This is a genomic window from Streptomyces tailanensis, from assembly GCF_008386495.1.
Classification (GTDB): domain Bacteria; phylum Actinomycetota; class Actinomycetes; order Streptomycetales; family Streptomycetaceae; genus Streptomyces; species Streptomyces tailanensis.
Map to the genome: position 1 here is coordinate 57,672 of NZ_VTHJ01000017.1, position 56,453 is coordinate 114,124.

58 protein-coding genes, 1 tRNA gene and 3 pseudogenes (1 of these 62 only partly in view) are annotated in these 56,453 nt (G+C 67.5%); 7 read left to right on the top strand and 55 right to left on the bottom strand.

Translation table 11 applies throughout. The features are described 5' to 3' along the window. The 3 genes from glmM to rplM all read right to left on the bottom strand — a co-directional run. A protein-coding gene (gene glmM / locus F3T56_RS16265) for a phosphoglucosamine mutase (protein ID WP_149825905.1) crosses the window boundary here: on the bottom strand, positions 1-197 show its 5' portion. Its footprint begins 1,162 nt before the window's first position; only the first 197 of its 1,359 coding nucleotides appear in the window; its start codon is at positions 195-197; the stop codon falls past the left edge of the window. 244 nt (positions 198-441) lie between these two features. Further along, positions 442-954: a 30S ribosomal protein S9 gene (gene rpsI / locus F3T56_RS16270; protein WP_149825906.1), complete on the bottom strand. Its 513-nt coding sequence runs from the start codon at positions 952-954 to the stop codon at positions 442-444. 42 nt (positions 955-996) lie between these two features. Further along, entirely contained in the window at positions 997-1,440 is a 444-nt protein-coding gene (gene rplM, locus F3T56_RS16275) for a 50S ribosomal protein L13 (RefSeq protein WP_149825907.1), read from the bottom strand. Between the two features lie 571 nt (positions 1,441-2,011). Here rplM and F3T56_RS16285 point away from each other — a divergent pair. Next, on the top strand, positions 2,012-2,902 hold the full coding sequence (locus tag F3T56_RS16285) for a hypothetical protein (RefSeq protein ID WP_172638980.1): 891 nt from the start codon (positions 2,012-2,014) through the stop codon (positions 2,900-2,902). A gap of 22 nt (positions 2,903-2,924) precedes the next feature. On the opposite strand, the gene truA is transcribed toward F3T56_RS16285, so the two are convergent. The 31 genes from truA to rpsJ all read right to left on the bottom strand — a co-directional run bounded on the left by truA (position 2,925) and on the right by rpsJ (position 20,279). Further along, positions 2,925-3,788: a tRNA pseudouridine(38-40) synthase TruA gene (truA, locus tag F3T56_RS16290; protein ID WP_149825909.1), complete on the bottom strand. Its 864-nt coding sequence runs from the start codon at positions 3,786-3,788 to the stop codon at positions 2,925-2,927. Positions 3,789-3,862: 74 nt separating this feature from the next. After that, positions 3,863-4,363 carry a 50S ribosomal protein L17 gene (rplQ, locus tag F3T56_RS16295; RefSeq protein WP_149825910.1) on the bottom strand — a complete coding sequence of 167 codons (501 nt, stop codon included), beginning with the start codon at positions 4,361-4,363 and terminating at the stop codon, positions 3,863-3,865. Between the two features lie 179 nt (positions 4,364-4,542). After that, a complete protein-coding gene (locus F3T56_RS16300) occupies positions 4,543-5,565 on the bottom strand; it encodes a DNA-directed RNA polymerase subunit alpha (protein WP_003966937.1) in 1,023 nt (340 codons plus the stop codon). A gap of 125 nt (positions 5,566-5,690) precedes the next feature. Continuing rightward, entirely contained in the window at positions 5,691-6,095 is a 405-nt protein-coding gene (gene rpsK, locus F3T56_RS16305) for a 30S ribosomal protein S11 (protein ID WP_003956432.1), read from the bottom strand. A 70-nt stretch (positions 6,096-6,165) separates the two neighbouring features. Next, entirely contained in the window at positions 6,166-6,546 is a 381-nt protein-coding gene (rpsM, locus tag F3T56_RS16310; protein ID WP_128433137.1) for a 30S ribosomal protein S13, read from the bottom strand. A gap of 190 nt (positions 6,547-6,736) precedes the next feature. After that, a complete protein-coding gene (rpmJ, locus tag F3T56_RS16315; protein WP_003998809.1) occupies positions 6,737-6,850 on the bottom strand; it encodes a 50S ribosomal protein L36 in 114 nt (37 codons plus the stop codon). A gap of 73 nt (positions 6,851-6,923) precedes the next feature. Continuing rightward, on the bottom strand, positions 6,924-7,145 hold the full coding sequence (infA, locus tag F3T56_RS16320) for a translation initiation factor IF-1 (protein WP_003948620.1): 222 nt from the start codon (positions 7,143-7,145) through the stop codon (positions 6,924-6,926). Between the two features lie 142 nt (positions 7,146-7,287). Then, complete coding sequence (gene map, locus F3T56_RS16325) at positions 7,288-8,127, bottom strand: type I methionyl aminopeptidase (protein ID WP_149825911.1); 840 nt, start codon at positions 8,125-8,127, stop codon at positions 7,288-7,290. 125 nt (positions 8,128-8,252) lie between these two features. Further along, positions 8,253-8,909 carry an adenylate kinase gene (locus F3T56_RS16330; protein WP_149825912.1) on the bottom strand — a complete coding sequence of 219 codons (657 nt, stop codon included), beginning with the start codon at positions 8,907-8,909 and terminating at the stop codon, positions 8,253-8,255. Beyond that, the gene (gene secY / locus F3T56_RS16335) at positions 8,909-10,222 is read right to left on the bottom strand and encodes a preprotein translocase subunit SecY (protein ID WP_149825913.1); all 1,314 of its coding nucleotides are present in this window, start codon (positions 10,220-10,222) and stop codon (positions 8,909-8,911) included. Before secY ends, F3T56_RS16330 begins: the two co-directional genes overlap by 1 nt. Positions 10,223-10,509: 287 nt before the next feature. Next, positions 10,510-10,965, bottom strand: coding sequence for a 50S ribosomal protein L15 (gene rplO, locus F3T56_RS16340; RefSeq protein ID WP_149825914.1), 456 nt, complete (start codon positions 10,963-10,965; stop codon positions 10,510-10,512). Positions 10,966-10,967: 2 nt separating this feature from the next. Next, complete coding sequence (gene rpmD, locus F3T56_RS16345; protein WP_003974250.1) at positions 10,968-11,150, bottom strand: 50S ribosomal protein L30; 183 nt, start codon at positions 11,148-11,150, stop codon at positions 10,968-10,970. A 3-nt stretch (positions 11,151-11,153) separates the two neighbouring features. Beyond that, on the bottom strand, positions 11,154-11,759 hold the full coding sequence (gene rpsE, locus F3T56_RS16350; protein ID WP_009190144.1) for a 30S ribosomal protein S5: 606 nt from the start codon (positions 11,757-11,759) through the stop codon (positions 11,154-11,156). Between the two features lie 39 nt (positions 11,760-11,798). Continuing rightward, positions 11,799-12,182 (bottom strand): 50S ribosomal protein L18, encoded by a 384-nt coding sequence (gene rplR / locus F3T56_RS16355; protein WP_149825915.1) that lies wholly within the window; start codon positions 12,180-12,182, stop codon positions 11,799-11,801. A 3-nt stretch (positions 12,183-12,185) separates the two neighbouring features. Further along, positions 12,186-12,725: a 50S ribosomal protein L6 gene (gene rplF / locus F3T56_RS16360; protein ID WP_149825916.1), complete on the bottom strand. Its 540-nt coding sequence runs from the start codon at positions 12,723-12,725 to the stop codon at positions 12,186-12,188. A 24-nt stretch (positions 12,726-12,749) separates the two neighbouring features. Further along, a complete protein-coding gene (gene rpsH / locus F3T56_RS16365; RefSeq protein ID WP_013001411.1) occupies positions 12,750-13,148 on the bottom strand; it encodes a 30S ribosomal protein S8 in 399 nt (132 codons plus the stop codon). 214 nt (positions 13,149-13,362) lie between these two features. After that, on the bottom strand, positions 13,363-13,548 hold the full coding sequence (locus F3T56_RS16375; RefSeq protein WP_004571834.1) for a type Z 30S ribosomal protein S14: 186 nt from the start codon (positions 13,546-13,548) through the stop codon (positions 13,363-13,365). A 5-nt stretch (positions 13,549-13,553) separates the two neighbouring features. Beyond that, entirely contained in the window at positions 13,554-14,111 is a 558-nt protein-coding gene (gene rplE / locus F3T56_RS16380) for a 50S ribosomal protein L5 (protein ID WP_020135807.1), read from the bottom strand. Next, a complete protein-coding gene (rplX, locus tag F3T56_RS16385) occupies positions 14,111-14,434 on the bottom strand; it encodes a 50S ribosomal protein L24 (RefSeq protein ID WP_149825917.1) in 324 nt (107 codons plus the stop codon). The genes rplE and rplX overlap by 1 nt, the downstream gene beginning before the upstream one ends. A 2-nt stretch (positions 14,435-14,436) precedes the next feature. Continuing rightward, positions 14,437-14,805: a 50S ribosomal protein L14 gene (gene rplN / locus F3T56_RS16390; RefSeq protein WP_003998823.1), complete on the bottom strand. Its 369-nt coding sequence runs from the start codon at positions 14,803-14,805 to the stop codon at positions 14,437-14,439. A gap of 101 nt (positions 14,806-14,906) precedes the next feature. Further along, the gene (gene rpsQ / locus F3T56_RS16395) at positions 14,907-15,194 is read right to left on the bottom strand and encodes a 30S ribosomal protein S17 (RefSeq protein ID WP_013001413.1); all 288 of its coding nucleotides are present in this window, start codon (positions 15,192-15,194) and stop codon (positions 14,907-14,909) included. Next, positions 15,194-15,418 (bottom strand): 50S ribosomal protein L29, encoded by a 225-nt coding sequence (gene rpmC, locus F3T56_RS16400; RefSeq protein ID WP_149825918.1) that lies wholly within the window; start codon positions 15,416-15,418, stop codon positions 15,194-15,196. The genes rpsQ and rpmC overlap by 1 nt, the downstream gene beginning before the upstream one ends. Next, positions 15,418-15,837, bottom strand: a complete 420-nt coding sequence (rplP, locus tag F3T56_RS16405; protein WP_004927269.1) for a 50S ribosomal protein L16 — start codon at positions 15,835-15,837, stop codon at positions 15,418-15,420. Before rplP ends, rpmC begins: the two co-directional genes overlap by 1 nt. 5 nt (positions 15,838-15,842) lie before the next feature. Then, the gene (gene rpsC / locus F3T56_RS16410; protein ID WP_003998826.1) at positions 15,843-16,664 is read right to left on the bottom strand and encodes a 30S ribosomal protein S3; all 822 of its coding nucleotides are present in this window, start codon (positions 16,662-16,664) and stop codon (positions 15,843-15,845) included. Further along, positions 16,664-17,011 (bottom strand): 50S ribosomal protein L22, encoded by a 348-nt coding sequence (rplV, locus tag F3T56_RS16415; protein ID WP_053759515.1) that lies wholly within the window; start codon positions 17,009-17,011, stop codon positions 16,664-16,666. Before rplV ends, rpsC begins: the two co-directional genes overlap by 1 nt. 42 nt (positions 17,012-17,053) lie before the next feature. Beyond that, positions 17,054-17,335, bottom strand: a complete 282-nt coding sequence (gene rpsS / locus F3T56_RS16420) for a 30S ribosomal protein S19 (protein ID WP_023547380.1) — start codon at positions 17,333-17,335, stop codon at positions 17,054-17,056. A 12-nt stretch (positions 17,336-17,347) separates the two neighbouring features. After that, positions 17,348-18,184 carry a 50S ribosomal protein L2 gene (gene rplB / locus F3T56_RS16425; RefSeq protein ID WP_149825919.1) on the bottom strand — a complete coding sequence of 279 codons (837 nt, stop codon included), beginning with the start codon at positions 18,182-18,184 and terminating at the stop codon, positions 17,348-17,350. Positions 18,185-18,222: 38 nt separating this feature from the next. Next, entirely contained in the window at positions 18,223-18,642 is a 420-nt protein-coding gene (gene rplW / locus F3T56_RS16430) for a 50S ribosomal protein L23 (RefSeq protein ID WP_149825920.1), read from the bottom strand. Beyond that, positions 18,642-19,301, bottom strand: coding sequence for a 50S ribosomal protein L4 (rplD, locus tag F3T56_RS16435; protein ID WP_149825921.1), 660 nt, complete (start codon positions 19,299-19,301; stop codon positions 18,642-18,644). The genes rplW and rplD overlap by 1 nt, the downstream gene beginning before the upstream one ends. Before the next feature lie 7 nt (positions 19,302-19,308). After that, positions 19,309-19,953, bottom strand: a complete 645-nt coding sequence (gene rplC / locus F3T56_RS16440) for a 50S ribosomal protein L3 (protein WP_149825922.1) — start codon at positions 19,951-19,953, stop codon at positions 19,309-19,311. Between the two features lie 17 nt (positions 19,954-19,970). Beyond that, entirely contained in the window at positions 19,971-20,279 is a 309-nt protein-coding gene (rpsJ, locus tag F3T56_RS16445) for a 30S ribosomal protein S10 (RefSeq protein ID WP_003948644.1), read from the bottom strand. Positions 20,280-20,808: 529 nt separating this feature from the next. Here rpsJ and F3T56_RS16450 point away from each other — a divergent pair. Further along, positions 20,809-22,476 (top strand): RNA ligase family protein, encoded by a 1,668-nt coding sequence (locus F3T56_RS16450; RefSeq protein ID WP_149825923.1) that lies wholly within the window; start codon positions 20,809-20,811, stop codon positions 22,474-22,476. Between the two features lie 6 nt (positions 22,477-22,482). Further along, the gene (locus F3T56_RS16455) at positions 22,483-25,347 is read left to right on the top strand and encodes a poly(A) polymerase (RefSeq protein ID WP_149825924.1); all 2,865 of its coding nucleotides are present in this window, start codon (positions 22,483-22,485) and stop codon (positions 25,345-25,347) included. Between the two features lie 5 nt (positions 25,348-25,352). On the opposite strand, the pseudogene F3T56_RS16460 reads toward F3T56_RS16455, so the two are convergent. Together F3T56_RS16460 and F3T56_RS16465 are read right to left on the bottom strand one after the other, a co-directional pair. Further along, positions 25,353-25,754 (bottom strand): annotated as a pseudogene (locus F3T56_RS16460) (hypothetical protein); the annotation flags it as partial. A gap of 24 nt (positions 25,755-25,778) precedes the next feature. Beyond that, positions 25,779-25,952: pseudogene (locus F3T56_RS16465) on the bottom strand (transcriptional regulator); the annotation flags it as partial. A gap of 155 nt (positions 25,953-26,107) precedes the next feature. Between F3T56_RS16465 and F3T56_RS16470 the strand changes: the two are divergent. After that, on the top strand, positions 26,108-26,611 hold the full coding sequence (locus tag F3T56_RS16470; protein ID WP_149825925.1) for an ATP-binding protein: 504 nt from the start codon (positions 26,108-26,110) through the stop codon (positions 26,609-26,611). A 220-nt stretch (positions 26,612-26,831) separates the two neighbouring features. Further along, on the top strand, positions 26,832-27,599 hold the full coding sequence (locus F3T56_RS16475) for a hypothetical protein (RefSeq protein WP_246203649.1): 768 nt from the start codon (positions 26,832-26,834) through the stop codon (positions 27,597-27,599). A 175-nt stretch (positions 27,600-27,774) separates the two neighbouring features. On the opposite strand, the gene F3T56_RS16480 is transcribed toward F3T56_RS16475, so the two are convergent. The 18 genes and pseudogenes from F3T56_RS16480 to F3T56_RS16570 form a co-directional block, all read right to left on the bottom strand. Next, entirely contained in the window at positions 27,775-28,878 is a 1,104-nt protein-coding gene (locus F3T56_RS16480; protein WP_149825927.1) for an endo-1,4-beta-xylanase, read from the bottom strand. Positions 28,879-28,913: 35 nt separating this feature from the next. After that, complete coding sequence (locus tag F3T56_RS16485; RefSeq protein ID WP_149825928.1) at positions 28,914-32,081, bottom strand: glycosyl hydrolase 115 family protein; 3,168 nt, start codon at positions 32,079-32,081, stop codon at positions 28,914-28,916. 147 nt (positions 32,082-32,228) lie between these two features. Then, positions 32,229-33,434, bottom strand: coding sequence for a hypothetical protein (locus F3T56_RS16490; protein ID WP_149825929.1), 1,206 nt, complete (start codon positions 33,432-33,434; stop codon positions 32,229-32,231). A 419-nt stretch (positions 33,435-33,853) separates the two neighbouring features. Continuing rightward, positions 33,854-35,047 carry an elongation factor Tu gene (gene tuf / locus F3T56_RS16495; protein WP_115906452.1) on the bottom strand — a complete coding sequence of 398 codons (1,194 nt, stop codon included), beginning with the start codon at positions 35,045-35,047 and terminating at the stop codon, positions 33,854-33,856. 155 nt (positions 35,048-35,202) lie between these two features. Then, positions 35,203-37,329: an elongation factor G gene (gene fusA / locus F3T56_RS16500; RefSeq protein ID WP_149825930.1), complete on the bottom strand. Its 2,127-nt coding sequence runs from the start codon at positions 37,327-37,329 to the stop codon at positions 35,203-35,205. Between the two features lie 39 nt (positions 37,330-37,368). Next, positions 37,369-37,839 carry a 30S ribosomal protein S7 gene (rpsG, locus tag F3T56_RS16505; RefSeq protein ID WP_003992340.1) on the bottom strand — a complete coding sequence of 157 codons (471 nt, stop codon included), beginning with the start codon at positions 37,837-37,839 and terminating at the stop codon, positions 37,369-37,371. Between the two features lie 2 nt (positions 37,840-37,841). Beyond that, a complete protein-coding gene (gene rpsL, locus F3T56_RS16510) occupies positions 37,842-38,213 on the bottom strand; it encodes a 30S ribosomal protein S12 (protein WP_003948652.1) in 372 nt (123 codons plus the stop codon). A gap of 281 nt (positions 38,214-38,494) precedes the next feature. Next, entirely contained in the window at positions 38,495-38,977 is a 483-nt protein-coding gene (locus tag F3T56_RS16515) for a DUF1707 and DUF4190 domain-containing protein (RefSeq protein WP_149825979.1), read from the bottom strand. Between the two features lie 268 nt (positions 38,978-39,245). Continuing rightward, positions 39,246-43,145 (bottom strand): DNA-directed RNA polymerase subunit beta', encoded by a 3,900-nt coding sequence (locus F3T56_RS16520; RefSeq protein ID WP_149825931.1) that lies wholly within the window; start codon positions 43,143-43,145, stop codon positions 39,246-39,248. 94 nt (positions 43,146-43,239) lie between these two features. Next, a complete protein-coding gene (gene rpoB, locus F3T56_RS16525; protein ID WP_149825932.1) occupies positions 43,240-46,725 on the bottom strand; it encodes a DNA-directed RNA polymerase subunit beta in 3,486 nt (1,161 codons plus the stop codon). A 607-nt stretch (positions 46,726-47,332) separates the two neighbouring features. Then, positions 47,333-47,716, bottom strand: a complete 384-nt coding sequence (gene rplL / locus F3T56_RS16535; RefSeq protein ID WP_149825933.1) for a 50S ribosomal protein L7/L12 — start codon at positions 47,714-47,716, stop codon at positions 47,333-47,335. Positions 47,717-47,825: 109 nt separating this feature from the next. Beyond that, positions 47,826-48,356: a 50S ribosomal protein L10 gene (gene rplJ / locus F3T56_RS16540; protein WP_149825934.1), complete on the bottom strand. Its 531-nt coding sequence runs from the start codon at positions 48,354-48,356 to the stop codon at positions 47,826-47,828. Between the two features lie 288 nt (positions 48,357-48,644). Further along, positions 48,645-49,517, bottom strand: a pseudogene (locus F3T56_RS16545) (SCO4651 family lipoprotein). 183 nt (positions 49,518-49,700) lie between these two features. Beyond that, positions 49,701-50,426: a 50S ribosomal protein L1 gene (rplA, locus tag F3T56_RS16550; protein WP_149825935.1), complete on the bottom strand. Its 726-nt coding sequence runs from the start codon at positions 50,424-50,426 to the stop codon at positions 49,701-49,703. An 81-nt stretch (positions 50,427-50,507) separates the two neighbouring features. Then, complete coding sequence (gene rplK / locus F3T56_RS16555) at positions 50,508-50,942, bottom strand: 50S ribosomal protein L11 (protein WP_028805116.1); 435 nt, start codon at positions 50,940-50,942, stop codon at positions 50,508-50,510. 178 nt (positions 50,943-51,120) lie between these two features. Continuing rightward, positions 51,121-51,936, bottom strand: coding sequence for a transcription termination/antitermination protein NusG (gene nusG, locus F3T56_RS16560; protein WP_149825936.1), 816 nt, complete (start codon positions 51,934-51,936; stop codon positions 51,121-51,123). A 76-nt stretch (positions 51,937-52,012) separates the two neighbouring features. Beyond that, the gene (gene secE / locus F3T56_RS16565; RefSeq protein WP_149825937.1) at positions 52,013-52,300 is read right to left on the bottom strand and encodes a preprotein translocase subunit SecE; all 288 of its coding nucleotides are present in this window, start codon (positions 52,298-52,300) and stop codon (positions 52,013-52,015) included. A gap of 118 nt (positions 52,301-52,418) precedes the next feature. Continuing rightward, positions 52,419-52,491, bottom strand: a tRNA-Trp gene (locus tag F3T56_RS16570). A 251-nt stretch (positions 52,492-52,742) separates the two neighbouring features. On the opposite strand from F3T56_RS16570, the gene F3T56_RS16575 reads away from it, so the two are divergent. Both F3T56_RS16575 and F3T56_RS16580 read left to right on the top strand, forming a co-directional pair. Next, on the top strand, positions 52,743-53,969 hold the full coding sequence (locus F3T56_RS16575; protein WP_172638981.1) for a pyridoxal phosphate-dependent aminotransferase: 1,227 nt from the start codon (positions 52,743-52,745) through the stop codon (positions 53,967-53,969). A 132-nt stretch (positions 53,970-54,101) separates the two neighbouring features. Further along, positions 54,102-55,139, top strand: a complete 1,038-nt coding sequence (locus F3T56_RS16580) for an adenosine deaminase (protein ID WP_149825939.1) — start codon at positions 54,102-54,104, stop codon at positions 55,137-55,139. A 150-nt stretch (positions 55,140-55,289) separates the two neighbouring features. On the opposite strand, the gene F3T56_RS16585 is transcribed toward F3T56_RS16580, so the two are convergent. Next, positions 55,290-56,345, bottom strand: a complete 1,056-nt coding sequence (locus tag F3T56_RS16585) for a UDP-N-acetylmuramate dehydrogenase (RefSeq protein WP_149825940.1) — start codon at positions 56,343-56,345, stop codon at positions 55,290-55,292. Positions 56,346-56,453 lie beyond the last annotated feature (108 nt).

The window sequence follows — 56,453 nt, forward strand, 5'->3', positions numbered from 1 at the left end:
GCGACGACAGCCGCCTCCAGGAACTCCCCGGACGCTCGCGGATCCCGCCCGACCACCGCCACCGGCTTGTGACCCTCGAACGTACCCGCCTCGGCGAGTACGTGCGCCGCCGCGACGGAGAGTCCGAGCGCGAGCTCGGCCGTCAGATCCGCGTTGGCGACACCGCGCACGCCGTCCGTGCCGAAGAGTCGTCCCACTGTGGTGTCCTCCGAATTGCTGAGAATGTGCGGCTCGTACCAGGTGGAGTGGTACCAGGTGGACTCGTACCCGGTAGTCCCGTACCGGAGTACATCCCCTGAGACTGTCCTCGCCCTGCCGGGGTTGCACCGACAGCCGATGGACAATCCTGCGATGAACAATCAATCCTGCTAAGCAAAACCGCCCCGGCGGCACAGGTACGTGCCACCGGGGCGATGCGCGCGGCGTGGCGCAGCAGCGTGATTAGCGCTTGCTGTACTGCGGAGCCTTGCGGGCCTTCTTCAGACCGGCCTTCTTGCGCTCGACCGCACGGTCGTCGCGCTTGAGGAAGCCGGCCTTCTTGAGCGGGCCGCGGTTGTTGTCGACGTCGGCCTCGTTCAGGGCGCGGGCGACACCGAGACGGAGCGCACCGGCCTGGCCGGAGACGCCGCCACCCGAGATGCGGGCGATGACGTCGTAGCGGCCCTCGAGCTCAAGAACCTTGAACGGCTCGTTGACCTCCTGCTGGTGCACCTTGTTCGGGAAGTAGTCCTCGAGCGTACGCCCGTTGATCTTCCACTTGCCGGAGCCCGGGACGATCCGGACGCGGGCGATGGCGTTCTTGCGACGGCCCAGGCCGGCGGCCGGCTGGGGCTCACCGAAGCGGGACGCGAGGGACTCGGAGGTGTACTCGCCCTCGACGGGGACGTCCGTCTCCGTGGTGTAGCTGTCGATGTCAAGCTCTTCGAGCGGCTGCTCGGCAGTGGTCTCGGCCACGATTCTCCTCAGATTCTCTTCAGGCTTAGGGGGTGGCCGGACTTACTGCGCGACCTGGGTGATCTCGAACGGCACCGGCTGCTGGGCAGCGTGCGGGTGCTGGTCGCCCGAGTAGACCTTCAGCTTGGAGAGCATCTGACGGCCGAGGGTGTTCTTGGGGAGCATGCCCTTGACGGCCTTCTCGACGGCCTTCTCCGGGTTCTTCTCCAGCAGCTCGTCGTAACGGACGGAGCGCAGACCACCCGGGTAGCCCGAGTGGCGGTAGGCCATCTTCTGGGTCCGCTTGTTGCCGGACAGGTGCACCTTGTCCGCGTTGATGATGATGACGAAGTCACCAGTGTCGACGTGGGGGGCGTAGATCGGCTTGTGCTTGCCGCGCAGCAGGGTGGCGGCAGTGGTGGCGAGACGACCCAGGACAACGTCCTGGGCGTCGATGACGTGCCACTGGCGCGTCACATCGCCGGGCTTGGGGCTGTACGTACGCACGGTTCGTAGCCTTCGCTTCTTCAGTGAGGTTCCTGACAGGTCACCGAAGACGATCACGACAGCCCTTGCCGCACAGCGGTGACGCAACCGCGTGCTGGCTCGCTGGTCATCGGCCCGGTGGACCGGTGTAAGGGCCCCTCACGTGAGAATGAGCAAGCCAATACACATAACGAAAACGCAGCTTAGCCGGGCGCCCCCGGACGGGTCAAAACGACCCCGCTCCGCCAGGGCCGAGCCGTGCGCGGGAGAGCTCGGGGGTTGAGGATTGTTCGGCGGGTGCGGGCGGCGTGTGGTCGCTCGCGCAGTTCCCGCTCACCCGCACCCGCCAACGCACCGTCCCGACCGAGCTCGAAGGCGTGGCGGGGTCGAAGGGCGGCAGCCCCTGGATGGGGGTCCCCCCGCTCGAGCGAAGCCGAGAGTGGGGGAGGGACGGGTAGAGGCGGCGAGGGGCGAGGCAATGCCCCGACCACCCACAGTTGTCACTTTTGCCCAGCCGCCCCAGATCACGCTAGAGGCTCAGTACCTCCAGACACCGACCACCACCCCCCTCTCCCCGTCTAAAATACGGCCCATGAGCTTTGGGCAGGGGGGGTCCCAGTGGAGCCCCGGGGGTTCCCACAATCCGTGGGGCGACCAACAACAGTGGGGTTCCACCAACCAGACCCCGGACTGGGCGGCACTCGCCGAACAGTCCGAATCACGCAACAGACGCCGCAGACTCCTGATGATCATCGGCGGCGCCCTCGCCACGGTCGGCATAGGCGCCGCCGTGGCCGTCGCGGTGGTCAACGCGGACGGCGGCTCCACCACGGCGAGCGGCCCGAACAGCGACCTGCCCGCCGCCTCGGACATCCCGAGCGCCAGCGCCAAGACGGACCCGTCGTTCGCACCGACCTCGGCCCCGCCCCCGCTGAACCCGAAGGACTTCATCTCCAGCTCGGGCAAGGACAAGACGCCGATCAGCCCGGACATCCTCTTCCCCGGCTCCCAGCTGACGGACGGCAACAACGTCGTCTACCGCAAGGGCCCCACGGCCTCGACGACAGACTGCGCCTCGGTCGTCCAGGGCACCCTCGACAAGCTCCTGACCAGCAACGACTGCACCCGCTTCATGCGCGTGACGTACTACCGCGACAAGATCGCGGTCACGGTCGGCGTCGCCCTGTTCGACACCGAGGCCAAGGCGACCAAGGTCAAGGCGGACTGGGACAAGAAGAGCACCATCGTCTCCCTCTCCGGCGACGGCGTCCCCGCCTTCTGCCGTACGACGTTCTGCCGTACGACGGCCAACTCCTACGGCCGCTACGCCTACTTCACCCTTTCCGGCTTCACCAACGGCAAGGACGTCACGGAGAAGGACAGCTCCGTCTTCGCCGCCGGCGACGACCTCAGCGATTCCACCTTCAAACAGATCCGCCGCCGGGGCGAGGCACAGGCGGCCGCCGCGGCCAACGAGCAGTAACCCGCATCCGGCCCGCCCGGGGTCAGCAGCAGCCGCCCCCGGGCACCACCGGCAGGCTCCGCCGGTTCCGCGCCTCCTTGTTCCGCGCGGCCAGCAGCTCGTCCGCCGGGTATCCGACCTCCTCCAGGGTCAGCCCGTGCGGCCGTACGACATGCACAGCGGAGTCCCGTACGCCGGCGGCCAGCACCTTCCCGGGCCAGTCGGCCCCCCGGTGCCCGTCCCCCACGAACAGCAGCGCGCCGATCAACGACCGCACCATGTTGTGGCAGAACGCGTCGGCCCGCACGGTCGCCGTGATGATCCCGTCCTCCCCCCGCACCAGGCTCAGCTCCTGCAGCGTACGAATGGTGGTCGCCCCCTCACGCCGCTTGCAGTAGGCAGCGAAGTCATGCTCGCCCAGCAGCCTCCGCGCGGCCTTGTTCATCGCGTCCACGTCCAGCGGCCAGTCATGCCACAGCACGTGATTGCGGAGCAGCGGATCGACCCCACCGGGGTTGTCCGTGACCCGGTACGCGTAACGCCGCCAGACGGCCGAGAACCGCGCGTTGAAGCCGCTGGGCGCCTCCCTGAGCGCCCACACCCGTACATCCCTCGACAATCGCCCGGCGAGCCGCTTGAGCAGCTTTCCGTGGTGCTCGTCCCACACCTCCCGCGGCAGATCGACATGAGCCACCTGCCCCCGGGCGTGCACCCCGGCATCCGTCCGCCCGGCCACGGTCAGCTCATACGTCTCCTTGGACCGCGTGACCGTCCGCAGGGCGTCCTCGATCTCCCCCTGCACGGTCCGCCGCCCACCGGCCTGCTTGGCCCACCCGGAGAACTCGGTCCCGTCGTACGAAAGATCCAACCGCACCCGTACGAACCCGGGCTGTACTTCGTCACTCACCCCTAGATCCTCTCAGCAACGCAAGAGCGGGCCCGCCCCGCAGGGGGCGGACCCGCTCAACGCAAGGCGTAGCCTCAGGCGTCCTTGGACTCCTCGGCCGGAGCCTCAGCGGCGTCCTCGGCCTTGGTGGTGTCCACCTTGGTCTCGGCAACCTCGGCGTCCTGGGCGGCACGCTTCGTCGCGGCCTCGGCCTCGCCCGTCGCCTGCTGCGCGACCGTCAGCGCCTCGACCAGCTCGATGACAGCCATGGGCGCGTTGTCGCCACGGCGGTTACCGACCTTGGTGATACGGGTGTAGCCACCCGGACGGTTCTCGTACCGCGGGCCGATCTCGGTGAAGAGCGTGTGCACGACGCTCTTGTCCGTGATGACCGAGAGCACCTGACGGCGGTTGTGAAGGTCACCCTTCTTCGCCTTGGTGATCAGACGCTCGGCGTACGGCCGCAGACGGCGGGCCTTCGCCTCGGTGGTGGTGATACGGCCGTGCTCGAAGAGGCTCTTCGCGAGGTTCGCGAGCAGCAGCTTCTCGTGCGCGGCACTGCCGCCCAGACGGGCACCCTTGGTGGGCTTCGGCATGGTGTTTCTCCTAGGTGTCTGCCCCGGCCGTATCAGGTACCGAGGTCAGTATCCGAGCAGGCGGTCGCCTGTCGGAGATCCGGGGCGTCCCCGAAGGGGCGCCCCGGAAGGGGTGCGGGGAACTGCGCGATCAAGCACAGCGCACCCGCACCCGAAAACGGACCGTCTGGCCCGAGCTCTCAGTACTGCTCGGTCTCGACGAACCCGGCGTCCGCGTCGTCGTCCGCGCCAAAGGCGTCAGCGGCGGCGGTCGGGTCGAATCCAGGCGGGCTGTCCTTCAGGGCGAGACCCATCCCGGCCAGCTTCGCCTTGACCTCGTCAATGGACTTCGCACCGAAGTTACGAATGTCCAGGAGGTCGGCCTCGGAGCGCGCGACCAGCTCACCCACGGAGTGGATGCCCTCACGCTTGAGGCAGTTGTACGACCGAACGGTGAGCTCCAGCTCCTCGATCGGCAGCGCCAGATCGGCAGCGAGCGCGGCGTCCGTCGGGGACGGACCCATGTCGATGCCCTCGGCGTCGATGTTGAGCTCACGGGCGAGACCGAACAGCTCGACCAGCGTCTTACCGGCGGAGGCCATGGCGTCACGCGGACGCATCGCCTGCTTGGTCTCGACGTCGACGATCAGCTTGTCGAAGTCGGTGCGCTGCTCGACACGCGTGGCCTCGACCTTGTACGTGACCTTCAGAACCGGCGAGTAGATCGAGTCGACCGGGATACGACCGATCTCCTGGCCCACCTGCTTGTTCTGCACGGCGGAGACGTAACCACGGCCACGCTCGACCGTGAGCTCCATCTCCAGCTTGCCCTTGCCGTTGAGCGTGGCGAGGACGAGGTCGGGGTTGTGCACCTCGACACCGGCCGGGGGCGCGATGTCGGCGGCGGTGACCAGACCCGGGCCCTGCTTGCGCAGGTACATCACCACAGGCTCGTCGTGCTCGGACGACACGACCAGCTGCTTGATGTTGAGGATCAGGTCGGTGACGTCCTCCTTGACGCCCGGCACGGTGGTGAACTCGTGCAGGACACCGTCGATCCGGATGCTGGTGACAGCCGCACCGGGGATCGACGACAGGAGCGTACGGCGGAGGGAGTTGCCGAGGGTGTAGCCGAAGCCCGGCTCCAGCGGCTCGATCACGAACCGGGAGCGGAACTCGTCGACGACCTCTTCGGTCAACGAGGGACGCTGAGCGATCAGCATGTTGCGATCCTTCTGTCAGGGGCGCCCGCTATTTGACGCCCTGAGTTGTTACAAGGGTACGGGCGATACGACCCGAAGGAGTCGTACCGCCCGAAAACCTCAGACCAAGCAGCCTGCGTCGAAGATCAGACGCGGCGGCGCTTGGGCGGACGGCACCCGTTGTGCGGGGTCGGGGTCACGTCCTGGATGGAGCCGACCTCGAGACCGGTCGCCTGGAGCGAACGGATGGCGGTCTCGCGACCGGAACCCGGGCCCTTGACGAACACGTCGACCTTGCGCATGCCGTGCTCCTGGGCGCGACGGGCAGCCGACTCGGCGGCCATCTGCGCGGCGAACGGCGTGGACTTCCGGGAGCCCTTGAAGCCGACGTGGCCGGCGGAGGCCCAGGAGATCACGTTGCCGGACGGGTCCGTGATCGAGACGATCGTGTTGTTGAACGTGCTCTTGATGTGCGCGTGGCCGTGAGCGACGTTCTTCTTTTCCTTGCGGCGCACCTTCTTGGCAGCGCCCTGACGACCCTTGGGGGGCATCTACTAACTCCTACGGGGAGGTGGTCGGTCCTACAGCGAAGACCGCTGATGAAGCGTTGTCCGCTGAGGACTACTTCTTGCCCGGCTTCTTCTTACCGGCGATGGCGCGACGCGGGCCCTTGCGGGTGCGGGCGTTGGTGCTGGTGCGCTGACCGCGGACGGGCAGACCACGACGGTGACGGAGACCCTGGTAGCAGCCGATCTCCACCTTGCGGCGGATGTCGGCCTGGATCTCGCGACGGAGGTCACCCTCAGTCTTGATGTTGTTGTCCACGTACTCGCGGATCGCGACGAGCTGCTCCTCGGAGAGGTCGCGAACGCGGGTGTTCGGGTTGACGCCGGTCGCTGCCAGCGTCTCCTGGGAGAGGGTCCGGCCGATGCCGAACACGTAGGTGAGGGCGACCTCCACGCGCTTGTCGCGCGGGATGTCAACACCGGAAACGCGTGCCATTCAATGGCTCCTGGTGATTGTCGGAGGTCTTCCACAGAACCGGTTCCCGACCGCCGTACGAGGTACGAACCGGGTCCCCGGCCTCCGAGCCGGGGGTATCAGACACCGAAGCGCCTGGGCCCTGCGTATGAACATATTCAGCTTGCGTCGCGCGAATCTCTGCGAATCGAGCAGAGGGATCGGTCGTGCGTCAGCCCTGGCGCTGCTTGTGGCGCGGGTTCTCGCAGATGACCATGACCCGACCGTGACGGCGGATCACCCTGCACTTGTCGCAGATCTTCTTGACGCTCGGCTTGACCTTCATGGGGTGAGGTTCTCCGGGTCAGTGCCACCACCCGCGTCCCGGAAACCGGGGCCACGGAGAGCGGGGGCAAGATCTACTTGTAGCGGTAGACGATCCGGCCACGCGTCAGGTCGTACGGAGACAGCTCCACCACGACCCGGTCGTCAGGGAGGATGCGGATGTAGTGCATACGCATCTTGCCGCTGATGTGTGCCAGGACCTGGTGGCCGTTCTGGAGCTCGACCTTGAACATGGCGTTCGGCAGAGACTCGACGACAGTGCCCTCGATCTCGATGGCACCTTGCTTCTTGGCCACGCTTCGCCCTTCGAATCGACTACCTTGATCGACTCCGCGTGACCGGATGAAGACATACGGAAACACGAGAGCCGACGAGTCAGTCTACGTCAGGGCCCTCAGAAACACGAATCCGGGTAAGGATGCCCAACGAGGGAGATCATTACGCGCCCAACGGATCCGGCGCCGCCGCTATCCCGTGCTCCGCCAGCTTCGCCTTACCGCCATCGGGTGCCGTCAGCACGAGAGGCCCCTGCTCGGTCAGGGCGACGGAGTGCTCCCAGTGGGACGACCACGTGCCGTCCGTGGTCACCACGGTCCAGTCATCCGCCAGGACCTGGGTCTTCGGCGTCCCCAGGGACACCATCGGCTCGATGGCCAGGCAGAACCCGGGCACCAGCTTCGGCCCCTTGCCCCGCCGCCGCTCGACGTAGTTCAGCAGGTGCGGGTCCATGTGCATCTCGGTGCCGATCCCGTGCCCGCCGTAGTCCTCGACGATCCCGTACTTCCCGCCGCCCGGCTTCGGCTGCCGGCGGATGTACGTCTCGATCGCCCGCGACACGTCGACCAGCCGGTTCCCCTGCTTCATGGCGGCGATCCCGGCCCACATGGACTCCTCGGTCACCCGCGACAGTTCAAGGAGCTCAGGGGCGTGCCCGGACCCCACGAACGCCGTGTACGCCGCGTCCCCGTGCCAGCCGTCGACGATGGCGCCGCAGTCGATGGAGATGATGTCCCCGTCCTTGAGGACGACCTCGTCGCTCGGGATGCCGTGCACCACGACTTCGTTGACCGATGTGCAGATGGTCGCCGGGAAGCCGCCGTAGCCGAGGAAGTTCGACTTGGCGCCGTGCTCCGCGAGTACCTTGCGGGCCACGTCGTCGAGATCCTTCGTGGAGGCGCCCGGCACAGCGGCCTCCCGGGTGGCCGCGTGAATGGCGGCGACGACCAGCCCCGCCTCGCGCATCTTGGCGATCTGCTCGGGGCTCTTGATCTGCACCATGGGGGCCTGCGCTCTCCGTCTTCTCTGCCTACGAACCCACGAACTCATCGGGCTCGGGGTTTACCTACACAACAGTACGGCCGCGGCGCCCATCCAGGGCACCGCGGCCGACGTACCACAGACAACTACTTGTCGTCGCGCTTGAGGGCCTCCATCGCGCGCGCGGTGACCTCCTCCACCTTGCCGAGGGCCGAGATCGTCACCACGAGGCCCTGGGCCTTGTAGTAGTCGATGATCGGCTCGGTCTGGGTGTGGTAGACCTCCAGGCGCTTGCGGACGGTCTCCTCGGAGTCGTCGTCGCGCTGGTACAGCTCACCGCCGCAGACGTCGCAGACGCCCTCCGCCTTCGGCTGCTTGTACGTGACGTGGAAGACGTGCGCCGAGTCGTTCCGGCAGATGCGCCGGCCGGCGATCCGCTTGACGACCTCTTCCTCGGGGACCTCCAGGTCCAGCACCGCGTCCAGCTTCATGTCCGCGTCCTGGAGCGTCACGTCCAGCGCCTCGGCCTGCGAGACGTTGCGCGGGAAACCGTCCAGCAGGAAGCCGTCCACGGCGTCCGGCTGATCCATGCGGTCCTTCGCCATCGCGATGGTGACCTCGTCCGGCACCAGTTCGCCCTTGTCCATGTAGGACTTCGCGAGTTTGCCGAGTTCCGTCTTCTTGCTGATGTTGGCCCGGAACAGGTCGCCCGTGGAGATGTGCGGGATCGACAGGTTGTTGGCGAGGAACGCCGCCTGCGTTCCCTTACCCGCACCCGGCGGCCCGACGAGGACGATTCGCATCAGCGGAGGAACCCTTCGTAATTGCGCTGCTGGAGCTGGCTCTCGATCTGCTTCACCGTCTCCAGACCCACACCCACGATGATCAGGATGCTGGTACCACCGAACGGGAAGTTCTGGTTTGCCCCGAAACCAGCCAACGCCATTGTCGGCACGAGAGCGATCAGGGCCAGATACAGCGAACCCGGCCAGGTGATCCGGTTGAGCACGTAGCTGAGGTACTCAGCGGTCGGTCGGCCAGCCCGGATGCCCGGGATGAAGCCACCATACTTCTTCATGTTGTCCGCGACTTCCTCGGGGTTGAACGAGATGGCCACGTAGAAGAAGGCGAAGAAAATGATCAAGAAGAAGTAGAGGGTGATGTGTGCGGGAGCGTCCGTCTGCGCCAGGTTCTTTTCGATCCAGGTCTTCCAGCCGGAGGTCCCACCGGCGAACTGCGCGATCAGTGCCGGGATGTAGAGCAGCGACGAGGCAAAGATCACAGGGATGATGCCGGCCTGGTTGACCTTCAGCGGAATGTACGTCGACGTACCGCCGTAGGACCGGCGGCCGATCATGCGCTTCGCGTACTGGACCGGGATACGGCGCTGGGCCTGCTCGACGAAGACCACGAGCCCGACCATGACCAGGCCGACGGCGATGACGATGCCGAACTCGATCCAGCCGCCCGCCAGGTCGCCCTGCTCCTTGATGGCCCACAGGGCGGACGGGAAGGTGGCGGCGATCGAGATGAACATGAGGATCGACATGCCATTGCCGATGCCGCGGTCGGTGATGAGCTCACCGAGCCACATGACGAGCGCCGTACCGGCGGTCATCGTGATCACCATGACGACGGTGGTGTAGATCGAGCGGTCCGGCACGATCGAGCCGGCCATCGCGCAGTTCGGGAACAGCGAGCCGCTGCGGGCGGTGGCGACCAGGCCGGTGCCCTGGAGGACCGCCAGCGCCACGGTCAGATAGCGGGTGTACTGCGTGATCTTCGCCGTGCCGGCCTGTCCCTCCTTCTTGAGGGCTTCCAGGCGCGGGATCACCACGGTCAGCAACTGCAGAATGATGCTCGCCGTGATGTACGGCATGATGCCGAGGGCGAAGATCGTGATCTGAAGGAGCGCACCACCGCTGAACATGTTGACCAGACCGAAGATGCCCTGATTGGTCTGAGCCGCGTTAACGCAGAACTGGACGGCGCTGTAGTCGACGCCGGGGATCGGGATGTGTGTACCGATCCGGTAGATCACGATGATGCCGAGCGTGAAGAACAGCTTCTTGCGCAGGTCGGGCGTCTTGAACGCCCGGGCGAACGCGGTGAGCACGGTGCCTCCTGCGACCCCCGCGTGTGCGCGCGTGAGGTGACGACTAATTGGGTTGATGGCCTGAGGAACGAGATTACGGCATGCCAGGACGGCACTGGGCGCCAGCGGCACAGCCTACCTATATCCGGGGTCGCCCGGGATAGCGATCCACGGCCTCTTCCGATCCCTTCACGCCACGGCAGCAGCCAAATGGGAATGAACGGGAATGAAAAAGCAGCCGGGCATGGCCCTCCTCACGAGGGCCACACCCGGCCGGTACTGCTGATGTCGGCCGACGCCGTCCGATCTCAGATGAGTTCGGTGACGGTGCCGCCGGCGGCGGTGATCTTCTCCTTGGCGGAGCCGGAGACGGCGTCGACCGTCACCTGCAGCGCCACGGAGACCTCGCCCTGGCCAAGGACCTTGACGAGGCTGTTCTTGCGGACGGCACCCTTGACGACCAGGTCGGCAACGGTGACCTCCCCACCCTCGGGGTAGAGGGCGGCGAGCTTGTCCAGGTTCACGACCTGGTACTCCGTCTTGAAGGGGTTCTTGAAGCCCTTCAGCTTCGGGAGACGCATGTGGAGGGGCATCTGGCCACCCTCGAAGCGCTCCGGAACCTGGTAGCGGGCCTTCGTACCCTTGGTACCACGACCGGCCGTCTTACCCTTCGAGGCCTCACCACGACCGACACGGGTCTTGGCGGTCTTGGCACCCGGGGCGGGACGGAGGTTGTGGATCTTGAGCGGGTTGTTCTCCGCCATGATCAGTCGACCTCCTCGACCGTCACGAGGTGGCGGACGGTGTGCACCATGCCGCGGAACTCGGGGCGGTCCTCCTTGACGACCTGCGTGTTGATGCCCTTGAGGCCAAGGGAGCGCAGGGTGTCACGGTGGTTCTGCTTGCTGCCGATGTAGGACTTGACCTGCGTGATCTTGAGCTGCGCCATGACCTACGCACCCGCCCCGGCACGCGCACGGAGCAGAGCCGCGGGGGCGACGTCCTCGAGGGGCAGACCACGGCGAGCCGCGATCTCCTCGGGACGCTGCAGGCCCTTCAGGGCCTCCACGGTCGCGTGCACGATGTTGATGGCGTTGTCGGAGCCGAGCGACTTCGACAGCACGTCGTGGATACCGGCGCACTCGAGCACGGCGCGCACCGGACCACCGGCGATAACACCGGTACCGGGGGACGCGGGCTTGAGCAGGACGACGCCGGCAGCCTTCTCACCCTGGATGGGGTGCGGGATGGTGCCCTGGATACGGGGGACCTTGAAGAAGTGCTTCTTGGCCTCCTCAACGCCCTTGGCGATGGCGGCCGGCACCTCCTTGGCCTTGCCGTAACCGACACCCACGGTGCCGTCACCGTCGCCCACCACGACCAGCGCGGTGAAGCTGAAGCGACGACCACCCTTCACAACCTTGGCGACGCGGTTGATCGCGACTACGCGCTCAACGTACGCGGTCTTCTCGGCGGCAGCTGCGCCGCCGTCACGGCCCTTCCGGTCCCGCCGCTCGCCGCCACCGGCACCGCCACCGCGGCGCTGGGGTCCAGCCATTGGATTTACCTCTCTCTTTCCGCTAGCTACGCAGCGAGCTCAGAACTTGAGCCCGGCCTCGCGGGCGGCGTCGGCCAGGGCCGCGATGCGACCCGCGTACCGGTTACCACCACGGTCGAACACGACGGTCTCGACACCGGCGGCCCTGGCACGCTCGGCGACCAGGGCGCCGACCTTGCCGGCCTGCGCCGACTTGTCTTCCGAGCCACCACGGATGGACGCGTCCAGAGTCGACGCCGACGCCAGGGTGTGCCCCTGGATGTCGTCGATGACCTGGGCCACGATGTGGCGGTTCGAGCGGGTCACGACCAGGCGGGGACGCTCAGCCGTACCGTTGACCTTCTTACGGATACGGATGTGGCGCCGCTTGATGGCAGCACGCTTGTAAGCGTCGCCCTTAGCGATCTTCGTGCCGTATGCCATGGCTTACTTACCCGCCTTTCCGACCTTGCGGCGGATGACTTCGCCCTCGTACTTGACGCCCTTGGCCTTGTACGGGTCGGGCTTGCGCAGCTTGCGGATGTTGGCCGCAACCTCGCCGACCTTCTGCTTGTCGATGCCCTCGACCTGGAAGCGGGTCGGGGTCTCCACCTTGAAGGTGATGCCCTCGGGCGCCTCGACGGTGATCGGGTGGCTGTAGCCGAGCGCGAACTCGAGGTTCGAACCCTTGGCCTGCACGCGGTAACCGACACCGCTGATCTCGAGCTTCTTCACGTAACCCTGGGTCACGCCGGTGATCATGTTCGCCACCAGCGTGCGGGACAGGCCGTGCAGGGCCTTGTTCTGACGCTCGTCGTTGGGGCGGGTGACGTTGAGAACGCCGTCCTCACCCTTGGCGATGTCGATCGGCGAAGCGACGGTGTGAGTCAGCGTGCCCTTGGGGCCCTTGACCGAGACCGTACGGCCGTCGATGGTGACGTCCACGCCGGCGGGAACCGTGATGGGGAGCTTGCCAATACGCGACATAGCTGTTTCCTCCGTTCCCTTCCGCTACCAGACGTAGGCGAGGACTTCCCCACCCACGCCCTTCTTGCCGGCCTGCTTGTCGGTGAGGAGCCCGTGCGACGTGGAGATGATCGCCACGCCGAGGCCGCCCAGCACCTTGGGCAGGGAGGTGGACTTCGCGTAAACCCGGAGACCGGGCTTGGAGATCCGCTTGATGCCCGCGATGGAGCGCTCACGGTTGGGGCCGAACTTCAGCTCCAGGACGAGGTTCTTGCCGACCTCGGCGTCCTCGACCTTCCAGCCCGTGATGAAGCCCTCCTGCTGGAGGATCTCCGCGATGTGCGACTTGATCTTCGATGCCGGCATCGTCACGGAGTCGTGGTATGCCGAGTTCGCGTTCCGCAGACGCGTAAGCATGTCTGCGATCGGATCAGTCATGGTCATGAATTGGCCTTCGGCCTCTCTCGCCGGGGTTTCCAGGTGCCCATCCCTCTCCTCGATCCGAGACGAGGCGGGTGCGGTGCGGTGGACCTACGGCGTAGTAAGTCGTACGGGCGACCGTCAGGCGCCCAACCCTCCAAGCCTAAGCCATGAAAGGGAGGGCGCCTGACACGCCCAGTGCTTACCGAGAGCTTCCGGAATCCCTAAATAACAGGGATTACCAGGAGCTCTTGGTCACGCCCGGCAGCTCGCCACGGTGAGCCATCTCACGGAGGCACACGCGGCACAGGCCGAACTTGCGGTACACGGAGTGCGGACGGCCACACCGCTGGCAGCGGGTGTACGCGCGCACGGCGAACTTGGGCTTACGAGCAGCCTTGGCAATCAGAGCCTTCTTCGCCATCTCGCTCACGCCTCCTTGAAGGGGAAGCCGAGGTGACGGAGGAGCGCACGGCCCTCAGCGTCGTTGGTCGCCGTGGTCACCACGGTGATGTCCATACCCCGGGTGCGGTCGATCTTGTCCTGGTCGATCTCGTGGAACATGACCTGCTCGGTGAGACCGAAGGTGTAGTTGCCACGGCCGTCGAACTGCTTGGGGGACAGACCACGGAAGTCGCGGATGCGCGGGAGCGCGAGCGACAGGGTGCGGTCCAGGAACTCCCACATGCGGTCGCCACGGAGCGTGACGTGGGCACCGATCGGCTGGCCCTCACGCAGCTTGAACTGCGCGATGGACTTGCGGGCCTTGGTGACGGCCGGCTTCTGACCGGTGATCGTGGTGAGGTCGCGGATGGCGCCCTCGATCAGCTTGGAGTCGCGGGCGGCGTCGCCCACACCCATGTTGACCACGATCTTGACGAGGCCGGGGATCTGCATGACGTTCTCGTACTTGAACTCGTCACGCAGCTTGCCCGCGATCTCCTCGCGGTACTTCGTCTTGAGACGCGGAGTGGTGGTGGTAGCCATCAGATGTCCTCACCCGTCCGCTTGGCAACGCGAACCTTGTTGCCCTCGTCGTCGAAGCGGTAACCGACGCGGGTCACGACCTTCTTGCCGTCCTTCTCCACGACCAGCTGGACGTTGGAGACGTGGATCGGCGCCTCGGTGGTGACGATGCCGCCGGCCTGCGAACCCTTGGCCGTGGGACCGGCCTTGGTGTGCTTCTTGACCCGGTTGACACCCTCGACCAGGACACGGTCCTCGCGGGGGAAGGCCGCGATGACCTTGCCCTGCTTGCCCTTGTCCTTACCGGTGATGACCTGGACCAGGTCGCCCTTCTTGATCTTCATGCTTACAGCACCTCCGGCGCGAGCGAGATGATCTTCATGAACTTCTTCTCGCGCAGCTCACGGCCGACGGGGCCGAAGATACGGGTGCCGCGAGGGTCGCCGTCGTTCTTCAGAATGACGGCGGCGTTCTCGTCGAAGCGGATGTACGAGCCGTCCGGACGGCGGCGCTCCTTGACGGTGCGAACGATGACCGCCTTGACGACGTCACCCTTCTTCACGTTGCCACCGGGGATCGCGTCCTTGACGGTGGCGACGATGACGTCACCGATGCCCGCGTAGCGGCGACCGGAGCCACCGAGCACACGGATGCAAAGGATTTCCTTCGCACCAGTGTTGTCGGCGACGCGCAGTCGCGACTCCTGCTGGATCACGTCTATCTCCTGATTGTCTGCCGGTTCCCGGCGAGCTCCGTAAGTGTTTTACGGAGCTCGCCGAGCCTGGCGGAACTGACCTGCGGGGTTGGCCGCAGGAATTACTTGGCCTTCTCGAGGATCTCGACGACTCGCCAGTGCTTCGTCGCGGACAGCGGCCGGGTCTCCATGAGGAGGACACGGTCGCCGACGCCGGCGGCGTTCTGCTCGTCGTGTGCCTTGAGCTTGCTCGTGCTGCGGATGACCTTGCCGTACAGGGCGTGCTTCTTGCGGTCCTCGACGGCGACGACGACGGTCTTGTCCATCTTGTCGCTGACGACGATGCCCTCACGGGTCTTGCGGAAGCCGCGCGCCTCGGTGTTCGTCTCAGTCACGTTGCTCTCACTCATCAGGCGCTCTCCACCGTCTCGATGCCCAGCTCGCGCTCACGCATCAGGGTGTAGATCCGCGCGATGTCCTTACGGACGGCCTTCAGCCGACCGTGGTTCTCGAGCTGACCGGTCGCCGCCTGGAAGCGGAGGTTGAACAGCTCTTCCTTGGCTTCGCGAAGCTTCGCCAGAAGCTCCTCGTCACCCAGTTCGCGCAGCTCGGACGCCTTGATACCGGCCGACATCACGCTTCACCTGCCTCGCGCTTGACGATCCGGCACTTCATCGGCAGCTTGTGGGCGGCGCGAGTCAGGGCCTCACGGGCGATCTTCTCGTTGGGGTAGGACAGCTCGAACATGACCCGGCCCGGGTGCACGTTCGCGATCCACCACTCCGGCGAACCCTTACCGGAACCCATGCGGGTCTCGGCGGGCTTCTTCGTGAGCGGGCGGTCCGGGTAGATGTTGATCCAGACCTTGCCGCCACGCTTGATGTGGCGGGTCATCGCGATACGGGCCGCCTCGATCTGGCGGTTGGTCACGTACGCCGGCGTGAGGGCCTGGATGCCGTACTCGCCGAACGCGACCGTCGTACCGCCCTTGGCCTGACCACGGCGCTTCGGGTGGTGCTGCTTGCGGTGCTTGACCCTACGGGGGATCAGCATGTCGGTCAGGCCTCCGTTCCGGTGCTCTCAGCCGGAGCGGACGCGGGAGCCTCGGCCTTGGGGGCCTCGGCGCCGGCAGCCTGCTGCGGCTTACGACCGCGCCGCTCGCCACCGCGGCCACCACGGGCCGGGCGGTCGGCGCCACCGCGGGCCGGGCGGTTACCCGCACGGGCGGCAGCGTTCTCGGCGCGGACCTCGGCGATGTTCTTGACGTCGCCCTTGTAGATCCAGACCTTCACACCGATGCGGCCGAAGGTCGTCTTGGCCTCGAAGAAGCCGTAGTCCACGTTCGCGCGGAGCGTGTGCAGGGGCACGCGGCCCTCGCGGTAGAACTCCGAGCGGGACATCTCGGCGCCGCCGAGGCGGCCACCGCACTGGATCTTGATGCCCTTGGCCCCGGCCTTCATCGCCGACTGCATGCTCTTACGCATGGCGCGGCGGAAGGAGACGCGGGAGGAGAGCTGCTCGGCGACGGCCTGGGCAACCAGCTGAGCGTCGGTCTCGGGGTTCTTGACCTCGAGGATGTTCAGCTGGACCTGCTTGCCCGTGAGCTTCTCGAGGTCACCGCGGATGCGGTCGGCCTCGGCGCCACGGCGGCCGATGACGATGCCCGGACGCGCGGTGTGGATGTCCACCCGCACACGGTCACGGGTGCGCTCGATCTCCACCTTCGAGATACCGGCGCGCTCCATGCCGGACGTCATCATCCGACGGATGGCGACGTCTTCCTTGACGTAGTCCTTGTACAGCTTGTCGGCGTACCAGCGGGACTTGAAGTCCGTGGTGACACCGAGCCGGAACCCATGCGGGTTAACCTTCTGGCCCATTACCGGGTTCCTTCCTTGCTGCTGACGACCACGGTGATGTGGCTGGTCCGCTTGCGGATCCGGTAGGCACGGCCCTGGGCACGCGGACGGAACCGCTTCAGGGTCGGGCCCTCGTCGACGTACGCCTCGCTGATGAACAGCGAGGAGGCGTCCGGGTGGTCGTAGTTGTGCGCGGCGTTGGCAATGGCGCTGTCGAGCACCTTGCCGACGGGCACGGAGGCGGCCTGCGGAGCGAATCGCAGGACGGCCTGGGCCTCCGTGGCGTCCATGCCACGGATGAGGTCCACCACGCGGCGGGCCTTCATGGGCGTGACGCGGATGTACCGCGCCTGGGCCCTGGCTTCCATGGTTGTCCTTCCAGTTACTTACGTGTCTGTTGCGATCCGCGCCTAGCGGCGCTTCGACTTCCGGTCTTCCTTGACGTGGCCCCGGAAGGTGCGCGTCGGCGAGAACTCGCCGAGCTTGTGGCCGACCATCGACTCGGTGACGAACACCGGGATGTGGGTCTTGCCGTTGTGCACCGCGAGCGTGTGGCCGAGCATGGCCGGCACGATCATGGAGCGACGGGACCAGGTCTTGATGACGTTCTTGGTGCCGGCTTCGTTCTGGGCGTCCACCTTCTTGATCAGGTGGTCGTCGACGAAGGGCCCCTTCTTGAGACTGCGCGGCATCTAAACCCGCTCCTAGCGCTTCTTGTTCGTCTTGCGGCGGCGGACGATGTACTTGTTCGACGCCTTCTTGGGCGAACGAGTACGACCTTCCTTCTGACCCCAGGGGCTGACCGGGTGGCGACCACCGGAGGTCTTGCCCTCACCACCACCGTGGGGGTGGTCAACCGGGTTCATCGCCACACCGCGAACGGTCGGGCGGACGCCCAGCCAGCGCTTGCGGCCGGCCTTGCCCCAGTTGATGTTGCTCTGCTCGGCGTTGCCGACCTCACCGACGGTGGCGCGGCAGCGCACGTCGACCAGGCGGATCTCACCGGACGGCATGCGGAGGTGGGCGTAGGCGCCCTCCTTCGCGAGCAGCTGCACGGAGGCACCGGCGGAGCGGGCGAACTTGGCACCGCCACCGGGACGGAGCTCGATCGCGTGGATCGTGGTACCGACCGGGATGTTGCGGAGGGCCAGGTTGTTGCCCGGCTTGATGTCGGCCCCGGGACCGTTCTCCACGCGGTCACCCTGCTGCAGGTTGCGCGGGGCGAGGATGTAGCGCTTCTCGCCGTCGGCGTAGTGCAGCAGCGCGATGCGCGCGGTGCGGTTGGGGTCGTACTCGATGTGCGCGACCTTCGCCGGCACGCCGTCCTTGTCGTGACGACGGAAGTCGATCACGCGGTAGGCGCGCTTGTGGCCACCGCCCTGGTGGCGGACGGTCACACGACCGGAGTTGTTACGGCCACCCTTGCTGTGCAGGGGGCGGACCAACGACTTCTCCGGCGTGGACCGCGTGACCTCGACGAAGTCGGCGACGCTGGAGCCACGGCGGCCCGGCGTAGTCGGCTTGTACTTGCGGATTCCCATTTCTCAGTCCTCGTCCGATATCGGACGATCCGACCCGCTTACGCGGTCGGACCGCCGAAGATGTCGATACGGTCGCCCTCAGCGAGGGTCACGATCGCGCGCTTGGTGGCGGAGCGCTGGCCGAAGCCCGTGCGGGTCCGCTTGCGCTTGCCCTGGCGGTTGATCGTGTTGACCCCGGTGACCTTGACCGAGAAGACCGCCTGGACGGCCTGCTTGATCTGGGTCTTGTTGGCGCCGGGCGCGACGATGAAGGTGTACTTGCCCTCGTCGAGCAGCGCGTAGCTCTTCTCCGACACGACCGGCTTCAGCAGCACGTCACGGGGGTCCGTGAACGCCTTGCTGGGCGCGGTGACGACGGTGTTCTTGCCCTCGGCGGCGTGGCGACGCGCCTTGGCGACGCGCGCGGCCTTGGCGGCCTTCGCAGCCTTGGAGGCAATGCTCGGGTGACGCGTAGCCATCAGGCCTCGCTCCCTTCGGTGTCGTTGGCCTTGTTCGGGCCGGACACGAAGGACTCAAGGGCGGCCTGGGTGAAGACCACATCGTCCGAGACGATCACGTCGTACGTGTTCAGCTGGCCCGGCTCCAGGATGTGGACCTGGGGCAGGTTGCGGGCGGAGAGCCACGCGGCCTCGTCGGCACGCTCGACGACCAGGAGCAGGTTCTTGCGCTCCGAGATCTTGCCGAACAGCGACTTGGCGGCCTTGGTGGACGGGTTCTCGCCCTCGATCACGCCGGTGACGACGTGGATGCGGTTGTGGCGGGCCCGGTCGGTGAGGGCGTGGCGCAGGGCCGCGGCCTTCATCTTCTTCGGGGTCCGCTGCGAGTAGTCACGCGGCACGGGACCGTGCACGACGCCACCACCGGCGAACTGAGGCGCGCGGGTCGAGCCCTGACGGGCGCGGCCGGTGCCCTTCTGACGGTAAGGCTTCTTACCGCCACCACGAACCTCGCCGCGGGTCTTGGTCTTGTGCGTGCCCTGACGGGCAGCCGCGTTCTGCGCGACGACGACCTGGTGGATCAGCGGGATGCTGACCTTCTCGACGCCGAAGATCTCCGCGGGGAGCTCGACGCTACCGGTCTTCTCGCCTGCAGGCGAAAGGATGTCAACAGTGCTCATCGGTACCTCAGGCCCCCTTGGCCGCGGTGCGGACCAGGACGAGGCCGCCGTTCGGACCGGGAACCGCGCCCTTGATGAGCAGCAGACCCTTCTCCGCGTCAACGGCGTGGACGGTCAGGTTCTGGGTGGTGACCCGCTCGTTGCCCATGCGACCCGCCATGCGGAGGCCCTTGAACACACGGCCCGGGGTGGCGCAGCCACCGATGGAACCGGGAGAGCGGTGCTTGCGCTGGGTGCCGTGTCCGGCGCCGAGGCCACGGAAGTTGTGACGCTTCATGACACCGGCGAAGCCCTTGCCCTTGCTCTTGCCGGTCACGTCGACCTTCACGCCGGCCTCGAACACCTCGGCGGTGATCTCCTGGCCGAGCGTGTACTCGGAGGCGTCCGCGGTGCGGATCTCGACGAGGTGGCGACGGGGGGTGACGTCAGCCTTGGCGAAGTGGCCCTTGAGGGGCTTGTTCACCTTGCGCGGGTCGATCTCGCCGAAGGCGATCTGGACCGACTCGTAGCCGTCACTGTCGTTCGTACGGACCTGGGTCACGACGTTCGGGCCGGCCTTGACGACGGTGACCGGAACAACACGGTTGTTCTCGTCCCACACCTGCGTCATGCCGAGCTTCTCGCCCAGGATGCCCTTGATCTGCTTGGTCATTCTCAGCTCACCGACCCTCAGAGCTTGATCTCGATGTCGACACCGGCCGGGAGGTCGAGTCGCATCAGAGAGTCAACGGTCTTGGGGGTGGGGTCGAGGATGTCGATCAGGCGCTTGTGCGTGCGCATCTCGAAGTGCTCGCGCGAGTCCTTGTACTTGTGCGGCGACTTGATGACGCAGTACACGTTCTTCTCAGTGGGCAGCGGCACCGGGCCCGCGACCGACGCACCAGTGCGGGTCACCGTCTCGACGATCTTCTTCGCCGAGGAGTCGATGACCTCGTGGTCGTAGGCCTTGAGCCGGATGCGGATCTTCTGTCCCGCCATGGCTACTCAGTAGTCCTGTCTCTTCTTTGGCTCTGGAACCCGGTGTTCCTGCCTCGCTCTCCGACCCACGCGGTCGGGCGTGTCGCGCTCCCGCTGACACAGATGCCCCTTGTTCGAGCATCCCCGTTCTGGGAGACGCGGCCCTTCCTTCAGCCGCAGGCCGAGGGCGAAAGGCCCACCGGGTGCCTGGTCGGTGCCGCACCACACTTCCCGGAAGATTCCCGTACGTCCGCCCCAGCGCTGCCGTGAGGCAGTTAAGGCGACGAGTACCGTGGGACTCGCTTCCAGTCCTCCCGGCGGGAGGCGCGCAGCATCAACACTCGACCGAGCAACCCCGCTAGTCTGCCATACGGCCCACCGGCTCCGCCAATCGAGCCGGAGAGATTACCCCGAGAGTGACGCAGGTCAAACACGTCCCGCACCGGGCCCCATTCCCCGCTGCTGAACCCTCGTGCAATCCACTCGCCCGCCGCCACCTCCCGCTCCTACCCTGATCAGGTACGACGGCTGTGACGGGGGAACGTTCATCATGCGTACGCACTATCCGCGGACCCGGCATCTGCCCTGGTCCCCCGGGGCGACGGCCGATGATCTCCGGGTCACCGACCTGGCCGGGCTGCGCGGGCGTGAGGTCGTGGTGACCGAGAAGCTCGACGGCGAGAACACCACGTTGTACGCCGACGGGCTGCACGCCCGGTCGTTGGATTCCGCGCACCATCCGTCCCGCACGTGGGTCAAGGCGCTTCAGGCGCGGATCGGGCATGCGATACCCGAGGGGTGGCGGGTGTGCGGGGAGAACATGTTCGCCCGGCACTCGATCGCGTACGAGGACCTGGAGAGCTGGTTCTACGGGTTCTCGGTGTGGGACGGGGACGGGCGTTGCCTGGACTGGGACCGGACGGTCGGCTTTCTGCGCGGGCTCGGGGTTCCCGTGCCGCGCGTGCTGTGGCGGGGCGTGTTCGACGAGCGGGCGTTGCGTGCGTTGTCGCTGCGGCTGGATCCGGTGCGGCAGGAGGGGTACGTCGTCCGGGTCGTGGGCGGGTTCGGCGCGGAGGAGTTCGGGGCGCGGGTGGCCAAGTGGGTGCGGGCCGGGCACGTAACGACGGACACGCACTGGATGCACGCGGCCGTCGTCGAGAACGGGCTCGGGGCGCGGGCCGCGCTGTGGGCGGTGCGTTCGGGCACGACCGGGGATGGGGAGTCCTTGGAGGACGCTGTCGGGCTGCCCGGTGAAGGCGATCGGGAGGCCCTCGCCCGCTTCGACGCGGCGGGGCTGACCGGGGACGACCGGCTCGTCGGCGTACTGGCCACGCTGCTGCGCGGGGGCCGGCGGGCGCGGGTCGCGGCCCGGCTGGCCGGGGTCATCGGGATGCCGCTCGCGCGCCGGGTCGCCGACCTCGTCGGGCTGCATCCGGCGCTGCATCGGCCGTACCCGGACGAGGAGCGACGGGCCGGACTGGTGCGATTGTCGTACGCCGCCGATCTCGGCCTGCTGCACGCGGTCGCCCGGGCCACGGCGGTGACGGACGAGGCGCGTGAGCAGGTGGAGTGGTCCGCGCTGCACGCGGAGGAGGTCGGCGGCCTGGACTCCGACGCGCTGCGGGAAGCCTTCGCCGAGTTGCCCGCCGACGCGGCCGTCCGGTGCCGGGCCGAGGCGCGGGAGGCGTACGCGCGGGGGCGTGTCGGCGGTGTCGACGAGGCCGTCGCCGCGACCTGGCGGTGGCGGTCGGGCGACTTCCCGAGGCTGATCCAGACGGTCGGTCCGGCGGGGAGCGGCAAGAGTACGTTCGCGCGGGGGCTCGCGGGTGTGGACGCGTACGTCTCGCTGGACGATCTGCGTGAGGCGCGCGGCTCGCGTGCCGACCAGCGGGCCAACGCGGAGGTCCTGCGCGAGGGGGTCGACCTGCTGGACAAGGCCCTGGCCACCGGCGGCACGGTGGTGTGGGACGCCACCTCCCTCAACAAGCAGCAGCGCTCGCTGGTGCATGCGGTCGCCCACCGCCGCGACGCCCTGATCACCCACGCCGTGGTCCTGGTGGACGAGGACAAGCTGATACGGCGCAACGCCCGCCGCGAGCACCCGGTGCCGCCCGACGTGCTCACCGCCCAGCTGCGCCGCTTCGGGCCGCCGTATCCGGGCGACGCGCATCGCACCTGGTACATCGGGGCGAGCGGGACCATAGAGGAAGAGGTCTGAGGAACGGTGCGTACGAGCGAGGAGATCTACCACCGGGTGCGCTGGGACGCGCGCTTCGACCCGGCCCGCTTCGTGCTGGGTGTGCTGCAGCGGGGCGCCGCGCCCAAGCGGGTCCCGCTGCCCGCGTTCGTGCCCGGCGGCGAGATCCCGTGGCACCGGGTGCTGTTCTTCGAGGCGGACGGCGAGGTGGTGTGGGACCGGGCCACGGGGGTGGACCGGATCGACGCGACGGAGGCGGGGCGCGTGCAGGAGGCCCGGCTGCTTCGAGCGCCGTTCTTCACGGCTCGTACGCCGTACGCGTGGGACGGGGAGGCCTGGGTGCCCGCCCGTTCACCGCAAGGAAGCGTGGTCGGCTCGGGCGGCGTACGCGTGCTGACCTGGAACACCCTCTGGGACCGCTACGACGCCGACCGCATCGACAGCGCCCGGCGCAGGCCGTTGCTGCTGCGGGCCCTGCGCGAGGCCGATGTGGACGTGATCGCGTTGCAGGAGGTCGAGGCGGACCTCGTGGTCATGCTGGAGCGCGAGCCCTGGGTGCGGGCGGGCTGGACGCTGGGCACGGACCCTCGGGCGCGGGACGTGGACGCGTGCGGTCTGCTGCTGCTGAGCCGGTTGCCGGTGCGCGAGGCCGCGTTCCACGAGCTGGGGTCGCACAAGGCGGTGACCGCGGTGGTCGTGGAGACGGGCGTACGGCCCCTAGTAGTCGCGGCGACCCATCTGAGCAGCGACCACTCCGAGAACGGTGCCGGTCGACGCGATGCGGAACTGGCCCGTGTCGCCGAGGGGTTGGCCGGCCTGGACGCGGAGGTGATCCTGCTGGGCGACTTCAACGACGGCGGCGACACCCCTCAGCTGACGCTCGGCATGCGGGACGCGTGGGGCGAGACGCACGGCCCGGACGACACGACGCCGACCTTCGACCCGGGCACCAACCCGCTGGCCGCGGTCTCGTCCCTGACGGGGCGGGCGTCGAGGCTGGACCGGGTGCTGGTGCGCGGGGAGGCGCTGCGGGTACGGCGGGCCGAACTGTACGGGGACGAGCCCACGGCGGAGGGGCTGTACATCTCGGACCACTACGGGGTGCGGGTGGAACTGTCACTGGAGGCAGCCGGGCAGGAGGTTGCCGTCCCTGACCGCCTCGACACACGGCCGACGCCCCGTACGGCACTGGCGTGGCTGCCTCCCGAGGAGCTGTGGCCGCCGTTGCAGGACATCCGCCGGGACCACGACCCGCAGATCCACCGCTGGCCCCCGCACGTGAACGTCCTCTTCGGCTTCGTACCGGAACACGCCTTCGAGCAGGCGGCATCCGTGCTCGCGGCGGCCAGGACAGCTCCCTTCGACGCCCGGCTGGAAGGCGTGCACTGGTTCGGCCACCGGGACTACGCGACGGTATGGCTGGACCCGGCGGCGGCCGACGAGGAGCCCTGGACCGAGCTGCACCGCGCCCTCGTACGCCACTTCCCCCACTGCCGCGGCCGCCACGCGGGCTTCACCCCGCACCTGAGCCTGGGCCGCACCACCGACCCGAACACCCTGGCCGCCACCTGCGCGACCCGCCTCACCCCCATGCCGGTCCGGATCGGCGAGCTGGCGCTGCTGTCGCGGCGCGGGGACGAGCCGATGCGGTTGCGGGGGACGGTGACGCTGGGGACGGGCGAGGTGCGGTGGGCGGAGGGGGCCCCGCACCACGGGTACGAGGCCGCCGAGCACTACGGGTACGACGCCGGTGATACGGGCGTGGACTACGGGTACGAGGACGGATACGACGCCACCGACACGGACGTGGCCGACACCGCTGTGGCCGACCGCATCACCCATCGCATCGCGCGGGCCCTCCCCGGCGGCGTCGTACACGTCGTCGGCTCCCGGCGCATGGGCTGCGCGCTGCCGGGTGCGGACCTGGACGTGGTGGTGGCGCTCCCCGGCGCGGTCGAACTCACCGCCGTACAGGCGAAATTGACGGAAGACCTGCCCGAGGCGAGCGACGTACGCGAGGTGGTCGGGGCGCGCGTACCCGGCCTGCGGTTGTGGCTGGACGGGCTGGACGTGGACGTGGTCGTCGTGGCCACCGGATCGATGGACCCCACCGAGGCGGTGGACCGTCGGGCCGAACTGGGCGAGGCGGCGGCGATCGCGCTCAGCGCGGTGAGCGACGCCGACGCGTTGCTCGCGGCGGCGAGCGCCCATGGGCCGGCCTTCGCCCGGCTGGCCAGGCAGGTCAAGGCCTGGGCGAGGGCGCGGGGCCTGGACTCGGCACCTTTCGGGGGCCTGCCGGGCCTGGCCTGGTCCGTCCTGGCGGCCCGTACCGCGAACGAGGCGGGCGATCTGCCACCGGCCGATCTGCTACGGCACTTCTTCGCGATGTGGGCGGCGTGGGACTGGCGAGTCCCGGTGGGTCCCGGAGGCGAAGTGAACCTGCCCCTCACCATCACCACGCCGTCCGCCCCGGTACGCCCCTGCTCGGACCAGGTCACGCCGGGCATGCGCGACCTGGTCACCCAAGAGCTGTTCCGTGCCTGGGAGTTGCTGGAGGAGGCGGCCGCGGACCCGTGGGCCGAACTGCTCGCCCCTCCCCCGCTCCACCGCCGTCACGCCGCCTGGGCGATCGTGACGGTGGACGCGGGCGCGGACGAGGGCCGGGTACGCGGCAGAATGCGGGCCTTGATCACCGACCTCGCGGAGTCGGCCCCCGACTGCCACGCCTGGCCCCGCCCCTTCACCACAGCCCCCACCCGCTACGCCATCGGCCTGGGCGCCACTCCACCGACCGCCGACGCCCTGAAGGCCGTGGCGGAACGCCGACTACGCGGCCTTGCGGGCGTCACACTGACGCGGGTCGAGGGAGGCGAGGTCCCGACCCTGTACTGAGGTGGTCAGCGCACGTCGACGTAGTCCCCCGCGCTGGTGGCGGCGCCGGTCGTCGAGTTGCCGTAGTACACCCAGCGGTAGGAACCGTCGGTGGAGGCGGTGACCGTGGTCTTGAGGCCGCCGGTGCTGCTGGTGGTGGCTTTCTTGACCGACTTGAAGGTGTCGGTGCCCTTGGCACGGAACTGGAGGGTCACCGTGCGGCCGCCGTAGGGGCCGAACGTCTTGGTGCTCCAGTTCGCCCGGGTCAGCTTGCCCGTGACAGTGATCGCCTTGCCCTTGGTGACCGGCTCCGGCGAGGCGTTGGCGGTGACCTTGGCCGCGCGCTTGAGCTGGACGGTCTTGGACCGCGTCTCGAGCTCCCCGGTCTTGAGGCCGCCGTCGGCCTTCCACAGCCGCAGCGAGACACCGGGGGCGAGGGCCTCCTGCGCTTACCCGACCGCCTTCCCGAAGTCGGCGGCCCGCATTCCCACGGCCTCCCGCCGCAGCTTCAGCTGTCGTCCCACCGTGGCGATGACCGCGACTCCCCACTCGTCGTCCGGGTCCACCTCCCAACCCGGCTCGTCTGCCTCCGTCTTGAGCCGCCCCGCGTCGCCGTCCACCAACATCGCGCACCTCTCCGCCGTACCGTCGTGCCGCAACGCCCCCTACCCGTACGGCCCTTCCGGACAGGCCCGACACCACCGGACAACCTCCGGACAGTCACCGTACGCACCGGCGTAGTCACTGTTCACACTAGGCACGCGCCGCCACGCTGAGTGATGTGAATACGGAAACCGTCGCCCCCGAGGCCGAACTCCACAGCCCCATCCGCAACTTCAGCGTGCGGCTGTCCCCCACGCCACGCGGAGCCCGCCTCGCCCGCCTGCTCGCCACCGAGCAACTGCGCACCTGGGGGCTGCCGTCCGACCCGGCGGAGCACATCGTCGCCGAGCTGGCGGCCAACGCGGCGACGCACGGGCGGGTTCGGGGCCGTGACTTCGACCTCACGATGTACGTGATCGGCGACACCCTCCGCATCGAGGTCACCGACACGCGCGGCGAACAACTCCCGCGCACCCAACACCCCGCCCCCGACGCCGAGTCCGGCCGAGGCCTGCTCCTCGTCGAGGCGCTCGCGGACCGCTGGGGAACCGCCCCGAACCTGCCCCCGCGCAAGACCCTCTGGGCGGAAGTCACCCTGCGACCGGCGATGGTACCGGCACCGGCACCCGGCGGCCCGTGCTTCGGTGGGACGGGCTGTCTTTTCCAAGGAACTCAAGGGTGAAAGAACCCCAACCAAGCCCCACCCCTCCCGCCCGTCGAGCACGCTCACCCGCACGGGTGAACATCGCCAACTCGGCTGGCGCCGGGACCGGTTGTGCGCCTTACGCTCGGCGCAGCACAACACCGCACAACCGCAGACATTCGACGGCCCCCGCCGGGACGGCAATCCCAATGCGAGGGCCTGACCACCACGGAAGGCGCCGACCACCTCGGTCACTGTCCTGCCCAACGACCTCACCGAGACCAGCCCGGTCGAACGCCGCGTCGACACGCTCCTGCGGCTGGAGACAGAAGACGACGAGCCGTTGCTCCTCGCTGTCGAAGCCCAGGGCCAGAAGGACCCTGCCAAGCCCGCCAGCTGGGCGTACTACACCTCGTACCTGCTCGCGAAGTACCGGCTGCAGCCGATGCTGCTGGTCGTCTGCCAGGACCGTTCGACCGCCGAATGGGCCGCGCGTCCGGTCCACTTCGGACCTCGCCAGTGGCCACTGCTCACCCTGCGCCCGCTGGTCGTGGGACCGCACAACATGCCTGTGATCACCAACCCCGCCGAAGTCCGCAAGGACCTCGCGCTCGCCACCCTGTCCGCGATCACCCACGCCACGAACGCGAACATCGGGGCCATACTCAAAGCAGTGACCAACGTCCTGCAGGACACACCCGCGGAACTCTCCAACCCGATCATCGAACTCATCGCACAAGGCATGGGCAAGCACCCAGCCGCAGCACTCTGGAGGAAACTGGTGGCCGTGGATCTCTCCTTCTACAAGTCGCCCCTCTCCGAAGAACTCCGCAACGAAGGCAAAGTCGCAGGCAAGGCTGAAGGCAAGGCCGAGGACATCCTGTTCGTCTTGGAGCAGCGCGGCCTCGACATCCCCGAGGAGGCACGGGAACGCATCGCCGCCTGCGACGATCTCGACATCCTGCGCCGCTGGCTCGGCCGAGCCCTCACCGCCGCGTCCGCCGACGAGATCTTCACGGACGCGTAGCCCCGCATGCCGGAACACGGCCCCCAAGGCAGGACACGGACGACTCGGGCCCGCCCCGCTGCCACCGAACCTCGTGCCGCACCCCCTGGACGACTGGTGGGACGCGGACGCTGTACGTGCAGCGGGGCAGGCGTAACGGGACAGGGATACCGCTCCTCGATCGACGGCCGATCCCTCACCGCCCCGCCGCCAACCCCTCCCGCAGCTCCCCATACGCCGGCTTCCGCCCGTACTCCTCGTCCATCGGTGTCGCCGCGCCCTGTCCCTCGAACACCCCCGGCACCCACGAGTACCGGTCCGTATACCCCCACACCGTGAAGGACTTGCAGCTCCGGGCACCCAGGCACGCGTCCAGCAGCCGTCGGAAGTACGGCGCCTGGGTGACCGACTTCGCCTCGTCCACCGGCAGGATCATCCGCACGTCGACCTCGGTGAACGCGGTCTGCATGCCCAGCGCCTCGAAGCGGGCCAGGTTCTCGGCGACCCGCCCCGGGAAGCCGTACTGGATCGCCAGGTGGCCCTGGATGCCGAAGCCCTGCACCGGCACGCCCTGCGCCCGCAGCCGCTTCGCGAGGTCGTAGTACGCCGTTGACTTCGCGTTGACGCCCTCCACGTTGTAGTCGTTGAGGAAAGGCTTGGCCCTGGGGTCGGCGGCGTGGGCCCAGCGGAAGGCATCGGCTATGTACGACGGGCCGAGTTGCTGCAGCCAGATCGAGTTCCGCAGGCTGCCGTCCTCCTCGAAGACCTCGTTCACCACGTCCCACTGCTGGATCTTCCCCTTGTACCGCTTCACCTCGGTGGTGATGTGGTCCCGGAGGATCCCGCGCAGCTCCGTCGCGCCGATCGAGCCGTCCGCCACACCTGTCGTCAGCCAGGTCGGCAGCTGGCTGTGCCAGACCAGGGTGTGGCCCCGGACCACCTGGCCGTGCGCGCGGGCGTAGCGAACCAGGTCGTCGGCCGGTTTCCAGTCGTAGACCCCCCGCTGCGGCTCGACCGACTCCCACTTCATGACGTTCTCGGCGGTCACCGAGTCGAATTCGCGGGCCGTCGTTCTGCGGTACGTCCTGTCGTCCGCGAGCGCCGCCATGTCGACGGCCGTTCCGATGCGTACGCCGGCCCGTTCGGCGAGCACCCTCAACGACGGGTTGTGCGCCGAAGCCGGCTGCACGGCCACTCCGGTCACCCCGGTCACCCCGGTCACCCCGGTCACCCCGGTCACCAGCAGCGCGCCGCTCAGCAGGGCGAGCGCGGGCATGCGGAAGCGGTTCGTGAGCTTCATGTGCGGGTCCCTTCTCAGGTCTCAGCGATCAGCGATCAGCGGATGCGGTGGCTCTCCAGCGGCCCCAGACACGTCGGCGTCAGCCCACCCGTGTCGATCACCAGGCGCTGCAACACCACCGTCGGGTCGACCATCCAGAACCTCAGGCGGTGCACCCCGGCCGCACGCACCACATGCCTGGTCGACGTCACGTTCACGTTGTCCGAGGTGTTGCGCGCCCACTGCTTGTTCATCAGCCCGTCGTCGGCGCCGGTGACGGCGTTGATGTCGACTGTCTGCGGGGCGTCGTCACCGAAGGACACCGCGTACCGCAGGCCGCCCGTCGCGAGCGCCGGGTTCCGTGGCGAGACATACGCCCAGACCGTCACCTCCCCCGTCGACAGCAGACTGACCTCGTACTCCAGCCGCGGCCCGGCCCCACCCGGCGTCCGGCGCGAGGCCGTCACCGGCCACGGGGTCATCCCCGCCCCGGTACGACCGATCCGCTCGATCCGCCGCCAGCCGACCCCCTTGGCGCCCACCGCCCGCACGTGGTGCTCCGCGTCGATCGCCACATATCCGCCGGCCTCGACGAAGCCTTTCAGCCCCCGAGGCGACGGCCTTTCCGCGACGGCCTTCACCACCACCGACACACCCGCCCCACTCACCGTCAACGACCCCTCAGCCCGGTCGCCACCCCCCGGCACCCGCGCCCAGTCCACCCGCACCCCTACCCGCACCTGCTCCTCGACCCGCCCCCGCGTCCGCTCCACCACCAGCCATGGCACCGACGACTCGATCCGGTACGAGAAGGGCGTACACCCCCGGTTGAAGATCTCGACATACTGCTGAGGCCGGGTCTGGTACGGGCTGAACACCGGCAGCACCGCCTCCCTCGAAGCCGAGGCCGAAGCCGAAGCCGAAGCGCCGCCGGGCCACCACTCCCCCGAGTCCTCGGAACCGTCCACCGCCACCCCCAGCTCCGCGGCCTGAGGCACCTCGATCCGCCGTACCTTGGGGAAGATCTCGTCCGGCAGCGCCACATGATCCTTCTCCGGCTGCTGCCACCCGGCATTGGGGCCGTAGCGCTCCACATCCCCGTACCCGATGTGCGGTTGCGTCTGGAAACCCCGCCACTTCCCGCCCGCGACCTGAAGATTGAAGCGATCCGCCAGCGCGAAGTCCCGCTCCAGCCCCGCCTCCGCCTCCGCCGCACAGCGATTCGCCGCCGCCCGCCCCTGCCCGGCGTACAGCAGGTTCTTGAACTCGGCCTCCCGCAACCCGTACAGGTTCGCCGTCGCCGACACCTCGTACCCCACCAGCTCGAACCACGCGTCCCGCACGCTCGCGGGCAGCCGCCGCCCCACCCGCTCGGCCCGCTTCGCCAGCGCCCGCCACTCCTCCGTGACCCGCTCCAGCTCCCGGTGGCCGAAGTAGAAGGGCGTCTCCTGGTCGTCGTAGACGATCGCGCCCTCGTCCTTCGTCGGATCCTTCGCCGCGTCCACGGTGATCCGACGGTTCAGCAACTCGGGCTTACGACGGGCCTGAAGCTGCCCGTACGCGCTCAGCACCTCGGCGATCTCCGACGCGGCCCCCGCCCCGAAGTTCTGCCGCGCGAAACCCCGCTCCCACTCCTCCAGCTCCTCCAGCCCCCAACGCCCCGGATTCCAGGCGTAGTTGAGGAAGAACTCCGTCGGCAGCTCATTCCCCTTCAGATCGCCGACGTTCGCCACCCACAACCCGTGATTGCCGTACGCATCCGCCTCGTGCAGCTGCTCCCACAGGTTCGCCAGGTTCGCCGTGTCGACCCACTTGTAGTTGCGCCCGACCCCGACATAGTCGAAGTGGTAGTACAACCCGTAACCCCCACGTCGTACGGGCTCCCCCGGGTCCGGATGCTTACGGATGTTCCCCCAGTTGTCGTCCGTGAGGACGACGGTCACATCGTCCGGCGCCCGCAGCCCCCGGTCCCAGTACCGCTGGACCTCCTTGTACAGGGTCCACACCTGCGGGGTCTCCTCCACCGGCTTCCCGGTCACCTCCGCGATGATCCGGCGCTGGGTCTCGATGATCTCCGTCATCAGCTCGATGCCGTCGCCGTCCGGCAGACTCGTGTCGCCGTTCCCCCGCATGCCGAGCGTGACGACGCCCTCGAAGTCCTCGTCCACCATCCGACGGATGCCGTCACGCCAGTACGCCTTGATGGCGTCGGCGTTCCGCCGGTACGACCACTCCCCCGTACCCCCGTAGGGGTCCCGGCCGGGGGTCACCACATTCCCGGCGCTGTCCCGCACCGCCGGCACCGCATGCCGGTTCCACTCCTCGATCCCCCTCATCATGGGCGCCTCGTGAGACGTGCCCATGACAACGCCGTACTCCGAAGCCCGCTTGTGGTTCTCCGGATCGTCCTCGGCGAAGGCCCGCCCCCACACCGCCGGCCAGACGTGGTTCCCCTTCAACCGGAGCAGCACCTCGAAGACCTTGGCCCAGAAGTCCGCGTTGAAGCCACCGGGAAACCCGGGCGCCTTCCCGGGCCCGAAGTACGCCGGGGCCCACGTCCCGAGCGCCGGGTTCTCGTCGTTGATGAAGATCCCCCGGTACTTCACGGCCGGCGTGCCCTGACTGAACCGGCCCGGCAGCACGTACACCGCGTCCCGGTGCACCGGCGGCACATCGTCCCACCAGTACCAGGGCGAGACCCCGATGCCGTACGAGACGTCGTACGCCCCGAAGATCGTGCCCCGCGGATCACTGCCCGCGACGACGAACGCCCGCTCGACCCCGGGCATCGGCCGCTCGACGACCGTCTGCAGCGAGGTCTCCCACTTGCCCCGCACCCCGCTGACATCCAGTTTTCCGGAGGCGATCAGCCCGTCGATCAGCGGACTGCGCCCGATGGTCCCGACGAGCACCGCCTCCCGAGCCACCGAGTCACCCGGCCGCGCCCCCGTCACGCGCCCGATGTCACCCCGCAAGTCCTCCGCGACCCGTACGACCCCGGGGTGATCCTCAGGGTCTACGACCACCGGAGCACCCACCAACGCAAACGCACCGGGCGCGGGCGAGAAGGAGATGTACGCCCCCGAGTCCGTGGGCCGTAACGCGCCCGCTTCCCCACTCTCGTCCGCCCACGCCGCCCCCGAGAGCGTCGGCAGCGTCACCGCCCCGACCCCTGCGGCGGCTCCCGCCCCGAGAACGGCCCTGCGGCTGACGCGTCCAGACATGCCTCACCCCTCGACCCGAAGACGTCCGCATTTGCTCAGCGGCATGACAAATGGTGAGGGGAGTGCACCGTGGGGACAACGGGTCGTAGGCGCCGAATACTTTCGTAACAGCCGAGTGGCCGTCAGGTTTTCAGGCACGAGTGGTCCTCAGGTACGGGTGACCTGGCCGCAGCCCTCGTGGTTCTGCTCCACCAGGCTCTCGCTGCGGTCGTAGGGGTCCTTGGCCGCACCCGTGGCGGGCCCACCGGTGGGCTCGCCGTCGGGGAAGACGGGGTGGAGATAGCCGTCGTAGACATCGCACTCGTTGTTGAAGGTGTCGACGGCGTACTCCCGGACCGACAGCTTGCCCTTCGTGGCGATCCATCGGCTCGGGTCGGACAGGGACAGCGTCAGGTCGCGGCGGACGATGGTCCGCGCCACGGTGTCGCCACCGTCGGGCCGCACCAGCGGGTAGACGAAGCTGTAGTCCGCGTGAACCAGAACCTGGCCCGGTTCCCCTGCGGAGTACGACATGTGTCCGCGCACCTTGACCACATCACCGGCCAGGCGCACCTCGCCCGGGTCGAAGCGGCTGAAGAGACCCACGGGGTCATGGGTCTTCGACGGCCGGCGCAGCGAGCGCCGCAGGTCGGACAGCATGTCCGGCTGCTCAGGGTCGAGCAGAGCCAGCGCCTTGTCGGGCTGCCCACCCCTCAGGACGGCCGGGTCCAGGCTGGAGGCCACCAAGAACTCTTTGGTCCGGCGCAGCGCGAGTGCCACGTCGTCCTTACTCAGCCCGGAGACGGCCTTCGCGGTCGGCACTTCGATGGCGTCCGCACCGTCGGCCCAGCGCACGGCGGGCGACCCCCGGAACGGATGCTCCGTCGTGGGCAGTCCGTCGACGTTCCCGGGTGCACTGGACGGCAGGGCCGTCTCGGCGGACAGCGGCGTCGGGGAGACATCGGACGCCGAGTCGGCAACCGGGAGCCGGTCGAGCAGCAGCGAGGGGCGTAGGGCGACTACGACGACGGCCAGGGCCAGCACCACACCGAAGGCCGACCAGAGCTTGCGGCGCCGGTCACGGGTGCCGTTGATCTCCTGCCACGCCGGGCCGGTCCGCCAGCCGGGCGGGGTCGCGGGATGCGGGTCGTGCGCCGTCTTCCCCCGCCCGCGCCACCGGCCGCCACCCTTCGCACACCGCGCCGCCTCGTCCTGCTCCCGCAGCCGCTGGGTCACCATGCGGGCCCGCGCCGACGGCTCCTTCGGCACGGAAACGGAACCGCCCTCCTCGGCCTCCCGCAGGAACGACTCCCACTGCTCATCCGATATGGAGGCCTTCTCGTCGGGCCCATCATCGCGCGGATCGGTGTTCACGGATTCACTCTCGTAGAGAAAGGCCTCGCAGGCGGGACGGACGCGGCGACACCACCCCCCGGACAACTGTCCGGGGGATTCGAAGGGCCCACGGGACGCACCACAGAATGAGCGGCGCCTGATCATTTCTAGGCGGGGCATGCGCAGCTCACAAGCCCTGCACAGAGCCTCAGGGAACGCGTGATCGAATCGGTACGAAGCCGATGTCCGTCGTGCGTACGGGGTGACGGTGACAAAGTGCCCACACGGCGAAGTCCAAGGAGTCGCCGGGACACTGCGTGATCTTCCACTGGCGAGGGGACGGCCGCAAACGCGATCCGACGCGCCATCCGCTCCGCTGCCCCCGGAAACAACGGAAGGCCCGTACGACCGAAGTCGTACGGGCCCTCTCAGGTCAAGCGACCCTCAAGCGAGTGGACTCACTTGTTGATCTTGGTGACCTGGCCGGCGCCCACGGTCCGACCACCCTCACGGATGGCGAACTTCAGGCCCTCCTCCATGGCGATGGGCTGGATGAGCTCCACCTTCATCTCGGTGTTGTCGCCCGGCATGACCATCTCGGTGCCCTCGGGGAGGGTCACAACGCCCGTCACGTCCGTCGTACGGAAGTAGAACTGCGGACGGTAGTTGTTGAAGAACGGCGTGTGGCGGCCACCCTCGTCCTTGGACAGGATGTAGGCCTGGGCCTCGAACTCGGTGTGCGGCGTGACCGAACCGGGCTTGATGATGACCTGGCCGCGCTCGACGTCCTCGCGCTTGATGCCGCGGAGCAGCAGACCGACGTTCTCACCGGCCTGGCCCTCGTCGAGCAGCTTGCGGAACATCTCGATGCCGGTGACCGTGGTGGTGGTCTTCTCGGTCTTGATACCGATGATGTCGACGGTCTCGTTGACCTTGAGGACACCACGCTCGATACGACCGGTGACGACGGTGCCACGACCGGTGATCGTGAAGACGTCCTCGATCGGCATCAGGAACGGCTTGTCGACGTCGCGCTCCGGCTCCGGGATCGCGGTGTCGACGGCGGCCATCAGGTCCAGGACCGACTGGCCCCACTCCTTGTCGCCCTCGAGCGCCTTGAGCGCGGAGACCTTGACGACCGGAACGTCGTCGCCCGGGAACTCGTACTCGGAGAGCAGCTCACGGACCTCGAGCTCGACGAGCTCCAGGATCTCCTCGTCGTCCACCATGTCGGCCTTGTTCAGGGCGACGACGATGTACGGAACGCCGACCTGGCGGGCCAGGAGCACGTGCTCCTTGGTCTGCGGCATCGGGCCGTCCGTGGCGGCGACAACGAGGATGGCGCCGTCCATCTGCGCCGCACCCGTGATCATGTTCTTGATGTAGTCCGCGTGACCGGGGCAGTCGACGTGGGCGTAGTGACGGGTCTCCGTCTGGTACTCGACGTGCGCGATGGAGATGGTGATACCGCGCTGGCGCTCCTCGGGAGCCTTGTCGATCTGGTCGAACGCCGAGGCCTCGTTCAGGTCCGGGAACGCGTCGTGCAGCACCTTGGTAATGGCGGCCGTGAGGGTCGTCTTACCGTGGTCGATGTGACCGATGGTGCCGATGTTGACGTGCGGCTTAGTCCGCTCGAACTTCGCCTTCGCCACTGGGGTCCTCCTGTGGAGTGGTTCTGTACGCCTTACTTCATCGGCGCCAGGTGATCTTTGCTGGAAAGCCCGGGCCCCGGGGCAAACACTCGTTTTTGCGGGTGTTTGCCCTTCAAGGCTCCGGAGTCAAGCCTAAAGCGTGTGAACGCGGTGCGTTACTCGCCCTTGGCCTTCGCGATGATCTCCTCGGCGACGTTCCGCGGAACCTCGGCGTAGGAGTCGAACTGCATCGAGTAGCTCGCGCGACCCGACGTCTTGCTGCGGAGGTCTCCGACGTAGCCGAACATCTCCGAGAGGGGCACGAGACCCTTCACGACGCGGGCACCGGCCCGCTCCTCCATGGCCTGGATCTGACCACGGCGGGAGTTGATGTCGCCGATGACCTCACCCATGTAGTCCTCGGGCGTGGTGACCTCGACGGCCATCATCGGCTCAAGGAGCACGGGGGACGCCTTGCGCGCGGCCTCCTTGAAGGCCTGCGAACCGGCGATCTTGAACGCGAGCTCGGAGGAGTCGACCTCGTGGTAGGCACCGTCGAGAAGCGTGACGCGGACGCCCGTCATCTCGTAGCCGGCGAGGATGCCGAACTGCATGGCCTCCTGCGCACCGGCGTCTACCGAAGGGATGTACTCCTTCGGGATGCGACCACCGGTCACCTTGTTCACGAACTCGTACGACGCGTCGCCGCCCTCGATCGGCTCGATCGCGATCTGCACCTTGGCGAACTGGCCGGTACCACCAGTCTGCTTCTTGTGCGTGTAGTCGACGCGCTCGACGGCCTTGCGGATCGTCTCGCGGTACGCGACCTGCGGCTTGCCGACGTTGGCCTCGACCTTGAACTCACGGCGCATACGGTCGACCAGCACCTCGAGGTGCAGCTCGCCCATACCACCGATGATGGTCTGGCCGGTCTCCTCGTCCGAGTGGACCTGGAAGGAGGGGTCCTCCTCCGCGAGACGCTGGATGGCGACACCCAGCTTCTCCTGGTCACCCTTGGACTTGGGCTCGATGGCGACCTGGATGACCGGCGCCGGGAAGTCCATGGACTCCAGGATCACCGGCTGCTTGTCGTCGCAGAGCGTCTCACCGGTCGTGGTCTGCTTCAGACCCATGACGGCGATGATGTCGCCGGCGCCCACCGAGTCGATCTCCTCACGCTTGTTCGCGTGCATGCGGTAGATCTTGCCGATGCGCTCCTTCTTGCCCTTGACGGAGTTCAGCACGGCGGTGCCGGACTCCAGGCGGCCCGAGTAGACCCGGACGAAGGTGAGCTTGCCGAGGTGCGGGTCGCTCATGATCTTGAATGCAAGGGCGGACAGCGGCTCGTCGTCGGACGGCTTGCGCTTGACGACCAGCTCGGGGTCCTTCACGTCGTGGCCCTCGATGGCCTCGACGTCGAGCGGGGTCGGCAGGTAGCGCACGACCGCGTCGAGCAGGGGCTGGACGCCCTTGTTCTTGAACGCGGTGCCACAGAACACCGGGGTGACCGTGGTGTCGTTGGACTTGCCGGACGCGATGGTGATGCGACGGATCGCGGCGTACAGCTGCTCCTCGGTGGGCTCCTGGCCCTCCAGGTACAGCTCCATGATCTCTTCGTCGTTCTCGGCGACGGCCTCGATCAGCTTGCCGCGGTACTCCTCGGCAGCCTCGGCGTGCGTGGCCGGGATGTCGACGACGTCGTACATCTCGCCCTTGGCGGCCTCGGCGGACCAGACCAGGGCCTTCATCGTCACGAGGTCGACGACGCCCTTGAAGTCGGCCTCGGCGCCGATCGGGAGCTGCATGACGAGCGGCTGGGCGCCCAGGCGGTCCGAGATCATGTCCACGCAGCGGTGGAACTCGGCGCCGGTACGGTCCAGCTTGTTGACGAAGCAGATGCGGGGCACGCCGTAACGGTCGGCCTGACGCCACACCGTCTCGGACTGCGGCTCCACGCCGGCAACGCCGTCGAACACCGTCACGGCGCCGTCGAGGACGCGGAGCGAACGCTCCACCTCGACGGTGAAGTCGACGTGACCCGGGGTGTCGATGATGTTGATGGTGTGGTCGACGCCCTCGAGCGGCCAGTGACAGGTGGTGGCAGCAGAGGTGATCGTGATGCCACGCTCCTGCTCCTGCTCCATCCAGTCCATGGTGGCAGCGCCGTCGTGGACCTCACCGATCTTGTAGCTGACGCCGGTGTAGAAGAGGATCCGCTCGGTGGTGGTCGTCTTGCCCGCGTCGATGTGGGCCATGATCCCGATGTTGCGGACCCTGGCCAGGTCAAGTGAAGTGGTAGCCATAAGGCTTCAGTCTTCTCTCGGTCTCGATGGGGTCTGCGACTACCAGCGGTAGTGCGCGAAGGCCTTGTTGGACTCGGCCATCTTGTGGGTGTCCTCGCGCTTCTTCACGGCCGCACCGAGGCCGTTCGAGGCGTCGAGAAGCTCGTTGAGCAGACGCTCGGTCATGGTCTTCTCGCGACGGGCGCGGGAGTAACCGACCAGCCAGCGCAGCGCGAGCGTGTTGGCACGACCGGGCTTGACCTCGATCGGAACCTGGTACGTCGCACCACCGACACGGCGGGACTTGACCTCAAGGGTCGGCTTGATGTTCTCCAGAGCGCGCTTCAGCGTGATGATCGGGTCGTTGCCCGTCTTCTCACGCAGGCCCTCCATGGCGCCGTAGACGATGCGCTCGGCGGTGGAGCGCTTGCCGTTCAGCAGCACCTTGTTGATGAGCGACGTGACAAGAGGAGAACCGTAGACCGGGTCGATGATGACCGGGCGCTTCGGGGCGGGGCCCTTACGAGGCATTCTTACTTCTCCTTCTTGGCGCCGTAGCGGCTGCGGGCCTGCTTGCGGTTCTTGACACCCTGGGTGTCCAGCGAACCGCGGATGATCTTGTAGCGAACACCCGGCAGGTCCTTCACACGGCCACCACGCACGAGCACGATGGAGTGCTCCTGCAGGTTGTGTCCCTCACCCGGAATGTAGGCGGTGACCTCGATCCCGCTGGTCAGACGCACACGCGCGACCTTACGCAGGGCCGAGTTCGGCTTCTTCGGGGTGGTCGTGAACACACGCGTGCAGACGCCGCGGCGCTGGGGCGAACCCTCGAGCGCGGGCGTCTTGTTCTTCTCGACCTTGTCCTGCCGGCCCTTGCGGACCAGCTGCTGGATCGTAGGCACTACTTCTCCGGTTTCTGTGTGCCGAATGGTGAAGCTAACCCGGAACGTCTCCGACCCACGCGGTCGGGTGTGTCGAAGCTGCAAACTCCCGCCGCGAGGCAAAAGGGCGCAGATTACGGCGGCCGCTTACGGCTCCCCCCTGTGCGGTTGAAGGCACGCACGGGAGCCAGGGCACACCCCAGGCACAAGGTCTGAGCGTACCTATCGCATTGCCTACGGTCAAAACAAATGGGCGTGCGGGGGTTTAAGGGCCGGGCGCGCAGGAGCGCCCGGCCCCGGCATCAGCTGCCCGAGGACACTCCCGCGATCATGAAGAGCATGAGGAAGAACGCCCAGCCGGCGACGGACAGCCACCCCAGGATGATCCCGGCCAGGGCGAAGCCCTCACCGCCCTCACCGCTGCGCCTGATCTCGGCGCGGGCGGTGTGGCCGAGGATGACGGCGGGGATGCCGGTCAGCCCCATGGTCATGGTCGTCAGCACGCCGCACACCATCGACCCGACGGCCTTGCCGTTGGTGGCCGGAGGCGGCAGGGGCACCGGCATGAAGGTTCTCGGGACGCCCGGCGGCCCCAGGACCGGCGGCTGCATCGCGGACGGCCCCTGCGGCAGGTCGGCGACGAGCAGGGACAGCTCCCCCACCGTGCGCGCCTGGTAGGCCCTCTCGATCCGCTTCTCGTACTCGTCCTGCTGGAGGCGGCCCTCACTGAAGCCGGCCCGCAGAACATCCACGGCACGCTCACGGTCGGCATGGGCCGCGAGCATCGACGGAGCACTGCTCTGCGCCTGCCACGGCATCGGCTGCCACGAAGGATTCGACACGAGAAACACTCCCCCGGACTGGTTGTGCCTCCAATGATGCTGCAACGCACGGCCCCCGGCATTGGTTCCCGGCGACACTTCTGTCCCGGTTCTGCCACACCGGGCACACAGAGCTGCACAGGGCACACACCGGGCACCCGGGACAACGCCGAAGGGCGGCTCACCCCGTACGAAACGGAGTGGCCGCCCTTCGTCACATCAGACGTAGGCCTTACTGGTTGTACGGCCCGTAGTCGTAGTCCTCCAGCGGGACGGCCTGGCCGGAGCCGGTGCCGAACGGCGAGTAGTCGATGTCGTCGTAGCCGACGGCCGAGTACATCGCGGCCTTGGCCTCCTCGGTCGGCTCGACCCGGATGTTGCGGTAGCGGGACAGGCCCGTACCGGCCGGGATGAGCTTACCGATGATGACGTTCTCCTTGAGGCCGATGAGGCTGTCGGACTTGGCGTTGATCGCCGCGTCCGTCAGCACTCGGGTCGTCTCCTGGAAGGAGGCGGCCGACAGCCAGGACTCCGTCGCCAGCGAGGCCTTGGTGATACCCATCAGCTGCGGACGACCGGAGGCCGGGTGACCGCCCTCCTGGACCACACGACGGTTCTCGGTCTCGAACTTGGAGCGCTCGACCAGCTCACCGGGCAGCAGCTCGGCGTCGCCGGACTCGATGATCGTCACACGGCGGAGCATCTGCCGGATGATGATCTCGATGTGCTTGTCGTGGATCGACACACCCTGTGAGTTGTACACCTTCTGGACCTCGCCGACCAGGTGGACCTGGACGGCACGCTGGCCCAGGATGCGCAGCACGTCGTGCGGGTTGGTGGCACCCACGGTGAGCTTCTGGCCCACCTCGACGTGCTCGCCCTCGCTGACCAGGAGTCGGGCGCGCTTCGAGATCGGGAACGCCGTCTCGTCGCTGCCGTCGTCCGGCGTGATGACGATCTTCTTGGTCTTCTCCGTCTCCTCGATGCGGACGCGACCGGCCGCCTCGGAGATCGGCGCGACACCCTTCGGCGTACGGGCCTCGAAGAGCTCGACGACACGCGGCAGACCCTGGGTGATGTCGTCACCGGCCACACCACCGGTGTGGAAGGTACGCATCGTCAGCTGGGTACCGGGCTCGCCGATGGACTGGGCGGCGATGATGCCGACCGCCTCACCGATGTCGACCAGCTTGCCGGTGGCCAGGGAGCGGCCGTAGCACATGGCGCACGTGCCGACCTTGGACTCACAGGTCAGGATCGAGCGGGTCTTGACCTCCTCGACACCGTGGTGCACGAGCTGGTCGATGAGCACGTCGCCCAGGTCCACGTTGGCCGGCGCGATCACCTTGCCGTCGATGACGACGTCCTCGGCGAGCATGCGGGCGTAGACGCTGGTCTCGACGTCGTCGGCCTTGCGCAGGACACCGGTCTCGTCCTTCGAGGCGATCCGCAGCTTCAGACCGCGCTCGGTGCCGCAGTCCTCCTCGCGGATGATGACGTCCTGTGAAACGTCCACCAGACGACGGGTCAGGTAACCCGAGTCGGCGGTACGCAGGGCGGTGTCCGCCAGACCCTTACGGGCACCGTGCGTGGAGATGAAGTACTCAAGGACGGAGAGGCCCTCACGGAACGACGCCTTGATCGGACGCGGGATCGTCTCGTTCTTCGCGTTCGACACCAGACCACGCATACCGGCAATCTGACGCATCTGCATCATGTTGCCTCGTGCACCCGAGTTCACCATCATGAAGATCGGGTTGGTCTTCGGGAAGTTGTCGTTCATCGCCTCGGCGACCTCGTTGGTCGCCTTGGTCCAGATCGCGATGAGCTCCTGCGTGCGCTCGTCCTTGGTGATCAGACCACGCTCGTACTGCTTCTGGACCTTCTCGTCCTGCGCCTCGTAGCCCTTGACGATCTCCTTCTTCGCCTCGGGAACGACGACGTCGGAGATGGCCACGGTGACACCGGAACGGGTCGCCCAGTAGAAGCCGGACGCCTTCAGGTTGTCGAGCGTCGCCGCCACGATGACCTTGGGGTAGCGCTCGGCGAGGTCGTTGACGATCTCGGAGAGCTGCTTCTTGCCGACCTCGTAGTCGACGAACGGGTAGTCCTCGGGCAGCAGCTCGTTGAAGAGCGCGCGGCCCAGCGTGGTCTTCAGGGTGAAGCTGTCACCCTGCTGCCACTCCGGCTCACCCTCCTCGCGCACCGGCGGGACCCAGCCGCGCGGCGGGATGGTGCCCACCGGGAAGCGGATGTCCACGCGCGACTGCAGCGAGAGCTCGCCGGCGTCGAACGCCATGATCGCCTCGGCCACGGACGAGAAGGAGCGGTCCTCGCCCTTCACGTCACGCATCTCGCCGTCGGTGGTGAGGAAGAACAGACCGAGGACCATGTCCTGGGTCGGCATCGTCACCGGACGGCCGTCGGCCGGCTTGAGGATGTTGTTCGAGGACAGCATCAGGATGCGGGCCTCGGCCTGCGCCTCCGCGGACAGCGGCAGGTGCACGGCCATCTGGTCACCGTCGAAGTCCGCGTTGAACGCGGTGCAGACGAGCGGGTGGATCTGGATGGCCTTGCCCTCGACCAGCTGCGGCTCGAAGGCCTGGATGCCGAGGCGGTGCAGGGTGGGCGCACGGTTCAGCAGCACCGGGTGCTCGGCGATGACCTCTTCGAGGACGTCGTACACGACCGTGCGGCCGCGCTCCACCATGCGCTTGGCGCTCTTGATGTTCTGCGCGTGGTTCAGGTCGACCAGGCGCTTCATCACGAACGGCTTGAACAGCTCCAGCGCCATCGCCTTCGGCAGACCGCACTGGTGCAGCTTCAGCTGCGGACCGACGACGATCACGGAACGCGCGGAGTAGTCCACACGCTTGCCGAGCAGGTTCTGACGGAATCGACCCTGCTTACCCTTCAGCATGTCGCTGAGGGACTTCAGCGGGCGGTTACCGGGACCGGTGACCGGACGGCCACGACGACCGTTGTCGAACAGCGCGTCGACGGCCTCCTGGAGCATGCGCTTCTCGTTGTTCACGATGATCTCGGGCGCGCCGAGGTCGAGAAGCCGCTTCAGTCGGTTGTTCCGGTTGATCACACGGCGGTACAGGTCGTTCAGGTCGGAGGTCGCGAAGCGGCCACCGTCCAGCTGCACCATCGGGCGAAGGTCCGGCGGGATGACCGGGACGCAGTCGAGGACCATGCCCTTGGGGCTGTTGGAGGTCTGCAGGAACGCGGACACGACCTTCAGCCGCTTCAGCGCACGGGTCTTCTTCTGGCCCTTACCGGTGCGGATGATCTCGCGGAGGCGCTCGGCCTCCTCGTCCAGGTCGAAGGACTCCAGGCGCTTCTGCAGCGCCGCGGCACCCATCGAACCGTCGAAGTACGTGCCGAAGCGGTCACGCAGCTCGCGGTAGAGGAGCTCGTCGCCCTCCAGGTCCTGGACCTTGAGGTTCTTGAACCGGGTCCACACCTCGTCGAGACGGTCGATCTCGCGCTGCGAACGGTCGCGCAGCTGCTTCATCTCACGCTCGGCGCCCTCGCGCACCTTGCGGCGCACATCGGCCTTGGCGCCCTCGGCCTCCAACTCGGCCAGGTCGGTCTCGAGCTTCTTGGCGCGGGCCTCCAGGTCGGCGTCCCGGCGGTTCTCGATCTGCTGCCGCTCGACGGAGACATGCGCCTCCAGGGAGGGCAGGTCACGCGTACGGCGCTCCTCGTCGACGTACGTGATCATGTACGCCGCGAAGTAGATGACCTTCTCCAGGTCCTTCGGGGCGAGGTCGAGCAAGTAGCCCAGCCGCGACGGAACGCCCTTGAAGTACCAGATGTGGGTGACGGGAGCGGCGAGCTCGATGTGGCCCATCCGCTCACGGCGCACCTTGGCGCGGGTGACCTCGACGCCACAGCGCTCACAGATGATGCCCTTGAAGCGGACACGCTTGTACTTGCCGCAGTAGCACTCCCAGTCCCGGGTCGGACCGAAGATCTTCTCGCAGAAGAGTCCGTCCTTTTCGGGCTTGAGGGTACGGTAGTTGATGGTCTCGGGCTTCTTGACCTCGCCGTGGCTCCACTGACGGATGTCGTCAGCGGTGGCCAGACCGATCCGGAGCTCGTCGAAGAAGTTGACGTCGAGCACTATGCGTCAATCCCTCTCAGGGTTGTAAGTCATGGGGTCTGATACGGGGGTCCTGGGGCCGGCGGCCTTCATGACGAAGGCCGCCGGACTCCCGTCAGACCTCTTCGACGCTGCTCGGCTCACGCCGGGACAGGTCGATGCCAAGCTCCTCCGCAGCGCGGAAGACGTCCTCGTCGGTGTCGCGCATCTCGATGGACATGCCGTCCGAGGACAGCACCTCCACGTTGAGGCACAGGGACTGCATCTCCTTGATGAGCACCTTGAAGGACTCGGGGATGCCGGGCTCGGGGATGTTCTCGCCCTTGACGATGGCCTCGTAGACCTTCACGCGGCCGGTGACGTCGTCGGACTTGATGGTCAGGAGCTCCTGGAGGGCGTACGCGGCGCCGTAAGCCTCCAGCGCCCACACCTCCATCTCACCGAAGCGCTGGCCACCGAACTGGGCCTTACCACCCAGCGGCTGCTGGGTGATCATCGAGTACGGACCGGTCGAGCGGGCGTGCAGCTTGTCGTCGACCAGGTGGTGGAGCTTCAGGATGTACATGTAGCCGACCGAGATCGGCTCCGGGAAGGGCTCACCCGAGCGGCCGTCGAACAGCGGGGCCTTACCGGTCGGGAGCACCATGCGCTCGCCGTCGCGGTTCGGGATCGTGTGCTCCAGCAGACCGGCGAGCTCGTCCTCGCGGGCACCGTCGAAGACCGGGGTCGCGACGTTGGTGCCGGGGGCGACGGAGTCGGCGCCGATCACCTGGAGGCGCTGCGCCCACTCGTCGGCGAGGCCGGAGACGTCCCAGCCGCGGCTGGCGAGCCAGCCGAGGTGGATCTCCAGGACCTGTCCCGGGTTCATTCGGGACGGGACACCGAGCGGGTTGAGGATGATGTCGACGGGGGTCCCGTCCTCGAGGAACGGCATGTCCTCGATGGGCAGGATCTTGGAGATGACACCCTTGTTGCCGTGACGGCCGGCGAGCTTGTCACCGTCGGTGATCTTGCGCTTCTGCGCCACGTACACGCGCACCAGCTGGTTGACACCGGGGGGAAGCTCGTCGCCCTCCTCGCGGTCGAAGACGCGGACGCCGATGACCTTGCCGGTCTCGCCGTGCGGCACCTTCAGCGAGGTGTCACGGACCTCACGGGCCTTCTCACCGAAGATCGCGCGCAGCAGACGCTCCTCGGGCGTCAGCTCGGTCTCACCCTTGGGCGTGACCTTGCCGACGAGGATGTCACCGGCGATGACCTCGGCGCCGATACGGATGATGCCGCGCTCGTCGAGGTCGGCGAGGACCTCCTCGGAGACGTTCGGGATGTCCCGGGTGATCTCCTCGGGGCCGAGCTTGGTGTCACGGGCGTCGACCTCGTGCTCCTCGATGTGGATCGAGGAGAGGACGTCGTCCTGCACGAGGCGCTGCGACAGGATGATCGCGTCCTCGTAGTTGTGACCCTCCCACGGCATGAACGCGACGAGCAGGTTCTTGCCGAGCGCCATCTCACCGTTCTGGGTGGCCGGACCGTCGGCGAGGACCTGGCCCTCGATGATCCGGTCGCCCTCGTTGACGATGACCTTCTGGTTGACCGAGGTGCCCTGGTTGGAGCGGGCGAACTTGGCCAGGCGGTACGTGATGTACGTGCCGTCGTCGTTGGCGGTGGTGATGTAGTCCGCGGAGACCTCCTGGACCACACCCGGCTTCTCGGCCTTGACCACGTCGCCGGCGTCGACGGCGGAGCGGTACTCCATGCCGGTGCCGACGAGCGGGGACTCGGACTTGATCAGGGGCACGGCCTGACGCATCATGTTCGCGCCCATGAGGGCGCGGTTGGCGTCGTCGTGCTCGAGGAAGGGGATCATGGCGGTCGCGACCGACACCATCTGGCGCGGCGAGACGTCCATGTAGTCCACGTCGTCACCGGCGACGTAGTCGACCTCGCCACCACGACGACGAACGAGGACGCGGTTCTCGGCGAACCGCATGTCGTCGTTGAGCGTGGCGTTGGCCTGCGCGATGACGAACCGGTCCTCTTCGTCAGCCGTCAGGTAGTCGACCTCGTCGGTGACCTGGCCCTCGACGACCTTGCGGTACGGCGTCTCCACGAAACCGAACGCGTTGACGCGGCCGTAGGAGGCGAGCGAACCGATCAGACCGATGTTCGGGCCTTCGGGCGTCTCAATGGGGCACATACGGCCGTAGTGAGACGGGTGCACGTCACGGACCTCGAAGCCGGCCCGCTCACGGGAGAGACCACCCGGGCCAAGAGCCGACAGACGGCGCTTGTGGGTGAGACCCGACAGCGGGTTGTTCTGGTCCATGAACTGGGAGAGCTGGCTGGTGCCGAAGAACTCCTTGATGGAGGCCACGACCGGCCGGATGTTGATCAGGGTCTGCGGCGTGATCGCCTCGACGTCCTGGGTCGTCATGCGCTCACGGACGACACGCTCCATACGCGCCAGACCCGTACGGACCTGGTTCTGGATGAGCTCGCCGACGCTGCGCAGACGACGGTTGCCGAAGTGGTCGATGTCGTCGGTCTCGACGACGATGTTGCCGCCGCTGTCGCCGACCGTCTCGGTCTCGCCCGCGTGCAGCTTCACCAGGTACTTGATCGTCGAGATGATGTCCTCGACGGTCAGGATGCCGGCGTCGAGCGGGGCGTCCGCGCCCAGCTTCTTGTTGACCTTGTAGCGGCCGACCTTGGCGAGGTCGTAGCGCTTGGGGTTGAAGTACAGGTTCTCGAGGAGCGTCTGCGCGGCCTCACGCGTGGGGGGCTCGCCCGGACGCAGCTTGCGGTAGATGTCGAGCAGCGCGTCGTCCTGCCCCTGGGTGTGGTCCTTCTCCAGGGTGGCGCGCATGGACTCGTACTCGCCGAACTCCTCCAGGATCTGCTCGGTCGTCCAGCCGAGGGCCTTGAGGAGGACGGTCACGGACTGCTTGCGCTTGCGGTCGATACGCACACCGACCATGTCGCGCTTGTCGATCTCCATCTCCAGCCAGGCACCCCGGGACGGGATGATCTTGGCGGAGAAGATGTCCTTGTCGGACGTCTTGTCGATGGAGGAGTCGAAGTAGACACCGGGCGAGCGGACCAGCTGCGACACCACGACACGCTCGGTGCCGTTGATGACGAACGTGCCCTTGCCCGTCATGAGCGGGAAGTCGCCCATGAAGACCGTCTGGGACTTGATCTCACCGGTCTCGTTGTTGGTGAACTCGGCTGTGACGAAGAGCGGGGCGGCGTACGTGAAGTCGCGCTCCTTGCACTCGTCGATGCTGTTCTTCGGCGGCTCGAAGCGGTGGTCGCGGAAGGTCAGCGACATCGACCCGGAGAAGTCCTCGATCGGGGAGATCTCCTCGAAGATCTCCTCCAGGCCGGACTTGGTGGGGACGTCCTGTCCGTTCTCCAGAGCCTCCTCGACCCGACTCTGCCAGGCGGTGTTGCCGAGCAGCCAGTCAAAGCTCTCGGTCTGCAGCGCGAGCAGGTTCGGAACCTCGAGAGGCTCCTTGATCTTTGCAAAGGAGATGCGCAGCGGGGCGGTGCTGGCGCCGTTGTTCGTATTCGCGGTCGAGGCGTTGCGCGAGGCGGCCAAGAGGGGGTCCTTCCGAGGGCTCGGACTCACTACGCGCGTACCGGCCCCCTCGACCGGGCGCAGAGAGGACAAGTCCCGGGTCGGGGACGGTCCGATCGTCTGTGCTCGAGCGAGGGCATGCCCCTGGTGACGGGCAGGAGGCAGCTAACAGGCAGCGCAAAGGGTCAGTGTAGCCACTCGGCCCACTGATGTCCAGTGCGGGTTTGCGGACACCCTCGGAAACCCTCTTTGTTCCTCAACACCTGCGGCAAGCCACGCCCTCGATGCACATCGATACTGCCCTCTTCGTCGCCGATCCATGCCTCGGAGTTCGGATCCGTGTGACGACGCGTCCTGAGAATTGCGCGCTGCGTGCAGTTCGTCAAGGCCCCCCATGCCCGAACCAGATGCTGCGATCGTCACTCGCGGCCGGTCACCAGGGGTGTTCGGAGGCACGACGATGATCACCATACTCGCCGCCACCGACAGTGCAAGGCAGCCGTCACGCGACGTCCCGGAACGCCGAAGGGCGACCACCCACATGGGTGATCGCCCTTCAGTACGTCTGCGTTACAGCCCCGTGTTCAGAGCCGCGCCGCGAGCGAGTCCGTGCGGACCCGCAAAGGCCTTACTTGACCTCGACGGAGGCGCCGGCGCCCTTGAGGGACTCGGCGGCCTTCTCAGCGGCCTCCTTGGCGACCTTCTCGAGAACGGGCTTGGGGGCGCCGTCCACGAGGTCCTTGGCCTCCTTCAGACCCAGCGAGGTCAGCTCACGCACGACCTTGATGACCTGGATCTTCTTGTCGCCGGCACCGGTGAGGATGACGTCGAACTCGTCCTTCTCCTCTTCGGCCTCGACCGGGGCGCCCGGGGCACCCGGAGCGGCAACGGCGACCGCGGCGGCGGCGGTGACGTCGAACTTCTCCTCGAACGCCTTCACGAACTCGGAGAGCTGGATGAGGGTCATCGACTCGAACTCGGCGAGCAGTTCGTCCTGGGTGAGAGCCACGATGGCTTTCCTTCCACTAATTCGGCTGGTGCCGGATGTACATGTCTGGCGGGCGTACGTTGGCCCGCTACGACCTCCGCCTCAGGCGGCGGCGGTCATTTCGCGAGCCGAATTACTCGGCACCGCCCTGCTCGGCCTGCTTGGCGCGAAGAGCGTCCACGGTGCGGACGAGCTTCGAGGGAAGCGCCTGGAAGAGCTGAGCAGCCTGGGACTGCTTGCCCTTGAAGGCACCCGCCAGCTTGCTGAGCAGAACCTCGCGGGACTCGAGGTCCGCAAGCTTCTTGATCTCGTCGGCGGACAGCGCCTTGCCGTCAAGGACACCGCCCTTGATGACGAGGTTCGGGTTGTCCTTGGCGAAGTCACGAAGACCCTTCGCCGACTCCACCGGGTCACCGGTGATGAAGGCGACCGCCGTCGGACCGTTGAACAGGTCGTCGAGCGTCGAGATCCCGGCCTCGTTGGCCGCAATCTTGGTCAGCGTGTTCTTCACCACGGCGTACTGGGCGTTCTCACCGAGCGAACGACGCAGCGTCTTGAGCTGCGCCACGGTGAGACCCCGGTACTCGGTCAGCACGGCGGCGTTCGAGCTACGGAACTGCTCCGTGAGCTCGGCCACCGCGGCAGCCTTGTCGGGCCTTGCCATAGAGCGTCGGCCTCCTTCCGGGTGATGAGGACCGCTCGGAAGGGGCTTGGCAAAACGAAACGCCCCGGCGCAGGCGCACGGGGCGTAGCTCGACCGGACGAATTCCGTACGGGAACGGAACCGGACCGGGAGCAACTTCCACAGTCACCTGCGCGGGTCGTCCGCAGTTCAGCGGATCCTTCGGCCACCGCGCCCTCTCGCGAGCACACGGCAACGACCAGCGGTCTTTGGCTTCTCCGGAAGAGTACGGGACCACATCCCTGTCAAGCAAATCCGCTCCGCGGCCCCTCAGCTCGCCGGCAGGTTGTTCATCAGGTCCTTGTAGTCGAGGGTCTGACTCGCCGGCGGCTCCTCGACGGAGACATCGACGCCGTAGTCGCTGTAGTACACCGTCGAATTCAGCTCGCCGTTCGCCGTGTCGCCCCGCTCGACCTTCTTGACCAGCAGGTTGTCGTCGTTGATCCAGAGGTCGATGTCCGCGGTGGTGATGCCGGACGCCTTCAGCTGCTCCTCCAGCTCGGCCCGCATCTCTTCGCCGAGGTTTGCGTTCTGCTCCTGGATGTCGGCGACGTTCACCGTGCCCGCGTAGTGCGTGGTCTGCTCGCCGCGCACCTCCTCCTCGCCTACCTTCTCGACGTCACCGGAGGCCAGCAGGAGCTGCACGGACTGGTTCGGCGTGACGCTCTGGAAGTGCTCCTTCGCATACGCGCCGGAGGCCCCGCCCATCATGTCCTCGGCATCGTCGTACCCGTACCTGATCCACTGCTTGCCGCCGTACTGCCCGGCGAACAGGTCGCCCATGTTCGCGTAGTAGGCGTCGGGCAGATAGCGGGCCTCCGTCGACGTGATGCCCAGCTGGTTCATCTGGTCGGCCGCCTGACCGCCGGTGTAGGTGATGGTCAGGGTGCCGTGGAGGCCGTCGGCTCAGTCCACCTCGCCGTCCGCCTTGATGGACATCAGGTCGCCCATGTCCCCGGTGGACTCGATCTTCACCGAGTCGGCGTCGTCCGTGGACTTGTCCGCCAGCCGCAGCGCCGCGAGCGGATCGCCGCCCCCGCCGCCCTTGCCCGAGTCCGAGGAACCGCAGGCCGCCACCCCGGTCAGCGCGGCCACCACCGCGATCGACAGGATCGTACGGCGGCACTTGGTCGTGCTGGTCATTCGTCCCCACCCCCATGGAGATTGCCGTCCTCCGCACACCAGCGCAGCACACTTGCGCACGTATGCCCACCCGTATGACAAAAGGTCTGTATGTCAAAAAGGGACGAGCCCCGCACCTCGAAAGGTTGCGGGGCTCGTCCTCGACTACGCGTACGCGACGCGGCTGCCTGGTGAGCGGAGGGCTCAGACGGCGGCCGGGTCCTCCTCGACGAGGAGGTTGCGGGTGCGGTTGGAGTCGACCGGGATGCCGGGGCCGATCGTGGTGCTGATCGCGGCCTTCTTGATGTAGCGACCCTTGGCGGCCGACGGCTTCAGACGGAGGATCTCCTCCAGCGCCGCGGCGTAGTTCTCCACCAGCTTGGTGTCGTCGAACGACGTCTTGCCGATGATGAAGTGCAGGTTCGAGTGCTTGTCGACGCGGAACTCGATCTTGCCGCCCTTGATGTCGTTGACGGCCTTCACGACGTCCGGGGTCACGGTGCCGGTCTTGGGGTTCGGCATGAGACCACGGGGACCAAGCACGCGGCCGAGGCGGCCGACCTTGCCCATGAGGTCCGGGGTGGCGACGACGGCGTCGAAGTCCAGACGGCCCTTCGACACCTCGTCGATGAGCTCGTCGGAGCCGACGATGTCGGCGCCCGCGGCGAGTGCGGCCTCGGCACGGTCACCGGTCGCGAAGACCAGGACCCGGGCGGTCTTACCGGTGCCGTGCGGGAGGTTCACGGTGCCACGGACCATCTGGTCGGCCTTGCGCGGGTCGACACCCAGACGGAAGGCGACCTCGACAGTGCCGTCGAACTTGGTCGTGGAGGTCTCCTTGGCGAGACGGACGGCCTCGAGCGGGGCGTACAGCTTCTCCCGGTCGATCTTGGCGTCCGCAGCGCGGAGAGCCTTGCTGCGCTTGCTCACAACTGCTCCTGTGTGTTCTGAAAGGAGTCGTGGTGCACGGGCCGAGCAGGCCCTACCACGGTGGTTCTACGAAGGTGGGGTTCAGCCCTCGACCGTGATGCCCATGGAACGCGCGGTGCCGGCGATGATCTTCGCGGCGGCGTCCAGGTCATTGGCGTTGAGGTCGGGCATCTTGGTGGTGGCGATCTCGCGGACCTGCGCCTCGGTGATCTTGGCGACCTTGGTCTTGTGCGGCTCGCCGGAGCCCTTCTCCACGCCCGCGGCCTTGAGGATCATCTTGGCGGCCGGCGGCGTCTTGGTGATGAAGGTGAAGGAACGGTCCTCGTAGACCGTGATCTCCACCGGGATGACCCAACCGCGCTGCGACTCGGTCGCGGCGTTGTAGGCCTTGCAGAACTCCATGATGTTGACGCCGTGCTGACCCAGCGCCGGGCCGACCGGCGGAGCCGGGTTGGCCGCACCGGCCTGGATCTGGAGCTTGATGAGCCCCGTGACCTTCTTCTTCTTGGGAGGCATTACTCTCCGGGTCCTTTCGATTCGAGTGCGCCCCACCCAGGTTCGCGTCCCGGATGAAGGCATACCGCACAACGATAACGGGTATGGATGCGCGGCCAAAAACCGAGCAGGTCAGACAAGACGCGGTGGTCTTGTCCGACCTGGTCGGAAGCTTCGGAAGCTTACGGTCCGAAGAAACTCAGTTCTTCTGGATCTGGTCGAAGGAAAGCTCGACAGGCGTCTCACGCCCGAAGATCTCCACCAGACCCTTGACCTTCTTCGAGTCGGCGTTGATCTCGTTGATCGTCGCCTGGAGCGTGGCGAACGGACCGTCGGTGACGGTGACCGAGTCGCCCACCTCGAAGTCCAGCACCTGGACCTCGACCTTGCGGGCCGGAGCCGGTTTGCCCTCGGCCTCGGCAGCCTCGCGGGCGGCCTTCTCCTCGGCCTCCGGGGCGAGCATCTTGACGATCTCGTCCAGGGTCAGCGGGTACGGGTCGTAGGCGTTGCCCACGAAGCCGGTGACACCGGGGGTGTTACGGACGACGCCCCAGGACTCGTTCGTCAGGTCCATACGCACCAGCACATAGCCGGGGAGCTTGTTCTGGCGGATGGTCTTGCGGTCGCCGTTCTTAATCTGGACGACCTCTTCCTGCGGCACCTCGGCCTGGAAGATGTAGTCCTCGACGTTCAGCGAGACGGCGCGCTGTTCGAGGTTGGTCTTCACACGGTTCTCGTAACCGGCGTACGTGTGGATGACGTACCACTCGCCGGGCAGGGTCCGCAGTTCCTCACGCAGGGCCTCGACGGGGTCGACCGGCTCGGCCTCCTCCTCGTCGGCCTCGTCGGCCGCGGCCTCGGCCTCGACGTGCACGGCCGCTTCCTCGGCCGGCTCCCCCGCCTCGGCCTCGGCAGCCTCGAACTCGTCGACCTCGTCCGCTCCCTCGACGATGTCGAGCTCATCATCCACGGACTTGTCCGGCTCGATGGCGTCGTTCAGGTTCGGGTCAGACACGTGGCTGCTTCTTCCTGGATACATGGGGGTGGAACGCGCGAAAGGGGCGCCGGGTGGGGCGCCCTTCGCTTTCGGCTCAGCCGAAGACGTACTTGGCGGCCTTGTCTAGTCCGAAGTCAATCACAGTCACGAGACCGATCATGATGACGACGAAGAAGATGACCACCGTGGTGTAGGTCGTGAGCTGGGAGCGGGTCGGCCAGACGACCTTGCGCAGCTCCGCGACGATCTGACGGTAGAAGAGCGCGAGGCGCTTCAGCGGGCCCTTCTTGGCGCGCTTGCCGCCCTTGCGGGTCTTCTTCTTGTCCTCCGGCGCCTCGTCCTGGGCATCAGGCGTGTCGATGGAGCCCACGGCGTCCGTCATTCATCCTCACCTGATTCCGTCCGGTCCGGGTCGTGGCCGTGCCGCGCCCGGTCTGAGCCGCACGGCGGAACATTGCTGTACGTACATGCGCACACATCCTGGCGTGAGGAGTGTGTAGCAGGGCCGGAGGGACTTGAACCCCCAACCGCTGGTTTTGGAGACCAGTGCTCTACCAATTGAGCTACGACCCTTTGTGGTTCTCCACAAACGTACCGCATCCGGCCGGGTGCTCGGTGTGCACCTGCTGGGCGCGGCCGGTGGAGGCCAACGAGGTGAGAGTGTACGTGGTCCGGCGGCCGACGTCGAACAGAAAGTGTCCGTGGGGGCGTTGCCGGTCGAAGATCGCCTGTCGCCGGGCCCGGATACGGATGGTTGTTCAGTCGCTGTTCAGTCTGTGAAACCCGCGTGCCGGGCGGGTTTCGTGTCTGAAACGATGGGCCCCATGAGCGCTGCAACCCCTCCCACCGAGCGCCGGGTCTCCGCCCGAGTCGGCGCGATCTCCGAGTCCGCCACCCTCGCCGTGGACGCCAAGGCCAAGGCCCTCAAGGCCGCCGGGCGTCCGGTGATCGGCTTCGGCGCGGGCGAGCCCGACTTCCCGACCCCGGACTACATCGTCGAGGCGGCCGTCGAGGCCTGCAAGAACCCGAAGTACCACCGCTACACGCCGGCCGGTGGTCTGCCCGAGCTGAAGGCCGCGATCGCCGCGAAGACCCTGCGCGACTCCGGCTATGAGCCCGACGTCTCGCAGATCCTGGTCACCAACGGCGGCAAGCAGGCCATCTACGAGGCGTTCGCCGCGATCCTCGACCCGGGCGACGAGGTCATCGTCCCGGCGCCGTACTGGACGACGTATCCGGAGTCGATCCGCCTGGCCGGCGGTGTCCCGGTGGAGGTCGTCGCGGACGAGACGACCGGCTACCGGGTCTCCGTGGAGCAGCTGGAGGCGGCCCGCACGGAGAAGACGAAGGTCGTCCTGTTCGTCTCCCCGTCGAACCCGACCGGCGCGGTCTACACGGAGCCCCAGACCGAGGCGATCGGCCGCTGGGCCGTCGAGCACGGCCTGTGGGTGATGACGGACGAGATCTACGAGCACCTGGTCTACGGTGACGCGGCCTCGGTGTCGCTGCCAGCGCTGCTGCCCGAGCTGCGCGACAAGTGCATCGTGGTCAACGGTGTGGCGAAGACGTACGCCATGACCGGCTGGCGGGTCGGGTGGATCATCGGCCCGAAGGACGTCGTGAAGGCCGCGACGAACCTGCAGTCGCACGCCACGTCGAACGTGTCGAACGTCGCCCAGGTCGCGGCCCTCGCCGCCGTTTCCGGTGACCTGGAGGCCGTCGCGAAGATGCGCGAGGCCTTCGACCGGCGCCGCAAGACCATCGTGCGGATGCTCAACGAGATCGACGGAGTCCTCTGCCCGGAGCCCGAGGGGGCGTTCTACGCCTACCCGTCCGTGAAGGACCTGCTCGGCAAGGAGATCCGCGGCAAGCGCCCGCAGGACACGGTCGAACTCGCCGCGCTGATCCTGGAGGAGGCCGAGGTCGCAGTCGTACCCGGCGAGGCGTTCGGCACGCCGGGCTACCTGCGGCTGTCGTACGCGCTGGGTGACGAGGATCTCGTCGAGGGCGTCTCCCGGATCCAGAAGCTGCTGGCGGAGGCGACGGACTGACGTCCTGACCATTCGCTTCGGGGTGGGCACCTACGACTTTTCTGAGGTGCTCACCCCATTCGTTTGTGCGAGCAAGACCACGTTCGGGGAATCCGCTACCGGGACGGTGTCGGCGTACGGCAGGATCCTCGAATGGAGCCTGTACGTGATGTCTCTGAGCTGCCGAAAGCCCATCTGCACCTGCACTTCACCGGCTCGATGCGCCCGGGGACCGTTCTGGAACTGGCCGACAAGTACGGCGTACGTCTGCCCGACGCGCTGACGGAGGCGCTGACCAGCGGAGAGCCGCCGAGACTGCGGGCGACGGACGAGCGGGGCTGGTTCCGCTTCCAGCGCCTGTACGACGCGGCCCGCTCGTGCCTCAGGCAGCCCGAGGACATTCAGCGGCTGGTGCGGGAGGCTGCGGAGGAGGACGTGAGGGACGGCTCGGGCTGGCTGGAGATCCAGGTCGACCCGACGTCGTACGCCCCTCGGCTGGGTGGGCTGATCCCGGCGTTGGAGGTCATCCTGGACGCGGTGGACACGACCGTGCGGGAGACCGGGCTGGGCATGCGGGTCCTGGTCGCGGCGAACCGTATGAAGCACCCTCTGGACGCGCGCACGCTGGCGCGGCTGGCGGTGCGGTACGCGGACCGTGGTGTCGTCGGTTTCGGGCTCTCCAACGACGAGCTCCGGGGCATGGCCAGGGACTTCGACCGGGCCTTCGCGATCGCCCGGGAGGGCGGCCTGCTGTCGGCGCCGCACGGCGGCGAGCTGACCGGCCCGTCCTCGGTCCGCGACTGCCTGGACGACCTGCACGCGAACCGGATCGGGCACGGAGTGCGCGCGGCGGAGGACCCGCGCCTGCTGAAGCGCCTCGCGGACCGGGGCGTGACCTGCGAGGTCTGCCCGGCCTCCAACGTCGCCCTCGGCGTCTACGAGAAGCCCCAGGACGTCCCCCTGCGCACCCTGTTCGACGCCGGCGTCCCCATGGCCCTGGGCGCCGACGACCCTCTCCTCTTCGGCTCCCGCCTAGCGGCCCAGTACGAGATCGCCCGCCACCACCACGCCTTCACAGACGAGGAACTGGCAGAACTGGCCCGCCAGTCGATCCGAGCATCGGCGGCCCCGGAGGAAACGAAGCGGAAACTACTGACCGGCGTAGACGACTGGCTAACCAGCGCCCCGTAAGGGGCGCTGGGAACTCCGCGAGCAACCACACACAACCCGCACCCGCCGTACAACCCGCACCCCCGAGCTCTGAGGCGCCATGGCGGGGTCGAAGGGGCGGCAGCCCAGAATGGGTAGGGCCGGCGGGGGCGAAACTCCTCGTGGGCTCCCCTACAGACTCACGCCCACCGTCACCGGCTCATTCACCAGCGTGATCCCGAAGGCATCGCGAACCCCGGCCACAACCTCCCGGGCCAGCGCGAGCAGATCCTCGGTGGTGGCCGATCCCCGGTTGGTGAGGGCCAGGGTGTGCTTGGTGGAGATTCGAGCAGGACCGGCACCGTAGCCCTTGCTGAAGCCCGCCTTGTCGATCAGCCAGGCCGCGGAGGTCTTCGTGTGACCGTCCCCGGCGGCGTACGCGGGCGGGGCGACGCCGTCGCCGAGCCGCTCCCGCACGCGCGCGTGAAACACGGCGTACTCCTCGTCCGTGAGGATCGGATTCGTGAAGAACGACCCGGCGGACCAGGTGTCATGGTCCTCGGGGTCGAGCACCATGCCCTTCCCGGCGCGTAGCTTCAGAACGGTCTCGCGGGCGTCGGCGAGGGGCACACGGTCACCGGGCTCGACGCCCAGCGCGCGGGCCGTCTCGGCGTACTTGATCGGCCCCGACAGCCCGTCCGCGTCCTCCAGTTCGAACCGGACGCGCAGGACGACGTATCGCTCGGGGTCGTTCTTGAAGCGACTGTGGCGGTACGAGAAGGCGCACTCCGCGTTCGGGACGGTGACCGTCTCGCGGGTGCGGCGGTCGTAGGCGACGACCTCGGTGATGGTGGAGGCGACCTCCTGCCCGTACGCGCCGACGTTCTGGATCGGTGTCGCGCCGGCGGAGCCGGGGATTCCGGCAAGGCATTCGATGCCCGCGAGCCCGGCACCGACGGTACGGGTGACGGCGTCGGTCCACACCTCGCCGGCGGCCAGCTCCAGCCTCGTGCCATCGAGCGCGAACCCCTTGGTCGCGATGACCAGCGCGGTTCCGGCGAAGCCCTTGTCACCGATGACCAGGTTCGAACCACCGCCGATCAGCAGCAGGGGCGTACCGGTGTCATCGGCCTCGCGTACGGCGGCGATTACCTCGTCGTCGGTGGTGGCGGTGATCAGCCGCCGCGCGGGCCCGCCCAGCCGGAAGGTGGTCAACGGGGCGAGGGGGGCGTCGTGGAGTTCCTGCACGGGCTCAAGACTACGAGACGGCCATACCGGCGAAGGCTTGCCCTGGAACTCCGTCCTGGAACTCCGCCACGGCCAGTGCCGTTGATCAGGCCAGGGGGCCCGGCGCGC

Bases quoted from the DNA above. Each gene is read 5' to 3' on its own strand.
- rplX (WP_149825917.1), bottom strand. From the start codon at position 14,434: ATGAAGATCAAGAAGGGCGACCTGGTCCAGGTCATCACCGGTAAGGAC.
- rplB (WP_149825919.1), bottom strand. From the start codon at position 18,184: ATGGGAATCCGCAAGTACAAGCCGACTACGCCGGGCCGCCGTGGCTCC.
- F3T56_RS16485 (WP_149825928.1), bottom strand. From the start codon at position 32,081: ATGTCTGGACGCGTCAGCCGCAGGGCCGTTCTCGGGGCGGGAGCCGCC.
- secE (WP_149825937.1), bottom strand. From the start codon at position 52,300: ATGACGGACGCCGTGGGCTCCATCGACACGCCTGATGCCCAGGACGAG.
- rplW (WP_149825920.1), bottom strand. From the start codon at position 18,642: ATGGCTACGCGTCACCCGAGCATTGCCTCCAAGGCTGCGAAGGCCGCC.
- rpsJ (WP_003948644.1), bottom strand. From the start codon at position 20,279: ATGGCGGGACAGAAGATCCGCATCCGGCTCAAGGCCTACGACCACGAG.
- rplR (WP_149825915.1), bottom strand. From the start codon at position 12,182: ATGGCATACGGCACGAAGATCGCTAAGGGCGACGCTTACAAGCGTGCT.
- F3T56_RS16375 (WP_004571834.1), bottom strand. From the start codon at position 13,548: ATGGCGAAGAAGGCTCTGATTGCCAAGGCTGCTCGTAAGCCCAAGTTC.
- rpsS (WP_023547380.1), bottom strand. From the start codon at position 17,335: ATGCCGCGCAGTCTCAAGAAGGGGCCCTTCGTCGACGACCACCTGATC.
- rpmD (WP_003974250.1), bottom strand. From the start codon at position 11,150: ATGGCGCAGCTCAAGATCACGCAGGTCAAGTCCTACATCGGCAGCAAG.
- F3T56_RS16580 (WP_149825939.1), top strand. From the start codon at position 54,102: ATGGAGCCTGTACGTGATGTCTCTGAGCTGCCGAAAGCCCATCTGCAC.
- fusA (WP_149825930.1), bottom strand. From the start codon at position 37,329: ATGGCTACCACTTCACTTGACCTGGCCAGGGTCCGCAACATCGGGATC.
- F3T56_RS16330 (WP_149825912.1), bottom strand. From the start codon at position 8,909: ATGCGAATCGTCCTCGTCGGGCCGCCGGGTGCGGGTAAGGGAACGCAG.
- rpsQ (WP_013001413.1), bottom strand. From the start codon at position 15,194: ATGAGTGAGAGCAACGTGACTGAGACGAACACCGAGGCGCGCGGCTTC.
- rpsC (WP_003998826.1), bottom strand. From the start codon at position 16,664: ATGGGCCAGAAGGTTAACCCGCATGGGTTCCGGCTCGGTGTCACCACG.
- map (WP_149825911.1), bottom strand. From the start codon at position 8,127: ATGGTGCAGATCAAGAGCCCCGAGCAGATCGCCAAGATGCGCGAGGCG.
- rplF (WP_149825916.1), bottom strand. From the start codon at position 12,725: ATGTCGCGTATTGGCAAGCTCCCCATCACGGTTCCCGCCGGCGTGGAC.
- rplC (WP_149825922.1), bottom strand. From the start codon at position 19,953: ATGACCAAGCAGATCAAGGGCATCCTGGGCGAGAAGCTCGGCATGACG.
- F3T56_RS16515 (WP_149825979.1), bottom strand. From the start codon at position 38,977: ATGCTCGCGGCCCATGCCGACCGTGAGCGTGCCGTGGATGTTCTGCGG.
- rpsE (WP_009190144.1), bottom strand. From the start codon at position 11,759: ATGGCTGGACCCCAGCGCCGCGGTGGCGGTGCCGGTGGCGGCGAGCGG.
- rplQ (WP_149825910.1), bottom strand. From the start codon at position 4,363: ATGCCGAAGCCCACCAAGGGTGCCCGTCTGGGCGGCAGTGCCGCGCAC.
- rpsK (WP_003956432.1), bottom strand. From the start codon at position 6,095: ATGCCCCCCAAGGGTCGTCAGGGCGCTGCCAAGAAGGTGCGCCGCAAG.
- F3T56_RS16285 (WP_172638980.1), top strand. From the start codon at position 2,012: ATGAGCTTTGGGCAGGGGGGGTCCCAGTGGAGCCCCGGGGGTTCCCAC.
- rplV (WP_053759515.1), bottom strand. From the start codon at position 17,011: ATGGAAGCCAGGGCCCAGGCGCGGTACATCCGCGTCACGCCCATGAAG.
- rplK (WP_028805116.1), bottom strand. From the start codon at position 50,942: ATGCCTCCCAAGAAGAAGAAGGTCACGGGGCTCATCAAGCTCCAGATC.
- rpsH (WP_013001411.1), bottom strand. From the start codon at position 13,148: ATGACCATGACTGATCCGATCGCAGACATGCTTACGCGTCTGCGGAAC.
- rplE (WP_020135807.1), bottom strand. From the start codon at position 14,111: ATGGCTACCACCACCACTCCGCGTCTCAAGACGAAGTACCGCGAGGAG.
- rpmJ (WP_003998809.1), bottom strand. From the start codon at position 6,850: ATGAAGGTCAAGCCGAGCGTCAAGAAGATCTGCGACAAGTGCAGGGTG.
- rpsG (WP_003992340.1), bottom strand. From the start codon at position 37,839: ATGCCTCGTAAGGGCCCCGCCCCGAAGCGCCCGGTCATCATCGACCCG.
- rplJ (WP_149825934.1), bottom strand. From the start codon at position 48,356: ATGGCAAGGCCCGACAAGGCTGCCGCGGTGGCCGAGCTCACGGAGCAG.
- F3T56_RS16575 (WP_172638981.1), top strand. From the start codon at position 52,743: ATGAGCGCTGCAACCCCTCCCACCGAGCGCCGGGTCTCCGCCCGAGTC.
- F3T56_RS16300 (WP_003966937.1), bottom strand. From the start codon at position 5,565: ATGCTGATCGCTCAGCGTCCCTCGTTGACCGAAGAGGTCGTCGACGAG.
- F3T56_RS16450 (WP_149825923.1), top strand. From the start codon at position 20,809: ATGCGTACGCACTATCCGCGGACCCGGCATCTGCCCTGGTCCCCCGGG.
- rplO (WP_149825914.1), bottom strand. From the start codon at position 10,965: ATGGCGGAGAACAACCCGCTCAAGATCCACAACCTCCGTCCCGCCCCG.
- rplD (WP_149825921.1), bottom strand. From the start codon at position 19,301: ATGAGCACTGTTGACATCCTTTCGCCTGCAGGCGAGAAGACCGGTAGC.
- rplP (WP_004927269.1), bottom strand. From the start codon at position 15,837: ATGCTGATCCCCCGTAGGGTCAAGCACCGCAAGCAGCACCACCCGAAG.
- F3T56_RS16480 (WP_149825927.1), bottom strand. From the start codon at position 28,878: ATGAAGCTCACGAACCGCTTCCGCATGCCCGCGCTCGCCCTGCTGAGC.
- rpsM (WP_128433137.1), bottom strand. From the start codon at position 6,546: ATGGCACGCGTTTCCGGTGTTGACATCCCGCGCGACAAGCGCGTGGAG.
- rpmC (WP_149825918.1), bottom strand. From the start codon at position 15,418: ATGTCGGCCGGTATCAAGGCGTCCGAGCTGCGCGAACTGGGTGACGAG.